This window comes from Henriciella sp., from assembly GCF_029936995.1.
Taxonomy (GTDB): Bacteria; Pseudomonadota; Alphaproteobacteria; order Caulobacterales; family Hyphomonadaceae; genus Henriciella.
The window spans coordinates 1-41,637 of sequence record NZ_JAPYRE010000011.1 but is presented as its reverse complement, the minus strand read 5'-3'; the positions used below and the strand labels follow the sequence as shown (position 1 = coordinate 41,637).

Genomic DNA, 41,637 nt, shown 5'->3' with positions numbered 1-41,637 from the left:
TTTGATCGAGGCCGCGTTGCGAGACCGAATCTTAAGCCAAGGAAGAAACAATGGACCAAACCCTAAGGACAGATGAGTGCTGTTCCCCCAGTGCAGCCAGCGGCAACAGCTATGACCTCATTGTCGTAGGAGCAGGCTCGGCCGGGTTTTCGGCTTCGATTACCGCCGCGGAGGCCGGCAGCCGTGTGGCCATGGTTGGCCATGGCACCATTGGCGGCACCTGTGTCAATACAGGCTGCGTGCCGTCCAAGGCGATGATACGGGCTGGCGAAGCGGTGCATGGCGGCAGATCAGCAGCACGGTTTCCGGGCATCGAGCCCTGCGAGCACAGCGTGGACTGGTCGGCATTTGTCAAAGGCACGGCGGGTCTGGTCGACGAGATGCGCCAGAAGAAATATGTCGACCTGCTGCCGGTCTACGAGAACATTACATATATTGAAGAGGGGCCGGCGCGACTGATCGAGGGCGGTGTCGAGGTTGGCGGCCGCGTGCTTGCGGCTCGCCATATCCTGATCGCCACAGGCTCGCGACCATTCCTGCCACTGATCGAAGGCATCGAGACTGTCGACACGCTCGATTCCACCGCCCTGATGACCCTGCCCAGACGTCCCGGGAGCATCATTGTTCTTGGCGGTGGCTATATTGGCTGTGAACTCGCACAGATGGCCGCGCGCCTGGGGGTGCAGGTTACGCTCGTGACCCGTTCACGTCTCTTGCCTGGTGCAGAGCCCGACGTGGCCGACGCGCTGGCCGAAGCGCTGAAGGCCGAAGGTGTCGTGGTCGAGACCGGGCTTGTCTATCGCTCGGTCGCGCAGGTGGATGGCGCCGTGACGCTGGCCATCGAACGCGGCGCTGGAACGGAAACGCTAAGCGCGGAGCGCCTGGTTGTCACCGCCGGACGAGTGGCCAATACGGGAGGTCTCGGATTGGCCGAGCTGGGGATTGAAACGAATGCGCGCGGGTCGATCAGAATTGGTTCCGACATGGCCACCACGCGACCCGGGGTCTGGGCGGCGGGTGATGTCACTGACCGTGACCCGTTCGTCTATATGGCGGCCTATGGTGCCAAGGTGGCGGTCAATAATGCGCTTGGACTTGAGGCTCTGCGCTATGACAGTGCTGTCATGCCCTGGGTCGTTTTCACCGATCCTCAGATCGCCGGGGTCGGTCTTTCTGAATCTCAGGCGAAGGCGGCTGGTCACGAGGTCAAGATCAGTGTTCTGAAGCTTGAGAATGTGGCACGGGCAGCCGCCGCTCGCGATACCCGCGGCGTCATCAAGCTTGTTGCCGATGCAGAAACCGACCGCTTGCTGGGTGGCCAGATCGCAGCACCCGAAGGCTCTGATACGATCCAGACACTCGCCATGGCTTTGAAGTTCGGTATGACAGCCAAGGCGCTTGCTGAGACAATCTTCCCATATCTGACCACTGTCGAAGGGTTGAAGCTTGCGGCGCAGACTTTCGACAAGGACGTGGCGCACCTTTCGTGCTGCGCGGGCTGAGACCGGCTCTGAACGACAGCCAGGTCTCGCCAGCCTCCCAGATCCGATAACGTCACTGACATGGATATTCGAATGACATTTATGATCTATATCGGCGCTGCGGTCGCCGAGATCGCGGGTTGTTTTGCATTCTGGGCCTGGCTGCGGCTCGGGAAGTCCGCACTATGGCTCGTGCCGGGGATTGCATCTCTCATGGTATTTGCATGGTTGTTGACGCTGGTCGAGACGTCCGCAGCCGGACGCGCCTATGCGGCCTATGGCGGTGTCTATATAACCACCTCCCTCATCTGGCTGTGGACCGTTGAAGGCGTACGACCCGATCGCTGGGATATGATAGGTGTGGTAACCTGTCTGACCGGGGCGGCGATTATTGTTCTTGGACCACGTATGCCCGTCTGAACGATCCAGGCTTCGCATGCGGGTTACAAACTGGCGGCGCAGGCCCTCTGGCAAGTGCTGACAGTTTGGGAAAAGGTGTTGAACGGGATGTTCGGGCAATACACTCAATCCATATCCAGCATAGAGCTGTGCCCGAGACTAGCGGAAGGAAGGATGTCGACACAGACAGGTCCTCCTTTCCTCATTACACGTCATCTCCGGGACCCGCGACGGATACATATTTGGCGGCGGCGTGCCAGCTCAGGAAGCGTAACTGGAGTTTTGCGAGCCATGGAAACGGTACCGCCTTCAACCGGTTGCAGTCGTCAAATAATGATCGGCACTGTGAATTGTAGTAGATGACTTCGACGCGATAGCCGCGATCAATGTGAGCTTCGATCCAGTTTACGACCCCTTCCATTACGGGGTGCGTGAAAGGGTTATACAGAAAGATGACCAGATCACTCCTGGGCGGGCTGTAGGTGGCCGCATCCTGGCTGACGACCGTCCACGATACCCCGGTCGACGATTTGAAGACCTGCTCGAGATTCTGTCTCGCCGTATCAGCGATTTCGCTGGCGAACTCCACACCGACCAGTTGATCGAACCCGAGCTCTGCCGCCTTGAGCAGAACGCGTCCCTTACCACATCCCAGATCCAGAAATGTTGTTGAACGGGCGCGAACATGGCTGGGTTTCAGCAGTGCCTCGACCAGTTTTATCGGGGTCGGCTCATAGTCGATTGCATGGGATTTGTGGCGGTGCTCAAAATCAAGCGTTTCAAGAGCGACAGAGGTTCTTGTGTCTATCGCATGTGCCTTGTCGAACCTTGAATTATAGATCTCATGGTATCTGAAGACGAGGCCAGCATGAACGCGGCGTATAAGGCCGGGCAGACCATCCTCTTTCAATGTTTGTGTTATTTTCGTTCTTGTCATTGTGTTCATTCCCGTAGCGCGATTGAGGATGGCACCGGAGCGTGCGCATTAGTGATCCGGCGTACGTGCTTGAGGGCCCAGGCAGCTGGGGCCGTTCGCGGCGATGCTGCAGATCTCCATCACACGGTAAGATCCATCTCGGCCGCGCTTGACCCTGAAGGTTACTTGCTCACCTTCAGTGAGGCCTGTCAGATCAGCACCGCCCATCATGTCAAAACTCATGGTCATGGCACCCATGCCGATTCCTTCGAAGGGGCCGTGATCGATCGTGACCCGGTCGCCGCCGTGATCAAGGGATGTGATCGTGCCAGTGGCACGCCCTGTTTCGCCATCGCTGGTATCCTCCGCGTTCTGCACCGGTTCTGGACGGGTCAGGTCCGCATTGCCGGATACGCGAGAGGTCGTACTTTCGGGGTCGCTGCAGGCTGTCAGGGCAATGGAGCCTAGCAGCAGGAAGGTACTCAGAATTCCTTGTGTCATGTGACTTTCCTGGTGAGTAGGTTGCAGGTACAGGCGTTCCGGCTGTGGGCCGCAGCCGGAACGTTCGTTTGCTATGGGTTCGTTTCCGGCACACCTAGTGGTCGGCGTCACTATGGTCCTTGCCGGACATGGACTCAGATTCGCCCATTCCGTCGCAGCCCATCATTCCACTGCCCATCATGCTGCTGCCTTGCATCATCGCCATCATGGATTGCTTGAAGGCGTCCGGATCGCCCCCGATCGGCATCATCATGGCGATGTTGTAGGTTTCGCTGCCGTCTTCCCTGAGCATGAAATGGACATTGTCGCCCTTCTCGAACTTATCGAGCGCGACCATGTCTCCGACATCGAAATCCATGGTCATCTCACCCCAGCCGATCTTCTTGATCGGATCGTGCGAAATATTGACGGTTCCGGCTTCGAGATCGACACTGTTGATGGTGCCGAAGCCGGGGGCCATCCCGTCGCAGCAACTCATGCCGGACATGCCTTTATCTTTCATATTGTCCATTTTCATGTCGGCTTCCTGGGCGAGGGCCGGGCCGATAAGCGCAAATGCCATAATTGCGCCTGTTGCTGTCGTTTTTCTGATCAGATTGTTCATCGTTTCGTTCCTTCGTTGAGTGGTCTGACGCGGCTTTCAACAGGTGCCCCCGATGCGCGCCGGGACGGGGGAATGGGGTGAATGGATGCGTGGGACTATTTCGATCTCAGATATTTGATGAGAGCAGCGATCCCGAGGACGAGGAGAAGCACGGCAAGCAGCATGAGGATCATGCCGAACAGGCCGCAGCCCATCATGCCGCCATCCATCATCATCCTGTCTGGTGCACGCTCCTGTGCGGCGGCTGGCAGGAGCGCCCCACCCGTTAGTAGTGGGATGACAAGCGATATTTTCAGTAAGTGTCTGGTCATGAGGTTTCTCCTTTGGGGGTGAATGAGCCGGACCGGTCATCCGGTTCGGCCGGGTGGCGATCTGATGGGAGCTGTAATCCGACCCGGATGTAATAGATGGCGGGGATCACGATCAGGGTCAGGACGAGTGTGGAGGCCATGCCACCAAGCATGGGCAGGGCGATCCGGCGCATGACATCCGACCCGAGACCATCGGTCAGAAAGATCGGCGCAAGGCCTGCGAAGATGGTCGTGACCGTCATGAGTTTCGGCCTGACCCGCATCGCCGCCCCCTTGCTGACAGCTGCGAAAAGCTGGGGCCTGTCGGAAGGCTTCGCCTTGCGGACTTCGCTATCGATATAGAGCAGCATGACAACGGCGGTCTCGACAGCGATGCCGCCGAGCGCGATGAAGCCAACGGCCACGGCCACGGACAGATTATAGCCGGCCAGCCAGACAGCCCACATCCCGCCGATCAGGCCGAATGGCAGGCTGGCCATGATGATCAGGGTCCGGTCTACCCTCCCGAAATGCAGCATCAGGAGCAGGAAGATGAGCGCGATGGCGGCCGGAATGGCAATCTTAAGCCGCGCATTGGCGGCCTGCATCTGTTCATACTGGCCGGAGAACTCCACCGCATAGCCGGCAGGCAGGTCGACTGCCTCGGCAATCACCTGCCTGGCCTCTGCCACATAGCTGCCCATGTCCCGGTCGGCGATATCGACGAAAACCCAGCCGGTCAGGCGGGCATTCTCCGAACGGATCATCGGTGGGCCTTCGGTATAGGAGATGTCGGCCAGTTCGCTGAGTGGAATGTGTGCTCCGCTCGGTGCGGGCACGAGTATCTCCTGCAGGTCGCCAACGGTCTCGCGATACGGCCTGTCATAGCGCAGGATGATATCATAGCGTTCGCGGCCCTCGACCGACTGGGACAGGGTCATTCCGCCAAGGGCCGTCTGGACCACGGACTGGAACACAGCCATGTCGATATTGCGCCGGGCGAGTTCGCCGCGGTCAGGCGTGACCTCCAGATACTTGCCGCCCATGACCCGGTCGGCGAAGGCCGAGCGTGTTCCGGGAACCTCCGAAACGGCCGATTCAATGTCCCGGGCAATGGTCTCGATTTCTGTCAGATCATCGCCCGTAACCTTGATTCCGATAGGCGTACGCACGCCTGTCGAAACCATGTCCATGCGGATCTTGATCGGGTAACCCCATGAATTGACGAGGCCGGGCATCTGCAGTTTCGCATCGAGTTCATCAGTGATGTCATCGACCGTTATGCCAGGCCGCCAGTCTTCTTTGGGTTTGAGCTTGATCCATGTCTCGATCATGGTCAGAGGCGCCGGATCGGTTGCTGTATCGGCGCGGCCCGCCTTGCCGAAGACACGCTCCACTTCCGGCACGGTTTCGATCACCCGGTTCGTCTGGCCGAGGATTTCGCGCATCTTGGTTGAGGATACGCCGGGCAGGGTGGTTGGCATGTAGAGAAGTTCGCCTTCATAGAGGGCTGGCATGAACTCCGAGCCGATCCGCTGGACCGGCACAATGACGCTTGCCGTGAGCGCTAGCGCAACGGCGACCGTGACCCACTTGAACCGCAAGGCCAGGTGGAGCACCGGCTTGTAGGCCCAGACGAAGAAGGCATTTAGAGGGTTGGCCTCTTCACGCCGGAACCGGCCCCGCATCAGATAGAGCATCAGGACCGGGACGAGGGTCACCGACAGGATGGCGGCAAACGCCATCGCATAGGTCTTGGTGTAGGCAAGCGGACTGAAAAGACGGAAGCTCTGGCCGGTCAGGGCGAAAACCGGAAGGAAGGATACGGTGATAATCAGGAGGGAGAAGAAAATGCCGGGACCGACTTCCTGCGCGGACTCGACAAGGGCCTGACGGCGCACTCTGGGATCGGGCTTCGGTCCGAGGTCCGCCAGCCTCCGGCTGGCATTCTCGACGAGCACGATCGCGGCGTCGACCATTGCGCCGATTGCGATGGCAATGCCGCCAAGCGACATGATGTTCGCGGTGACCCCCTGCCAGGACATGATAAGGAAAGCCCCGAGCACCCCCAGCGGCAGGGTGATGATGGCGACCAGAGACGAGCGCACATGCAGGAGAAAGATCAGGATAACCAGCGCGACCGCGATTCCTTCCTCGATCAGCTTGTCTTTCAGATAGTCGACAGAGCCTTCGATGAGCGGCGCACGGTCATAGACAGTGACGATCTCGACGCCTTCAGGCAGGCCGCGCTGGAGACTGTCGAGTTTCTCCTTCACACGGTCGATTACCGAGAGTGCATTCTCGCCATCGCGCATCACGACGATTCCGGAAACGGTTTCACCCTCACCATTGAGCTCGACGATGCCGCGCCGCAGCGCCGGGCCTTCTACGATCCGGGCCACATCACTCAACTGCACGGGCGTGCCGTCTTCGGCCTTGACAACGACCTGTTCGAGATCGGGTTTCTCGTCGACATAGCCCGATGAGCGGATCACATATTCGGTTTCACCCTGTTCGAGCACGCGGCCGCCGACCTCGCTCGAGGCTGCACGAACGGCGTCACGGATACGGGTGATCGACAGGTCGTAACTACGCAGACGATTGGGATCGAGAAGGACCTGATATTCGCGGACAAAGCCGCCGACGGAAGCGACTTCGGCGACCCCTTCCACACCGGCAAGTTCGAGCTTCAGAAACCAGTCCTGCAGCGAGCGCAATTCGGCGAGATCGGTGTTGCCCGTCTTGTCGACCAGGGCATACTGGTAGACCCAGCCGACGCCTGTTGCGTCAGGCCCGATCTGAGGCACAGCCCCGTCCGGCAAGTCCGACCCCAGCCGGGAAAGCGCTTCCAGAACACGTGAACGGGCCCAGTACATGTCGACATCGTCTTCAAAGATCACATAGACAAAGCTGGTCCCGAACATGGATGAGCCGCGGACATCCTTTGTCCTCGGCAGGCCGAGAAGGTTGGTGGAGAGGGGATAGGTGACGAGATCCTCGACGATCTGCGGGCTCTGTCCCGGAAAATCGGTCCGGATGATGACCTGTGTATCGGTGAGGTCCGGTACGGCATCCAAGGGTGTGCGCTGAATGGCCATCCAGCCCGTCACAGCCAGCGCGGCGGCCAGCATCAGGACGATGAGCTGATTATACACAGACCAGGAAATGAGTTTCGCAACCCAGGACTTTGAAGGGTCGTGCCCGGCCAGTTCTTCTGAATTATGCTCAGTCATGTCCGTCCTCCGAATTGTTGGAGGCTTGGTCAGAGCCGGTTTCGTTGCCATTGGTGTTCATCGGCATACCGGCCATCGGGTCAGGCCAGTCGATCTTTTCTTCCCCATCTGCGCTGTAGGGATTGGATACTGCGCCATTTTCCTGAAGCCAGTAATGTCCGGTTGCCTTGTCGCGATAAAGCGTGAGGCCGGCGTCGCGGTAATGTTGGGGGGCGCCTTCCAGCAGCCAGGGTTTGAGTGCACTCACGAGTTGGGCGAGGTGTGTGGCGAGGGCGTTTTCGCCGCTGGAGTTGCGGGCGGCAACCAGCGCGGCTTCCGATGCCTGTATGACAGGCGTGAGCTTCGTATTGGCGAACCGGTTTTGCAGGACAGGCGCGAGGGCGATTGCCGGGTCAACAAAAAGAGGGTCGATATCGTAATCGTCCGTCAGGGCCTCGTGGAAATAGAGGGCCATGTCCGTGAAATGATCGATTTCAGCGAGCGCCTGATCGTCCACGGGAATCTCGGAGAGCGGTGTTTCCGGATCGACTGATGTGGCTTCTGGTGCCTCCAGTTTGGCGAGGCCTTCTTTCAGGTTGGCTTCGCTGTCGAGCAGGAACTGCCCGCTGGCAACGACCATGTCACCGCTTTCCAGACCCGACAGGATTTCAGTCCGGCTATTGGCCGAAATACCGGTTTTGACCGCGCGTCCGGAGAAGCGGCCATTGCCCTCGGCGATGACGACGCGGGCGCCCTCGCTGCCGAGCAGGATAGCTTCACTGGGAACCGACAGCCGCGGGCGGCCCCCGATATTCAGGCTTATGTCCGCATATGCGCCCGGACGAAGATAGCCAGAGGCATTGTCCACCTCGATCCGGACCTCGGCTGTGCGGGTTTTCGGGTCTATGGTCGGGTAGATGTAGTCGATACGGCCATCGCCAGGCGCATCGGGCGCGCTCGGAAAGTCGAGCTGGACCGGCATGCCCGTATCGACCAGCGGAAGGTCGCTCTCCGGCACCGAAGCAATGACCCAGACACCGGCATAGGATTGCAAGCGCAGGATCGGTGTACCGGGTTTGACATAATCGCCATTGCGGACCTGGAGTTCAGCCACCGTGCCACCAGCTTCCGCATAGACCGGGACTCGCTCGATCACCTGACGGGTTTCTGTCAGCCGATCGATGGCGGCATTCTGCATGCCAAGCGAGCGCAGGCGCTGGCGAACCGAAGCAATGCGCGCCTCGTTGCCGATTTCGAAAGAGTTCAGATACTCCTTCTGGGCTGCGATAAGGTCCGGACTGTAGACCCGGTAGAGAAGGCTGCCGGGACGTACCGTGTCGCCCTCGGCATTGACGGCGAGATCCTCGATCCATCCTTCGAGCCGCGAGACCGTCACATTCTCCAGCCGTTCATTGGTCTCGACCGTGCCGAAGGCTCTCAGCACCCGGCTGAAATCGCTGATTTCTGCCGGGGCCATCCTGATCCCCATGGTCTGGATCATCTCAGGTGAAACCGATACGCCCGAACCTGCATCATCGGCATAGACCGGGATATAATCCATGCCCATGGAATCCTTCTTCGGGACAGGCGAGGTGTCCGGCTTGCCCATGGGGTGTTTGTAGTAAAGGATTTCGCCCTTCTGTCCTGCGGGTGCCTGCGTCTTGTCAGCGGGAACAAGGTCCATGCCGCAGATCGGGCAGGTGCCGTCCGGATCGGTCGATATATAATGCGGGTGCATGGGACAGGTGTATTGCTGCGTCTCGCCCGCAGTGGTCATTGTTTCGGCCGGGCCGCTGGTCGCCCCGGTGGATCCGCCGCATGCGGTGAGGAAGAGGGTAGCGGACGCCGCGCCCATGATCAGAAGTGTCTTTGTCATTGTGTCACCAGGAGCGCGTTGAGGCGTGCAATCGCTGAAGCCTTACGGGCCTTTTCGGTTTCGATTTCGGCACGGAGTTTCAGGATCGCGATTTCGCCATCGATGATCGGCGCATAGCCACCGACACCGGACTCATAGGTAATCAGCTGCGCCTCGACTTCGTCCTCGACAGCGGCGATCTTGCCATTCAGCACGTCGATACTGGCGGCGGCCGATCTGATGACCGCATCCTGCGATGCGTACTGGGCTGCTGCCGTCCGCGCTGCGGCCTGATAACGTTGTTCGGCGCTGGCCTGCCTGGCTTTTGCAGCCCTCAGATTTGGTGCCTGTTTCTTTTCCGCCCAGAGTGGCACGGTGAATGTCACCATGCCGGAGACCCAGTCATCGCCGGCGAACGTCGCGCCTTCATCACGTTGTTGATAGGTGAGTTGGGCGCCCCATTCGGGTTTCCATTCCGATCGTGCCTCATCGACACCGTAACCGGTGACCCGCAGAGCGGCATCTGCGACGCGCACGGCATGAAACTCCAGGGCTGCGCCAGACCAGTCTGTCTCATTAAGGGCTGGAACACCGGTTGAAGGCACAAGGCCAACAAGATCGCCGAGTTGTGCATCGGTTTCGGCTTCCTGCCGGTCGAGATCGACAAGCGTTCGGGCAACCTCTGCGCGCTCACTCTCGATTTCGGCGAGGCGGTAAACCGCCGGACGGCCCGCATCGATCTCTGCTTCGACAACACCAGTGAGCTCGTCATATTTGGCGTTTCGCGCGTCGGCGAAAGTTCTCTGTTCGGCTATTCTTCTCTTTTCAGCGAGAAGGGTGATGAGTTCTGCACGCAATGCGGCGTAGCGGGCATCGCGGACTGCTTCGGTCTGTGCCGACATTGCGCGGGCTTCACCTGCACGGGCTTCCCGGCCCGCAAGGCTTGGAAATTGCTGCCGGATGCCGACTGCCTTGTTGGTCGGCAGGTAGCTGTCGAATGACGGATCGAAGATCGGGAAATTGTTGATGCCGACCGAAATCACCGGATCGGGCAGGGCTGTGGCCGCAGTGGCGCGTTCGCGATCAGCTTCGGCTTCGTAGCCGAGAGCAGTCAGGCTCGGGTGGCTCCAGAGACGGGATTCCAGATCCTCGAAGCTCTGGGCGTGGGCGCCTTTCGCCAGCACAACCGACATAAACGCGGTCGCCAGCAGGCTCCTGAACATTTTTGACATGATGAAACGGGTCTTCCTGAATTGTCTGAAACGATGATCCAGGTGGTTTTCAGGCCACCGGAGGTCATCGCTCTCAATTCAGGAGACGCTGTTTCAGGGTAACGGGTGTAAAGAGGGGAAAATCGTGGCCCGGCGGAGGGCCGGTCTTGAGAACGCGGCGCTCGGGCGGGAAGTTGATGTATGGGGCGGCAACAAGGGCAATGAAAACGGGTTCTGGGGCGACTGAAATGGCGGGCGGATTGGCGTCGGATTGAGCCTGTATCAGCATCGGCGCGCAATCATAGCCCGCCGGACAATCTGACGACGGGTCTTCCTGCTGGCCGGTCGTGCCTGCCTCGCTCATGACCATTTCACTACAGGGATGGCCGGCATTAACTGTAGCTGACGCTGTGCCAGCAGCACTCAGCATTAATGGACAGGCCATGACCGGTTGCGCTGCCAGAAAGGCAGCTGCAAAGATCATCATCAGGCGCGTCCAGATTTTCATATGCCGGTCAACTTATCCTGCAAATCTTGATATAGTCTTGTATCATACTCTGGCCAGGCATCATTTCTTACGCCCGCCCAGGACTGCGACCAGTTCTTCGACTTTTTCCCGCCGGTCATCGACGTTGCTTCCCGTAAGGGCATGATCGACACAGGTTGATATGTGATCATCGAGAACGATGGTCTCGAGACCGGCCAGTGCCGCCTTGACGGCCTGAACCTGGCGAATAACGTCAATACAATACCGGTCCTCGGAAACCATCTTCGATATACCGCGAACCTGCCCCTCGATACGGGAGAGTCGTCTTATCGCTGCGTCTTTTGTGTCTGGCTGCATTGTTAAGACCCTATACCGGGTATAGATATAGGGTGTCTTCGTTAATCGAATCCAGAGGCCCTCATGAAAATTCTGCATATTCTTGCGGCTGCGCCTGTCTTTTTAATGTCGGCGCTGCCTGCCTCGGCTCACACGATGATTGCCTCTTCGAATATTGAGGAGGGCGCGGAACTTGCGGCTGCTCCAGAAGCTTTTGAGTTCTCATTCGGCAAGGAAGTCGGACTCGCCAGCCTTGAACTAGAAACGTCTGAGGGTGAAGCGATAGATCTATCGTTCAAACGTCCGCAGCAGATGAATGAGCAATTTTCAGTCCCACTGCCTGCACTGGACACAGGCTCCTATGTTCTGAAATGGCGGGCGGTGGCCAAGGATGGTCACGTCATGCAGGGAGAAATCGATTTCACCATAGCAGGCTGACGCCTTGCTGGAGAGTCTCTCGTTCGCAGTGAAGGCCGGGCTCTATGCAGGGCTGCTGGGCGCTGCAGGCCTCACTTCTCACGCGCTTCTTTTCCGCACGGACTATCGCAAGTGGATTATTGGCCTGGCGCTGCTACTCGCGGTCACGATCGCACTTCGGCTCGTCTTGCTGAACGCCGAACTCGCTGGAGGGCTTTCCAGAACCTTTGATTTTGACATGTTCGGCTGGATCTGGGCACCCAACAGAAATCAAATTCTTGCTCAGGGTGCCGGCGTGATCGCGCTTCTGGCGGGCGCTTCTACGCAATGGCGGCCGCTTCTGGCTGCCGGTGCAATGCTAATTGTTGCGGGCACTGGTCTTGGCGGTCATACGCAAGGCCTGGATTCGCCGGGGTTCAATCCGCTACTTGTATCGCTGCATGTCGCCATAGCTGCGTTCTGGGTAACCGCGCCCTTCACACTGTGGCCACAGACCGTCAGGCCGAACGATGCTCTGGTGCTGCGTATGCAGCGTTTCAGCCGTGTTGCTGTATGGTGTGTGCCGGTATTGTTTGCGAGTGGCTTGTGGCTAGCCTGGCGGCTCACCGGATCATTCGAAGCCCTCGTGACTGAGCCATACGGACAGCTCCTGATCGCGAAACTCCTGCTTGCGACCTGTGCGCTCGGACTTGGCGCCGTCAACAAGGCCTGGATGACCGGACAACTGCAAGAGCAGGCACCAAATGCCCGTGCGATCTTGCGCTGGATACTCGCCTTTGATGGGCTCCTGTTCACGGGCGTCATTCTGGCAATCGCGGCTGCAACAACCCTGACGGGGGCCGGTGCGAATTGACATCGAACGAAACGCCGCTGCCCCGGAGAGCCAGCAGCGCGTTACAGCCAACATAGCCGGGCCTACCCCAGCAGCAGCGCCTTTGCTGGCATCCACAGCCCCATGGCCATCATGACGAGGTTCTCCGAAAGCGAGATGAAACCGAGCGGGACATTTGAGTTACCGCCAACACAGGCGCATTTGAGGTCACGCTTGTCGATATAGACCGCCTTGAAAACCGATATGGCTCCAACTGTACCGATGAAGAGGGCGATGGGGGCGCCAATCAGGCCCAATACTCCACCAGCGATCATCAGCACACCAGCGGCCGCCTCGCCGACAGGATAAATGTACCCGTATGACACCTGTTTCTGAGCCAGGAGATCATAGTTCAGGAACATGGTCGAAAAGCTCTCTATATCCTGAAGCTTCTGGACCGCGAGCAAGGTCATTGCGAAGGCGGCGAATAACTCGACGGTCCGGATCGTGAGAAGATTGCCGATCGTTCCCCAGGCAACCATAAGCGCCATCAGGGCACTGATGCCGAAAATGACCAGGACAGGCGTGTAGGTCTTTTTAGCCGAGTCCTTGCAGTAGTTGGTGAAGCGCTCACGAAGCTCTTCATAACCGCCGACACGCTCGCCATCGATAAAAGTCTGGGGTGTGGTGTCGACATTGTGTTCGCGCTGGAAGGCATCCGTTTGTTCGCGCGTCTCAAGATGATGGTCTTCAACCTCAAAGCCTTTTCGCCTGAGGAGCCATCTGGACTTCAGGCCAAAAGGACAGAGGTGGTCATCCATCACCATGCGATAGAGAATGGCTTTCTTGCCGGCTATCTGGGACATCGATATTATTCCTCGATCACATCGCTTCCTGCCGGTTTCGCGGGATCAAGTTGGCCTTCAAACGCAGGCACCGGACGGGCGCCGGCTTCATTTTCAGTCTCGGCTGCACCATTCTCCGCGATATCGTTGATCAACCATTCCATCTCCTTGATCTCCCGGCGTTGCGCCGTAATGATCTCATTGGCAAGTTCCCTTACCCGCACATCATCGATATTCGCACGCTCACTGGTCATGATTGCGATGGAGTGGTGCGGGATCATGGCTTTCATATAGGACCGGTCCTCTACGGTTGCCTGGCTTCGCACGAGCCAGAGGGCCAGCACGAACATGATCACTGCCCCGGCATAGATGCCGATGTTGATCTTGCTGTCCTTGTACATGTGCAGCATGAAACTCAGCATCACGACGGCCATCGCTGCGCCCATGATGAAGGCCATGTAGAAGCGGGTTTCGCTCCAGCGAACATGTTCCCACGCATACGTATTGAGATACATCAGGCCGAGCATCACGATGGTCGAGGTTGCGATCATCGCGGCAAATCGCCAGTAGCTGGTTTTCATTTCCATTCTGCGTCCTCCTTATACGGCGGTGGGGTATTATATGGACAGCAACGGTGGATACCTGCAGAGGGTTCCGATAATTCCTGAACTGAAGAAAATCCGGACACACGAAGCTGGAGTGAAATTTCTAGCGCCCTGAAAGGCAGGCGAACCCGAAACCAATGATGCAGACGATCAGGCCGTGAGGCCTCTTGATCTGCGTACTGGCCGGCGGACACTCAGGATTGCGTCAAAGAACAGGCGTGACTGACCGTGAAGTGAGTTGACGAAGCACGCGGTCACGCTGGCGGCCGTCGCAATCATTGCCCAGACAGGATAAAGCAATCCTGTCGCGGCCACCGGCACCCCGATATCATAGAACAGGAATGCCAGAGAGACATTCTGCAACATCTTGCGATAGCCAGGCCGGTTGATTTCCCGAGCTTCGCACATTTTATTTTTCCGGAAAACCTGAGCTGCCAACGAAGAGAATTTGTCCGTTCATGCGGGCGCTAATGCCATTTACTGGAGTTGCCTAGAAATCGTCAGTGTCAAGCCAAGTCAGGCCGGCCTCAAAAGCTGCTTTGACAGATACTTTTCAAAGCGCGTTTTTCCGTACAATTCTTAACGTAAGCGCTTGGCATGGATCCTGCGTGTTGCGGTGGCGGAAATGATGCCATTTCGGCCTGGAATGTGGAGGCTTGAGTTTCATGCAGCATCACCAAATCTCGAGGGAGAACTGGCCCGAAGCGGTTTCACTTTTGTGTGAGGGATTCCCAGGCCGTGATGCAAGCTTCTGGAACGCCGGTCTAAACCGGTGGTCCGAACTTGTCGGAGACCCTTTCGCGGAACCCTTGGGAATTCTGACCGTCGATAAAAACGGCGATGCGCATAGCGTTCTTCTGACGTTCAGAACGCCCGAAACGTGGGCGGCAGACCAACAGGTCAACTTTTCGTCTTGGTATGTGAGAGAGAAGTACCGCGCCTTTGCGCCTTTTGTGCTAAAACGACTGAGTGACGACGAAACAAAGACGTTCACTGACTTCACGCCAAGCACACCGGTGCAACAAATGCTGCGAGGGCTTGGCTACACTGAATATCATGTTCAGCAGCTTGGCTTTTGGACGCCTCTTCAAGCGGTACGAAAAGGGCCGGTAGTGCTCGGTATGTCGGAAGCCATGCCATACTTCTTGGATGAGCCAGGCTTGACGCGTGCTTTAACTGATCACGTCAAGCTCGGCTGCATCGTCCTGGGCATTCAAACATCATCTGGTGTGTCGCCGATTGTGCTGCGAACGAAAATGCGCAAACGCGCTGTCAGATGTGCAGAGATAATTTACTGTCGCGATACCGCACTGATCGCAGCGAACTTGCCCGGTATTTCGCGGCAGCTTTTGAAGACCGGAGTTCTCGTTTTGGAAGGGGACTTTCCAGTCTCGACTGAGCTTCCATCTGCCTTTTTCGATTGGGGGGTAACCTCAAAATTCGTGAAGGGCCAATGGCAGCAACGCCAAATTAACTATCTTTATTCAGAAGTTCCGGTGCTGGGAGTCTAGGGAAGGTACGATGATCGGAAACCAGGAAAACACCGCAGAGCAAGACAGTTCCACTGTGACCAGCCTCGAGATTGGCGTGCAGATCAAGCAGTTTGTTCTCGAGCGCTTTCCAGCTTTCGTTGGCACCTCATTAGATGCAACAACACCACTGCTAGAGGATGGCGAAATCGATTCGCTAGGAGCGATTGAGCTCGTTAACTTTCTTGAGGAAAGCTTTGATATCGAGATGGAGGATAAAGACTTCGTACCCGAAAATTTGGAAACGATCAGCGCGCTGTCAGAGCTGGTCATTTCGAAGCTGGATAAATGACAAACTACCTGTTGCATCATCTCCTTTGGCAGGATCAGGATGATGAAAAACCTGCACTTTTGGCAGGCGAAGAAACCGTTTCATATAGCATGTTCCGATGCCGTTCAGCGGCACTCGCAGGCGAGCTTCACAAGCGCGGCCTGAAGCCGGGTGAGAGATGCGCGATCTATCTTCCAAAAGTGTTGGCTGAATGTTGGTCGGTCTTCGCTGTAAGCGCCGCCCAGGGTGTGATTGTTCCAGTAAACATGTTGCTGAAAGGCCCACAGGTTCATCATATCCTTGTAGATTGCGAAGCGCGTTTCTTACTGACCACAAGGAAAAAGTTCGAGGCCATTGCATCAGATATTGAAGATATCAAAGCGTGCGATGTCATATTCGTCGAAGAGCTTGATTTGGATGCTGGAGAGAGTGCCCCTGGCGATGTTCAGCTCGGGGAGGACCTCGCGGCAATTCTCTACACGTCTGGGTCAACGGGGCGTCCGAAAGGCGTAATGCTCTCACATCGCAACCTCTTGGCGGGGACCCGAATTGTTTCCCATTATCTGAATATCCGGTCCACGGATCGGCTCGCTTCGGTTTTGCCATTTAGTTTCGATTACGGCCTTAATCAGCTACTGACAAGCGTTTCTCAGAATGCCAGCATTGTGTTGGTTCCTTTTCGGTTCGGAGAGGACATCGCACAGGCGGTTCGCAAGTATGAAATCACTGGCCTGGCCGGTGTGCCAACCGTTTGGGCATTGCTCCTCGCGAGCGCACCCTCCTTGAAACGAGAAACATTGAAGAGCCTGCGGTATCTTACGAATAGTGGCGGGGCGGTACCGCAGCTCACAGTTGAAAAGCTGCAACAGCGGTTGCCGCATACAGACATTGTCTTGATGTACGGGCTGACAGAGGCCTTCAGGTCAACCTACTTGCCGCCGGGCGAAATCAGATCAAGACCAGGGTCGATTGGGAAGGCCATTCCAGAATGCGAGATCATGGTACTCCGCGACGATGGTGAATTGGCACAGCCAGGAGAATCCGGACTTCTGGTTCACAGAGGACCAACGGTATCCATGGGCTATTGGCGTCGCCCCGAAGCGACGGCCAAGGTCATTCGAGCCAATCCCCTGAAGAAAGCCAATACAGGTGTCGATATGGTTTGCTACTCCGGCGATCGGGTGCGTATCGACGAGGAAGGATACTTGTATTTTGTGGGGCGCGATGATGCAATGATCAAGACGTCGGGCTATCGCGTTAGTCAAAGCGAAGTCGAGGATGCCTTGATGATGACAGGTGCGTTTGCGAGCGTTTCTGTATTTGGATTGCCCGACGACATTCTTGGCCAAAGGTTGCATGCCGTGGCGACCGCTATTTCAGGCGATCCAGTCGACAAACGATCCATTCTTAAAGAGCTTTCCAATGTTCTTCCGTCTTACATGATCCCAAAAGAGATTGAACTGCTGGAAAAATTACCCCTGACCCCGAACGGGAAAGTGAACCTCCAGCAATTGGTTGATGAACGGAAATCTGCCGGGAATATTTAGATATGCAGGCTCAGACGAGGGAAGAGACACATCCAGTTCAATCGCTTATACTGAGCTTACTTGCAAACCACTGGGGCGTTGAAAATGGCGCATTGTCTGTGGACGGACATCCCCTGCCGGATTTGATCGCGCGATTTGGAAGCCCGCTTTACGTCTACAGTGCCAAGACGATGCGCGGGCAGCTCAAGCTACTGCGCAATCATGTCGGGCGCGATTTCGATGTCTTTTTTTCGGTGAAAGCCAATCCGAACCCTGCCGTGCTCAAAGTTTTCTGCAATGAGGGTGCGGGCCTCGAAATTGCATCTGCAGGCGAATATGTGCGCGCCGTGCGGGCCGGGGCTCTGGCGGATAGAATATTGTTCGCGGGTCCCGGAAAAACCGACGAGGAACTTTCCTATGTTGTCGATGGCGGAATTGGCGAAATCCACGTCGAGTCCCTCGATGAGATCGAACGATTGAGCAGAATATGTGATCAGGCGAAAAAGACTGTGTCCGTTGCGGTCCGCGTTAACCCGGACGCGAGCGTCCAGGGAGGGGCGATGCGCATGGGCGGTGGTGCGACAGCGTTCGGCTTAGACGAGTCGCTTTTAGGGGCAGCGATCGAACAAATTTCAATCGCAAGCCATCTCTCTTTGAGGGGGCTGCATATATTTTCAGGAACTCAGATATTGAAAGCTGAAACGCTACTCGCTCAATGGAATTATGGCGTTTCGTTGGCCCGACGGTTGATAAAGAGCGGGGTACGGATCGAAACTGTGGACCTAGGTGGCGGCCTCGGCATCCCGTACTTTCATAACGACAAGCCGCTGGACCTTGAGGTGGTCGCATCAGGCGCACGTTTGCTGCGCGAGGAAATGCGTGCGGATCGGCATTTGCGTTCGGTGAAACTCATGATCGAGCCAGGACGGTTTCTAGCGGGTCCGTCGGGGTTGTATGCCACTCGGGTCACCACCGTGAAAACGTCACGTGGGGAGTGTTTTACAGTCACCGATGGGGGGATGCATCACCACCTTGCAGCAACAGGCAATCTCGGTCAGGTCATTAAGAAAGATTATCCTGTCATTCTGGCAAATCGCCTCAACGACGCTTATGACACGGCGCAAAAAGTAGTCGGCCCATTGTGCACACCGCTGGACACTTATGGGCGTAAAACCATACTGCCATCGCCGCGACCTGGAGATACAGTCGCAATCTTGCAGTCCGGGGCATACGGATTGAGTTCAAGCCCGGTGGGATTTCTGAACCAACCAATGCCAGCAGAGGTTCTGGTGGATGGACAAGACGTTACGCTGATCAGGCCACGTGGAACGTTTGAACAACCGGTTACACCGATGCCGTAGCGGTCTCAATTCAGAAACTACGATTTTCGCGCTAACAAAATTTCTTAAGACAACGAATATCGGCTGAAGCTACGTGATTACGGATGGTTGGAGTGTGATCGACTCACTTCGTATCGCCCTGCTTAAAACTCTTGTGCATCAGAACAAACACCAAAGATGCCGAGCATGAGATGAGAAGAAATCCATTAAGAGACTCAAGTCCGGCCAGGAAGCGCGAGTGCCCAGTCGGGTAAATGTCTCCAAGACCGAGGGATGTGTAATTTACAAGCGAAAAATAGAAGATGTCCATGAAACCATCGCTGTCACCTCCTTTGAATCCGCCCAATCCAGTTGCGTCCATGACGGCAAAGCTGAGTGCGTAAATCATGGCTTCGAGCAGGTGCGCAGCGCCGGCACCGCAAATGCCGGCCAGCATTGACCGATATCCCGGGTTCAATCGCGCCGTGATTACCCCGTACAGCCGAGTCAGCGCAAAATAATGGACCGTGCTTGCGAGGCAGAAAGTGAGAATACCGACGAGAATGGACCCGGTCATGACGGATCCATGCGGTCGTCTGAAGCGCTGCCACTGGATGTTTGGGTCCGCATTTGACGGAGGAAGAATCGTTCGAAGGCGAACACCGTTGTCATGCCTGCAATTGCGATAAGAATAATCGTTGGATCGGCCTGCCATTTCAGGATCAGGAACGCCCCGAGGGCGACTGCGTCCAGCACGAGAGCTGTCACGAGGATGGCAGGTGCCGCACCCACGTCTTTTCGCAGGTGGCGCAAGACGCCCCAGTGGATGATCATGTCCATGACGAGATAGAAGATCGCGCCGAGTGAGGCGATGCGGCTGAGATCGAAAAACGCCGCGAGCAAGCCGGCAAGAACGACCGTATAGACGAGTGTGTGGCGCTGGATTGTTCCCGGCATACCGAAATGTCTGTGCGGGATGAGATTCATATCGGTCAGCATGGCCAGCATTCTCGACACGGCAAACAGGCTCGCAAGCAGACCGGATGCGGTGGCAATAATCGCTATCGCAACGGTGAACCAGAGTCCGTAATTGCCGAGTGCGGGGCGAGCCGCTTCGGCGAGGGCGTAGTCTTTCGCTGAGATAATTTCGGGCACTGAAAGGGTCGAGCCGACTGCAAAGCAGACCAAGAGGTAAACCACAGTGCAAATGGACAGCGAAATCATGATCGCGCGACCGACATTGCGGTTCGGATCCTTCACTTCATCGCCGCTATTCGTAATCGTCGTGAAGCCCTTATACGCGAGAATAGCGAGCGCAGTCCCGGCCAGAAATCCGCCCGCCGAGCTGCCCTCAGCGATACCATTTTCCGCTGGCTGAAAGCTGAAACCGGCCGCCCACAGAGCCACGATGGCAAAAACCAGAATGCCTCCAATCTTCAGTATGGCCGTGACCTTGGAAACCCCGCCAATCACATCATTGCCGGCAACATTGAGGGCGAATGCTACGAGGATCAGTCCGACCGCAAGGACAGGCACGAGAATCCCGCCCTCGATACTGAAAAGCTGGAGAGTGTAGGTGCCAAAGGTCCGGGCGACGAGGCTCTCATTGATGATCATGGAGAAAGCCATCAGCAGCGCCGCACCGCCCGTAACGGTGGAAGGACCGAAAGCGCGATGCAGGATCATTGCGATACCGCCAGCGCTTGGATATTTGTTCGACACCTTGATATAGGAATAGGCGCTGAACCCGCTGACCATGGCGGCAAGCAGGAATGCCAGCGGAAACAGGCCGCCTGCAAATTCGGCGACCTGGCCGGTGAGCGCAAAAATCCCGGCGCCAATCATAACCCCGGTCCCCATGGCGACCGTGCCTGCAAGTGATAACGAGCCTTGTTTGTATTCCTTCGAGCTCATCAGTCTGCCGGACCGGCAAGCTTTTGTGTGCCTCTATACGAAGCATAGATGCCGGTCTGCTCGGGAGAAAAGATCACAACATCGTAGGTGTCCGGCGGATTGGACGATTCCATGCCGGGAGAACCTTGCGGCATGCCGGGCACGGATAGTCCAGTCGCCTGAGGTCTCTCCTTCAACAAGCGGGCGATTTCCGCGGCCGGGACGTGACCCTCGATGGCGTAGCCCTCGATTTCACCTGTATGGCAGCTCATCAGGCGGTCAGGAACGTCGAGCTCGGCCCTGACCGGAGAGAGGTCTTCTGCTTCCTTGACGACGACGTCGAACCCGTTGTCACGCAGGTGATCGACCCACTCGGTGCAACAGCCGCACCAGGGTGTCTTATGCACGGTCATTGTCTGCGCTTTGGCAGGTGGCGGCGTTGAAAAGAGCATCCAACCTGCAACAATTGCTGCGACGGCGAGGAGGCCGCCTACTCCAAACGCAAAGTTTTTCGACATGATCATATTCCCTAGCTCAGAGTTTTAGCGTTTTAAGCCGAAGCGCGTTCCCGATCACGGAGACAGAGCTGAGGCTCATGGCTCCTGCCGCGATCATCGGGCTGAGCAGAAGGCCGAAGAACGGATAGAGGATCCCGGCCGCGACAGGTACGCCAAGCGAATTGTAAACGAAGGCGAAGAACAGGTTCTGGCGGATATTGCGCATTGTCGCATGACTGAGTTCACGCGCCTTTGCGACACCGATAAGGTCGCCTTTCACAAGCGTAACGCCGGCGCTTTCCATCGCGACATCTGTACCGGTCCCCATTGCAATACCGACATCGGCCTGCGCAAGTGCGGGAGCGTCATTGATGCCATCGCCGCACATGGCGACACGGGCGCCTGATCGCTGTAGCTCGTAGATAATACGGTGCTTGTCTTCGGGCGACACATCGGCATGGACCTCGTCGATACCGACCTTTGCGGCGACGGCCCTGGCCGTGCCTTCGCTGTCGCCGGTCAGCATGACGATCTTGAGGCCCTCGGTATGGAGACGCCTGATGGCTTCAGGTGTGGTTTCCTTTACCGGGTCGGCCACGGCGACCAGTCCTGCGGGTTTGCCATCTATCGCGACGAACATGACCGTCTGGCCTTCAGCGCGGTATTCATCAGCACTTGATCCAAGCGTATCCGACCAGCCGCCGATACGCTCCATCATCTTTCGGTTACCAATGGCGACAGTCTGGCCGTTTACTCGCGCCTGAGCACCTTCGCCGGTAATGGACTCGAAGTCGTTCGCCTCCTTTCGAGGCGCGCCCTTCGCCTCCGCGCCGCGAAGGAGGGCGTCTGCAAGCGGGTGTTCACTCGACCGTTCGACCGCCGCGATGAGGCTGAGAAGAGAGGTATCGTCGAAGCCCTCTACAGGTTCAACGCGGACGAGTTCCGGCCGGCCAACCGTCAGTGTCCCTGTCTTGTCGATCACGATGGTGTCGACCTTCTCGAAAGTCTCCAGCGCTTCGGCATTCTTGATCAGGATGCCGTTAGACGCGCCCTTGCCTGTGCCGACCATGATCGACATGGGCGTTGCAAGGCCGAGCGCACACGGACAGGCGATGATCAGGACAGCGACGGCATTCACAATCGCAAACGCCATGGCCGGGTCCGGCCCGAACAGAGCCCAGATAATAAAGGTGACGAGTGCAACACCGATCACTGTGGGCACGAAGATCGACGAGACAACATCGACGAGGCGCTGGATGGGCGCGCGCGATCGCTGGGCTGCCGCCACCATCTGAACAATCTGCGACAGGAGCGTATCCTCGCCGACATGGGTGGCCTGCATGACCAGAGAGCCAGTGCCGTTGACCGTTCCGCCGGTGACGCGGTCGCCTTCGGCTTTCTCTACGGCGAGAGGTTCGCCGGTAACCATGGATTCGTCGACCGAAGAGCGGCCTTCCATGACCTCGCCATCGACCGGGATTTTCTCGCCCGGGCGCACGCGCAGGCGGTCGCCAACCTTTACATCGGCAAGGTCGACCTCTTCGTCGCTGCCATCTTCGGCGACCCGGCGAGCGGTCGGCGGTGCAAGCTCAAGCAGCGCGCGTATCGCCCCGGAGGTCGCATTGCGCGCGCGAAGTTCCAGCATCTGTCCGAGCAGGACGAGTGTGACGATGACGGCGGCCGCCTCGTAATAGACCGCGACAGTCCCTCCATGCCCTCTGAAGGAATCTGGAAAAATGCCGGGAGCAAAAGTCGCAACCAGCGAGTAGAGGTAGGCGACGCCGACACCCATGGCGATCAGTGTGAACATGTTTAGGCTGCGCCGTTTGACCGACTGCCAGCCACGTACAAAGAAGGGGGCGCCAGCCCAGAGGACGACCGGTGTCGCCAGACCGGCCTGCAGCCAGACACCCCAGGAAGGATCAATCCAGTTCTTGAACGGATTACCGGGGATCATCTCGCCCATGGTATAGGCGAGGAGGGGGGCTGACAGGGCAAGCGCCACCCAGAAGCGGCGCGTCATGTCGTCGAGTTCGCTTGTATCCTGTTCGGCGGTTACTGTCTCCGGCTCCAGCGCCATGCCGCAGATTGGACAGCCGGTGTTCGACGTCTCACGTACCTGCGGGTGCATCGGGCAGGTCCAGACCGTGCCGGAATAGTCCCGCGGTACATGGTCATAGGCGTCATCGGGTTTGGTCCCGGATGCCGGAGCCTGGTGATGACAGGCATGACCGGAATGGTGGTTATGATCGTGATGGCTCATGGTGCTCGGCTCTCCGCGATAGGTGGACAATAAGCGAGCCTGACCGCTTCTCGATGAGTCAGGCCGCCAGGATCGATTCTGAGCCGGCAATATAATACCCCATAGGGGTATATTCAATAGCGCTCGAATCTGCTTGCCTCGCGCTGCCTGACGTGGTCCCTGTCGCGACAGGGCAGCCTTTTTGAGCCATACGCCGGGACCCTATTCGGCCAGCCGTCCGGACAGCCGCCGCCAGTGTTTGAGCCTGAGCGCGGGCCTTTCGACAAGATGCCAGGACAAGCCTGCAAAAAGCAGGATAATCGGCGATGAGATGGCCAGAAGCATACTCGGATGTATTTCCGGGTTCAGGACCAGGACACTCTGAAGGACAGGGTAATGCCAGATATATATCCCATAGGAATAATCCGGCATCGTCGCCAGGCGGGGGAAGGGACTTGAAACCAGCCCGGCTTTCATCAGGCACGCGGCCAGTAGCAGATTGGCGAATAATTCACCGAGAGAGGTCGAGCCGAGAAGAAGGAAACCAAGAAGGGCAACAAGGAGTACGACAGGGGTAGGGCATCGCGCCTTCGGAAAATGCCAGAGCGCCATGCCGATCAGGAAGGCGGTCGTAAACCTGAACAGGGAGATGATGCCTTCAGGTGCGGAAGTGGCGAGCGCCGTATTCTGAAGAATGAAATAGATAAGCTGGGAGCCAGCAAGCACGATAATTGTAAGCCATCTGTTCCTCAGTATGCCAACAGCAAAGCCGATCGCGGCAAACAGATAGGCCAGTACTTCGTAACGTATGGTCCAGAGGGCCCCGTTGAAGATCGGTTCTGGTGACGCATGAAAGACACCACCGGGGCCGGTAAGCGGATCTCCCATAAGAAGGACTCGGGCGGCATAAGCCCAGGGCTCTGCCTCACCAAGATAGGCGAATCCACGGCTGGTTCCGAATAGCGGCCCGAACAGGACCAGAAGCGCGACCATGAGCAGAATAAGAGCGGGATATATTCGCAGTAGCCTTGAACGGGCATAGCCCACGATATTGCGCCGTGTCGAAAGGCTCTTGGCGATGAGCAGGCCCGACAGGATGAAGAACCCGTTCACAGCCAGATAACTGAAGGTCCAGTCATGTATCCGTGTGGGCTCGTATCCTGTCGGTATCATCCAGGCATGACCCACGACCACGGCGCAGGCGAGGAACCATCTCAGCAATGTGAAATGGTTTGCACCGAAGAGCGGGTCTCCCCCGGGGCCCGCTCCGGAACTGGTTTTCGTTTCCACGTTCTATTGCCTGGAAGCTCTTGAGGACGAATGTGTATGCACGACCTTCCAGTCCTTATCGATCTTGCGAAAGAGCAAGGTCTGCTTGCCCCTGCGGTCGAGCTGGTCACCGCTGGCGGCGAGTGTGCCCTGGATCGTGGTGTCTGCAACGGCCCATGCGAAACCGTCGTCTTCAAAGTGGACGTCTATATTCGAGAAGCCCAGTTCGAGGTCGGGTATTGCATCTTTCTCCGGTTCGACATGGTTTTCGACCAGGTCATCAAGGCCAGTGTTTCCGCCCCCGGATTCGAAGTATCTCGCCCCGTCCCAGTCCAGAAAATAAGTGCGGAACGGCTCGCCGTTTCCGGTCTCCCAGCCTGTCTCGACGGCTTCAATGATATCCAGAATGGCCTGTTCTTCGGGCGAGGCCGGCGCAGCATCATGATGACCGTCGGAATTGTCATGACCAGCCGGCACATCCGTTTCTTCATCGGTTTCATCAGATTGGTCAGCGGAGCCATGATCGTGATCATGTCCATCGCCACCATGACCTTCAGGGTCAGCCGTGCCTGCGGCAGTTGTGCCATCTGTGTCCTGATGGTCGTCGGTTTCTGAAGCCTCTTGGGAATCGCCATGACCTGCGCCATCCCCATGATCATGATCGTGTCCCGGGCCGCTCGCTTCCGGCAGGCTCTGCACACCAAGACCATATTTGTAGACAATGGTTCCGCCCCACCAGGCGGTCACGGTCAGCAGTCCTGCAACGACGATAGAGGCCAGTGCGAAGAGCGCACCCGGTGCCGAGGTCCTGCGGATCCAGCGCCAGGCTGCGAGCGCGAGCAGGGCAAGGCCGCTCGGGACAGCCCAGTTGCGATGCGTCGTCATCGCTTCATGCGATGGCCCGTCATGCGCGACGCTATAGTAGGCCTGGAAACCTGCTGCGATGGTCGCGATGACGGCGATGGAGGCGAATGCCAGCATCCAGTCTGCCGCCGGGCGCAGGCTGTCGCGCATGCGGCCGCCAGGCAGGAGAAGTGTGCCGACATAGGCAAGGGCTGCCGAGATGCCGAGCGCATATGTGAAATGTACGAGAACGGGGTGGATATTCGGTTCGATGAAATTTTCCATGGGAAACTCCTAGTACCAGGCCCTGAGACCGATGAGGAAAACCGCCTGGTCTGCCTCGCCGCCAGCTGCTTCTATGATGTCGCGGGTCCCGCCGAATGCGCTTTGCCACTCGACGCCCACATAGGGGCCGAACTCGCGGCGGATGTCGTAACGTAGGCGAACACCTGTATTGACGCCGGTAACGCCAGAGCCCGTTTCAAGCTCCGGTATGTTCTGCGCGGACAGTTCGATTTCCGCGCGTGGCTGAAGGACGAGGCGCTGGGTCAGATGAAGATCGTATTCGGCCTCGATACGTGAGGTTAGGTCGCCATCCGTGCTGAGGAAGGCGGCCGCATCGACCTCGAACCAGTAGGGGGCCAGCCCCTGAACCCCAAGCACGGCATGCGTTCGTCCGCCAGGTTCGAGATCGTAGCGAAGACCGGCCTGCAGGTCGAAGTAGCGCGAATACGCACGCGACCACAGCGCCTGGACTTCGGCTTCCTCGACTTCGTCCGCGTCCAGGGACACATCGCCTTCAGTCTTGATCCAGAGCTTGTTGATGTCGCCACCATACCAGCCCTGACCGTCCCACAGGAGCGTGTCCTCATCATCGGTGAACTGGACCTCAAGCCGGTCGGCCATGATCATGTAAGCCGGTTGAGCGCCGCCTTCTGCCTGTATTCCCTTGCGGGCTTCGGCCATGGCATCTTCTCCGTAGATATCATCAGCCTGGTGCCAGGGCGGTGATTGCGGAGCTTCCTGCGCAAGCGCTGCAGTTATGGATGCCGGGGAGAAAAGTGTAACGAGGGCTATAGCTGTTGAGCGAAACATCATGAGTGGTCCTCCCCGTGTTTCATGGCGCCATGGTCCATCGGCATGGAACTGTTGCTGGTGCTGGCTTCTCCTTCCGGAATCACGCTCACGACCTGCATCATGCCGGCATGCATGTGGTAGAGCAGGTGACAGTGAAACGCCCAGTCGCCGACATGCTCGGCACTGATATCGACGCTGACCTTGTCCGCAGGCTTGACGATGACCGTATGCTTGCGTGGCATGTGATGTCCGCCACCATTGACGAGATCGAAAAACATCCCGTGAAGGTGGATCGGGTGCGGCATCATCGTGTCATTGATCAGGGTAAGGCGGACCCGCTCACCCTCATAGAACTTGATGGACTCGGTCACTTCGGAAAACTTCACGCCATCGAACGACCACATATAGCGTTCCATGTTCGAGGTCAGGTGAACAACGACCTCACGGCCGGGCGCCCTGTGGTCCTCGTTCATCTCCAGCGCGCGTAGCTGGCTGTAAGTGAGGGTCCGGTGGGGCACGTCATCGAGACCGATCCCCGGCTCATCCAGCCGGCTCATCGGCATGGCCGCGACATTCGCGACGCCCGGTCCGCGCTCGATATCCGCTTCGATGACCTTTGCGGGCTGAACGGATGGCCCGTTCGGATCGGGCTTCATGCTCATGCCGCCCGTATCGTGCCCCTTCATGTCATGAGCGGCCGCACCGTCCATGTTCATGCTGTCCGCTTTGTCTTCCGATCCGCGGTCCATGCCGGACATCCCATCCATCATGCTATGATCCATGCCCATGTCCCGCATGGTGAGCATGGGAACCGGCCGCATAGTGGGTTCGGTGGCACGCATACCCGGACGCGGGCCGAGGGTGGCGACAGCCTGCCCCGACCGGTCGATGGACTCGGCCACGAAGGCATAGGCGCGTTCTTCGGTGGGTTCGACAATGATATCGTAGGTCTCAGCCACGCCCATCTGGAACTCATCCGTCTCGACCGGCTGGACGTTCAGGCCATCGGAGGCGACGACCGTCATGGGCAAGCCCGGCAGGCGGACATTGAACAGCGTCATCGCCGCGGCGTTGATGATCCTGAGGCGCACTTTTTCACCGGGTCTGAAAACCATGTTGAAATTGTCTTCGGTCGACTGGCCATTGATCAGATAGGTATAGGTTGCCCCCGTCACGTCAGCGAGGTCGCGTGGGCTCATGCGCATCCGGCCCCACATGCCGCCAAGCCCTTTCGGTTCTGAGAGCGTTGGCTGGTTGAAGTTCAGGCTTTCGGCATTCTTCTTCAGCTTGCCAAAAAGCCGGTGCGGGTCTGTAAAGCTCCAGTCGCTGAGCACGAGCACATATTCGCGGTCATATGAAACCGGGTCGGTACCGGCCGGATCAATGACGATTGGACCGTAATGCCCGAGCTGTTCCTGGAGACCGGAATGGGAGTGATACCAGTAGGTGCCGTTTTGGGGGATCCTGAATTTGTAACTGAAGGTTTCGCCGGGTTTGATGCCTGGAAAACTGACCCCCGGCACACCATCCATGTGGAAGGGTACAAGCAGTCCGTGCCAGTGAATCGAGGTATCTTCCTCAAGTCTGTTGGTGACGTTCAGTGTGACATCATCACCTTCCCGGAACCGGAGCAGGGGGGCTGGCAGCGTGCCATTGATACCTGTTGCCATTCCGGCTTTGCCGCCAATGCGCACCGGAAATCTGGATATGTCGAGATCGAATTCGGTCCCCTGAAGGGACGGAATGCCGAGATTGCCAGCACTCGCGGATCTGGCCCATGCGGGAAGCAGGCTCGTGGCCCCGTATGCTGCGCCAGCGCCAAGCGCTGTCTGAAGTAAATGTCGTCTGTTTAACACGTCAGTCTCCATTAATTGGGGATGTGGCTGAAACAGTCTGCTTTCGCAGACGCGCACAAACTCAATTCTGGAGCCGAACCTTAAGTGTCAGGGGCGTATGTGTGAGGGATGGACTTCGCCAGTTCTGGCCAATAGGTCCATCATCCCGGTCCGGCTTAACGGGTCCGGCCGTCGCCCCAGTTTCTGCTAGCCCGCTGTTCTCCGGCGCTTGGGCATTGCCTTTCTTCACAGATTCGTCGGCCTGTTTGACCGTCACTGAGTTCACGTCGCAGGACGAATTCTTGTGATCGCAGGAATCGCTGTGCTCGCTCACACTGGACGTGTGTGAATGGGCGATAATGGAGGTGGCTTCGGCTGAAACTGGCGTTGCAGTGAAAGGACAAGCGCAAAGCAGTTGAGACAGGCTGAAGGCCAGCATCACCAATGTAGAAGCGATTGCGTTCATAAACTGATTGTATACCCCGTGGGGGTTTTTTTCAAGTGGCCTTTTTTTGCGATTGCTTCATGAGATCCAGGGGCTCTGCTCGTGCCAGGCGGTGGTGGCAGATGTCTCCGAGCGTGGATTGCTAACTGACGCCGACAGACAGCGCGCTTGATCCTGGCTTGGCATCACTTTTCGGTTTCAGATGATCGATTAGTCCCAGCCTTGCGGTTTTTTGCGTTGTTCAGCGAAGGTTCCGACATTGATGAGGGCGCAGGCGTGGCGTGAGATGATCCTACCGAGCTGGAAGCATGTGAGCCAGGTATTCCTAAAGCGCTAGATTTCTTCCTGCGGTAAGAATGACCATGATCAGCAATGCCAGGGAGTTTGGAGAAATGGTTGCGCGTGCGCGCAAAGGACTGGGTATAACCCAGCGCGAACTCGCACTTGCCATAAATTCGGGGGAACGTTTCATTGTCGATCTCGAAGCTGGCAAACCCACAGTGCAGCTCGGCAAGGCACTCGCTGCCGCCAGAGCGGCCGGCATACGCCTTGAAGACGCTTCAAGCCGATGAGTGCCACGATGCTGCGGTACTGGGGGTCTCAACCGAAGATGTTATCGGATTGATCTCTGAGTCGGGGCGCGATGCTGCTTGCGATACTTCTATCCTTCCTTTGTCTTCGGCCGGGTCCACACCATGACGCCTGTTCTGTCTTCCTCATTCTCGAAGAAGGCTGCGCGCATTGGTGCGGGGAGGACCGGGTCATCGAGCTTGACCGACAGGTACGGCGTTTCACCTTTCTTGGATTCCTCGCGCCAGGCGGCGCCGAGTTCAGCGCCGCCCGCATAGAGCCGGAAGTCCGGGGCACCATCACTCGCCTTGTCGGTATTTGGCACGAGCTGGGCTTTGACATTGATGGTCAGGGTCCGGATGGTGCCGGTATATCTTCCATCCTTGAGTGCAAACGATCCTATCTGTGCCATGGAGTTATCCTTCGCTGCTGGCATTGGCGTGAAGCGCCTTGCGGGCGCGTTTGAACCCGGCATCCTGCCGGAGAAAATGTTCGAGCATGGCGGGGATCAGCACTTCAGCCTTTTCTTCCACGCCATAGGCCTGGCGGTAGATCTCGGCATAGTCGGTGAGCGCGACCGCAAGATCCGGATCGACCGCGATGCTCATGCGGACCGGTGTGCGGTCAGGGAGTTTGTCGAGGCGCAAGGTCATTGGCGGGGTCCTTGTCTATAGGGTCTGAGGATGAGGTCGCGTGTCACGACCACGCGCACCGGCCAGCCGGGCCGCACGCGAATGGTTGGCTGGATGCCGAGATTGCGGTCGACGGCGCGTTGTCCCGCCTCATTCAGGGTCTCGCTGGTGCCGCGCCGGATCGCGCGTTCGATGCTTCCTTGTTCATCGCTGCCGAGCTCGGTTCCTATGCCGAGGATCGTGGCAAGGCCTGCAGCCACGAACACACGGTCCCAGTGATGGTCGGTGCGATCCGAGAGGCCGACAAAGCCCTGACGGTCCGCACCGGGGGCCGAGATCGCGATGGAGGCCCCATTGGGAAAGATGATCCGCTCCCAGACGAGAAGCGCACGGTCCTGGCCGAAGGAAACGTCCGACTGGTAACGCCCAATCAGGCGGGCCCCTTGCGGGATAAGGAGAAACTGTCCTGTGACCGTGTCATAGACCGGTTGGGTCACCTGGGCGATGAGGGTGCCAGGAAGGTCGCTATTGAGACCGGTGACAAGACTTGCCGGGATCAGTGTGCCGGCCATCACCTGGTAGGGCGAAGCGGGGTCTTTGATCTCGTGCGGATTGTTGGTGTCGATATCGCGGTCGTCGTTTGCGAAAGCCTGCTTGCGGTCCTGTGGGCTGCTGTTGGCAGATCGGCCCGGCATGGAGGGTGTTCCTTGCGGGTTCGCGGCGAGCGCCAGGAGTTGCGCGCCGATATCGAAGGCGGGATCGGCAGGTGATGCAGGGCCTTTTGCGGCAGGTGTCTGGCCTGTCTGAGCGCCGAGCTGGAAGAAAACCGGAGCGCGGGCCGCTTCTTCCGCCATCGCCGCCTCGCGCATCCGGCGGGCGCGTTGGGCTTCCTCGGCCGGGTTTGGACGGAAGTCATCCTCGAACCGTGCCACATGTTCCGGTTCCAGTCCCAGCTCGCGCTCGGCCGCGAGCATGGTGGCACCGAGATCGCCAGACAGGGGCGGGCCGAGTGGTTTGACCGGCGCCGGACGGATATCGTCATAGCCTGCAGGCAGCTCAGAGAGGGTGTCGGGTTTGCGCGTGTTTACTGTGTTGTAGAGGTCCGGGCGGCTGGCCGCTTCTCTGGCTGCGGGTGGCTTGAGGGCGAGGCTTGCGGCGGCAAACAGGCCGAGGGTGCCGAGCCCTGCAATTACCAGAAGGAGTTTGCGGTTTATACGGGTGACGGGTCTGGGGCCCGAACGGATTTTCAGCCGTTCGGCATGTTCGTCGAAGGGCACGGGGTCTGACATGCTCAGCCCCCGAACAGGGCAGCGAGCCCGGTGCGCCGTTCGGTGCGGGCAATCCGCACGACGGTCTGGTCCTTTTCGCCGAGACGCAGCTCGGCGGCCCGGAACAGCCGGTCGACAATGTAGTAGCTGCCACGCACACGGTAGTTGACCAGCTCGGCCTCGCCTTTCGCGCCCAGGACGAAGAGCGGCGGCATGTCGGTTGTCGTGATCCTGTCCGGCATCTGGATGAAGACCTGGCGGCCATCGTCGAACACGCGGACGGGTTTCCAGTCCGGACTGTCACCGGAGAGCGAATAGTCAAAATTGAGGTTTTCCAGGGCGAGCCCGCTTTCTATGGAGGCGGCTTCGCGTTCAATCGCCAGCTCATTGCGCACGGTGAGGCGCGCGATTTCATCGGCCGGATAGCGCCAGGAGAGGGCGGCCATATAGCCGGCGTCCACGCTTTCCAGTTCGAGATGGTAGGTCCGCCGGTCGGTGGCGATCATCAGATTGGTGCCGATGCCGGCACTGATGGGTTTGACGAGGACGTGTGCACGCGACTTTGCACCAGAGCCCGATTGGGTATCGCCGACCACCCAGCGCACCGTGTCGCCGGCCGAAACCGAGACAAGCGCCTCGCCGGGCTGCAAGGCAATGTCGCTCACCTGGCCGGGGCTGGCATAGAGCCTGTAGAGCGCACCTTCGGTATAGGGATAGACCTGCACAGCGTTCACATAACCATCGACGGACGGCTCGATGAGCGCGCTTTCCCGGCCTTCAGCGATCGTGCCTGCGGGATCGGCCTCCTGGCTTTCCGGCGATTGGCCGATAGCGCCGTCATCGCCGGTCCTGGCATGGAGGCCAATCGGTTTGAGTTGACCGGGCAAGGGCAGGGCGACCGGCGTTTCGACAATCTCGACCGAGCGCTCATACACCTCTTCCGCCGGTGTCGCCGCGACAAAGGCTTCAGCACTGACCGGTTCAGGCGCGGGGGTGGTGCTGCACGCAGCGGCGAGTCCAAGGGCCGGGCTGGCAAGTAGAATGCGGAACATGGGGTCAGTCTCCTGTAACAAGGTCCTGGCCCCAGTTGAGGCTGTGGACATAAAGGCCGAGGGGATTGGCGCGCAGGGTCTCTGCATCAGACGGGGGCTGGATGATGACGGAGAACAGACCTGTGAACCTTGTGGCGTCGACCAGGGCGCCGTTCTCATAGCTCTTCTCGATCCAGCGGGCCTGGAAGCTGTCGCCCGAGATGCGCACCACGCTCACCACCTCGACGGTGCGGGACTTGCGCCCGATCCCGGCGAATGGGTCATTGGCCTTTGCGTAAGCATTCAGCGTCGTGGACGCTTCAGACGTCACATAGTCATACGCGCTGAGCCAGTTCTCCCGTACGACAACAGGATCTATCGAGAGGCCGCGCACGCGCTGGATGAAGTTGGCGAGATGGTGCGCGATCTGGGCGTCGGTCGGACTGTAATGCGCGGTCGCGGGCGCAACGGCGCGGGCTGCGCCAGTCTCGTCGACCTCGACGACATAGGGGGTCACCGTCGAAACCGTGGACCGCCAGATCAAGGCCGCCGAGGTGAAGACGCAGAGCCCCAGACATCCAAGCGCCATCAGCCGCCAGTTCTTCGCCTGGACGCGGGCGGATCCGATGCGTTCATCCCAGACCTGACCTGCTTTCTGATAGGGGGTCTCGGGAAAGGGACCTGGTCCATAGCTGGTGGAAGATCGCTTGAAGATCATGGCCTAGTCGTCCTTGTCCTGGAGGCTGGGAGCTGCACCGGGTGCGCCCCGGTCGCCGTCGCGCAGGCTATGGGCTGCGATCTGGCCGGCCTGGCTCGTGGTCTGGCGGGTCTGCATGCGCCGAGCCCAGCCGGGGCGTGAGCCTGGAGTGCCGGATGGAGACTTGGTGTCGGCGCCTCCGGTGCCGCCGGTTGTGCGCCAGGCTTTCTGGCTGCCCTGCTGGTAGGCGTCTTTCAGCGATTGCACAGGCCGGCCTGCTGTCCGGCGAAGGCCGTCACCCCCCGCCCGGGCCACCCCGGCAAGACCGCCAGCCATCGCGCCCGGACCTGCCGTGCCTGCCGTCGCCGCCCCCATGGCATAGGATGTGCGGGTGCCACCCGCCATGGAGGCCCCGGCCTTGATGGCAGACGATGTGCCACCTGCCACTGCGCCAAGCACGGCGCGTCCGCCCATGCTGGCGACATAGGTGCCGGCCGCGGCCCCGGCGACCGCGCCTGCAGCCGAACCGGCCCCGAGCTGCGGGGCACCGGTGATCAGGCCGCTGGCAATGCCCGGGGCGAATATCCCCATCCAGAAGAAGACGAGAGAGGCGAGCACCGTGCCCATGACCTGGGCCAGTGTGACATCCTCGCCTGTCCTGAACGCATCGGTCACGGAGCTGAACAGGGTCGACCCGATGCCGATGATGACGGCAAGCACCATCAGCTTGATGCCCGAAGTAATGACATTTCCAAGGACACGCTCGGCCAGGAAAGCCGTCTTGTTCCAGAGTGCGAAGGGGACGAGGACAAAGCCGGCCAGCGTCGTCAGCTTGAACTCCAGGATGGTGATGAAGAGCTGCACCGCCAGTACGAAGAAGGCAGCCATGATGATCGCCCAGGCGATGAACATCACCGCGATCATGACGAAGTTATGGAAGAAGGCGATCGGCCCGGCCATATCGGCGATCTCCTCAAGCAGGGGCTGGGCGGCATCCAGGCCGACGCCGGCGATGAAGCCGGGGCGCAAGAGGTCGGCCGCCGTGATTGTCCCGCCCCCGGCGGTCAGGCCAAGACGGGCGAAGCTGTCGAACACGATACCGGCCAGGAGCGAGAAATTGCCGATGATGAAGGCGAAGAATCCGACATAGAGGACTTTCTTCAAAAGCCCGGCAATAACGTCAGCATTCTGCGAGAGGGCCCAGAACAGGCCGGCCAGCGTGATGTCGATGGCGATCAGCGTGGTCGTGAGATAGGCGACGTCGCCGGCCAGAAGCCCAAATCCGCTATCGATATAGCTGATGAAAGTGGCGAGGAATGTGTCAATCACATCCATCAGTCGCGGGCTCCGAGGAAAGTGCGGGTACGCGTCCGCCCGCGCTCTGCCTCCGCGAGCTGGCGCGCGCGCTCCAGCGCCTCGGCGCGATAGTGCGAGGCCATCATGGCTTCCATCTGCATCAGCTGCTGGATCTGCAGGGCGCCGATCTGGTTTCCCGCCTGGGCAGCCTGGAGATTGCCGGCCGCCGACTGGCTGTCTGCGATCAGCCGGTCCAGGTTTTCGCTGTCGGTGCGTGCCGAGGAGACGACTTCAGCCGTGACAGCAAGGCTTTCACGATAGGCCGCGCGCGACTGGTGCCAGCGGGCGCGGGCCTGTTCGACGAGGATGCGCTGCTCCGGCGGTGTTTCGCCATAACTCTCCGGGTAGAGGACCTCATAGTCGTGTTCGATCTCAGCGACGCCATAGCCGATGCCTTCGGCCTCGCGCATCAGCCTGTCGACCGCCTGCATCCGGGCGAGAATGTCCCCTGCGATACTGTCGGGCAGGTTTTCAAGATCCCGCGCCATGTTTTCCAGCATCTCGATCTCATTGGTGAGCTGCTGGAGCTGGTTGTTGATCTGCTGCGGGGCACGCACGGCCTGATAGATGTTCTGGATGTGATTGGCTGGATCGTAGACGGTCCATTGTGCGGCCGCCGGGGGCATGGGAAGGACCGAAGAAGACGTAACCCAAAGAAACGCGGAGAGACAGAGACGTTTCATTCTGAGGCCTCCCGCTCTCCCGCGATCGTGCCGGAAATCTCGGCCGGATCGAGGGGCTCCTGTACCGGGCCGGGCCAGCGGGCCAGAAGCTCAGCCGCCCAGGAGAGACCCTTTGCATTGAGGAAGGTCGCAGCGAAGTCTCCGGGAGGTGCCTCTGCAAGCGCCCGGTCAATCCGCGCCTGGTCGACCGGACCCGACGCACCGCAAAGACCAAGCGCAAGAGGGCCGAGACCGAGTTCGAAGACCCGGCAGCCCAATGGCGACTGATAGTAATAGTCACGCTTCGCGGTTGCCTGGCTGATCAGCTCGACCTGCCGGGCGTTCAGCCCGAACCGCTCATAGGTCTCGCGGCTTTGCGGTTCCTGTGCCCGTTCATTGGGCAGAAAGATCCGTGTCGGGCAGGACTCGATCAGAGCGGGGGCGATGGAGCTGTCGGCGATATCGGCCAGCGACTGGGTCGCGAACACGACGGCGACATTCTTCTTGCGCAATGTCTTCAGCCATTCGCGGAGGCGTGCGGCGAACATGACATCGTCGAGGAATACCCAGGCCTCGTCGAGAATGAGCAGGGTGGGGCGTCCGTCAAAACGCGCCTCGAGCCTGTGAAACAGATAGGTGATAACCGGCGCGGCGGCACCTTTTGCATGCATCAGCTCTTCCATCTCGAAACAGACCGTGTCTGCGAGGCTCAGGCTTTCTTCATCGGCATCGAGAAGGCGGCCATGCGGACCGTCCAGTGTGAAGGGGTGAAGGGCCGATCTGAGCATCTCCTCCTGCAGCATGAGCGTGAGGCCTGTCAGGGTGCGCTCGGCCACCGGTGCCGAAGCGAGCGACTGGATCGCGTCCCAGAGGTTGGCTTTGAGTGCGGGCGTCATGGTGACACCTTCCTGGGTGCAAAGCCCGGCCAGCCAGCCGGCGGCAAAGCGCGCCCCGGCTCGCTCATGGATGTCCTTCAATGGCTGAAGGCCCGGAGAGGCAGCTCCCCCAAGATCGGCATGTGTCCCGCCCATGGCCAGCGTGGCCGCGCGCGCCGAACCGCCCTTGTCGAAGATGAAAACCTGGGCCTGCCGGTAGCGTCTCCATTGCAGTGCGAGAAGCGATAGCAGGACAGACTTGCCCGCACCGGTTGGCCCGACAACCAGCGTATGGCCGACATCACCGATGTGGAGGTTCAGACGGAAGGGCGTCGTACCATCGGTCTGCGCCTGGATAAGGGCAGGGGCGGCAAGGTGCCGGTTGATGTCCTCACCGGCCCAGACGGCCGAGAGCGGCACCATATGGGCTAGGTTCAGCGTGTGCAGGATGGGCTGGCGGACATTGGCGTAAGGATGGCCGGGCAGTGAGCCGAGCCAGGCATCGACAGCGTTCAGCGTCTCGCGGATCGAGGTGAAACCCCTGCCATTGATGATCCGCTCGGCGATGCGGATATGTTCCTCGACCGTACGGCGGTCGGTGTGTGCGACCGTGAGGGTTGTGGTGACATAGCCATAGGAGACGAGGTCCGAGCCCAGTTCCTGGAGCGCTGCATCGGCATCGCCAGCCTTGTTGTCGGCATCACTGTCCAGCAAAGCGGCCTGCTCATTGAACAGGGTCTCGCGCAGGACAGCGCCGATGGATTTGCGCTTGGCAAACCAGTGGCGGCGCTTCTTCCCGAGCACTTTTTCCGCGTCCGTCTTGTCCATTGCAATGAAGCGGGTTGCCCAGCGATAGGCAAAGCCCTGACGGTTCAGCTCATCGAGGAGTCCGGGCAGGGTCGAGGCCGGAAAACCGGCAATTGTGAGCGTACGCAGGTGCGCCTCGCCCATCATCGGTTCCAGTCCGCCTGCGAACGGCTCGTCGGCCAGGACCGCATCGAGAAAGACCGGCAGTTCCGGCGGGGCGACGGGGTGGCGTTTTGTCGAGATGGTGGTGTGGAGATAGGTCAGGGTCTCGCCGGTATCGAGCCGGACGATCTCGGCAAGGCAGGTGGCCAGCAGGTCGAAGACGCGCTCCGCCTGCTTGTTGAATGTCTCCATCCGGTGGCGCCACGTCGCGGCTTCTTCAGGGGCGGCACGCGTGATCAGTGCCTTCTCGGCCCGCCCCGCCGCATCGGCCGGCGGCAGCCAGAGAAGGGTCAAGTAATAATGGCTTTCGAACCTTGAGGCGGTCTCTTCTGCCTGCAGCGCCCGTTCCTGATCGACCAGCCAGGAGACCGCGTCGGGGAAGTCTGCGTCCGGATAGTCATGCACCTCGCTGCGCTGGGCCTCGAAGAATAGCGCCCATCCCGATCCGAGTCGGCGCAGCACATTATTGACCCGCGCCATGACGGAGACGAGTTCTTCTTCGGTTGAGCTTTCGAGATCGGGGCCGCGATAGCGGAATGTGGTCTGGAAACTGCCATCCTTGTTGAGGATAATGCCCGGCGCGGGCGAACAGGCCCAGGGCAGGTAATCTGCCAGCAGGGCCGGGGTCGCGGCATATTCCCTGAGGTTCAGCATTCCAGATACGCCTTGTGCCGGGTCGAACGACTGGTGACAGCCATGAAATCCGGATCGCTTCGGGCCATGAAGACGGCTGCCGAGTGGCCGAGCAGCCAGAGAAGAAGGCCCGGTATCCAGAGCCGGAGGCCCAGGGCCAGCGCGGCGGCGAGCGTGCCGATCGCAATGGCAGCAGCGCGTGGCGCGCCTGCCATCAGGATCGGTTCGCTCAGTGAGCGATGCAGTGGGATTTCATAGCCTTCGGCCATCAGATGAGCGCTCCGCCGCCGAAGCTGAAAAAGGTGAGGAAGAAGGAAGTGGCGGCAAATGCGATGGAGAGGCCGAACACGATCTGGATCAGCTTGCGTATCCCGCCGGAGGTCTCGCCAAAAGCAAGCGTCAGGCCCGTCAGCGTGATGATGATCACGGCCACGATCCGTGCGACCGGACCTTCGATCGATTGCAGGATCTGGTCGAGCGGGCCCTCCCACGGCATGCCTGTACCCGCCGCATGGGCTGGCGCGGCAAGCGCGAAAGCGAGGGCCAGGCAGGTGGCGGTCTGTGCCACCGGGCGCAGGTCTCTTATCTGGGAAACTTGGATCACGATGTTGGTCCTTGGTTAAGGCGGCAAAGGGAGGCAGAGACGAGCGGCGCAGTGGTGTAGCCATTGCGGTCCAAACCGGTCACGCGCAGGGCCTCCCCGATCCGGCGCTGGCCGCCGGTCCGGCTCAAGAAGACCACCACATCGACCGCCTCGGCGATGAGGTCTTGCGGCGGACGGCTGGTCGCTTCGAGTGTCAGCTGTTCGAGCCGGCGCAGCGCGCCACGGGCTGAATTTGCATGCAGGGTGGTGATCCCGCCGGGATGGCCGGTATTCCACGCCTTAAGGAGATCGAGCGCTTCGCCGCCACGCACCTCACCGACAATGATCCGGTCGGGCCGCAATCTCAGGGTCGATCGGACAAGATGGCTGAGGGAGACGCAATCACGGTGTGTGCGGAGCTGGACGCTATTGGCGGCCGCGCAGCGAAGTTCGCGGGTGTCCTCGAGGATAATGATCCGGTCCTCGCCAAACCCCGGTTCGGCAAGCAGTGCATTTGCAAATGTCGTTTTGCCCGAGGACGTCCCGCCGGCGATGAGAATGTTTGCGCGTGTGTGAATGGCGTCTCGAAGCGCAGCGGCAAGCGCGGGAGACAGCGTACCCTGGTCGATATGATCCTGCAGCGAAAAAAGCGTTGGCGCCGGTTTGCGGATGGAGAAACAGGGGGCTGTCGAGACAGGCGGGAGAAGCCCTTCGAACCGATCGCCGCTGCCGGGGAGTTCTGCAGAGACGATGGAGGATGCGGGCCGAAGGGCCTCTCCCGCCCCGGAGGCCACGAGACGGATGATGCGCTCGCGGTCCGAAGCCTGAAGCTTCTGGTCTGACAGGATGAGGCCGCGCCCGGCTGTCTCGATCCAGACCGAACCGTCGGGATTGGCCATGATTTCGATCGTGTCGGACGCTTCAAGGGCTTCACGCACGACCAGGCAGAAGGCGGTCCTCAGCATGACTGACTGGCGGGTCCTGGTTTCTGTCGCATGTGCCGCATTTGCCATGGTCCGACATCCTTCTGACTGGTCGGACCAATCCTGTCAGGCAAAGGGGATAGGTAGGAGTTGGAGGTGAGGCCAATTCAGGCAGCGGGACGCAGCAATCTGCAAGTCCCGGCGATCGCGCCATTTCGGGACGATATGAGGCGAGGTCCGGGGATCCGAGGTCATCAATGCCGAGCATGAGAGGTCTTGAATGAGTGAGGGACGGGGCCGGCCGCCATGCGCCTGGAGACAGGTTTTGCGCGATGCTGGCAGGTGAGGAGCCGACCGACCGTGGAGATTCGTGTGATACGAGAATCTTCCGATGGTTATTCGGGATTATCCCGATGAGTAAGTTTGGATTCAGAACCAAAGGGTGATGCCGACCTTGTCCGATGTGTAGATAAAACAGCAATTCAGAAAATATGCGTGGTCTGTACTTCTACCCAAAGTGGCATGCCTCTTGCGCGAATTCCGACGAATCCGGGAGTTGGTGATGAAGACCTATACCCTGAAGAATGATGGCGCGCTGAAGCGATATGACTATCTCTGGCGGCTGACACCAGACCGCTGGGCCTGGGAGTACCTCCGGCGCAATCCGCTGTTCCTGGCCGATGCGAAGACGTGGTCGGCTGACAATATCACCGAGGGCTGCGCCTGCCATGACAGGATCAGGCTTGTCCGGCCGCGTGTCAGCCAGTGTCTGGCTGAGCGCTGGGGCCTGGTGCTCATGCCGGATGTTGTCCTGAACGCGATTGAGGCGGATGTAATCTGGCAGCCAGACGTGTTTCCCGACCAGTTTGAAGTCCATGTAAGTCCACGTTCGGCCGATGAGACGTGTGACATTTTCGAGCGTACCGTTCCGATCTGTGAGGTCACTCACATTTCGGACGCGGTCGGGCGGGAATTCCTCCTACTTCGTGGTAAGGGCTGCGTAGTTCAGGTGCGCTGTACGGGCCTGTCACTCCTGAGCCTCGAGCCTGTGCGCATGAAACTCCAGATCTCCGATGTTGAAGCCTATGAACGACAGCTCAAAACCTACAAGCAGGCACTTGCCATCTATGGTCCGGAACCGGATGCCCAGACACCTCTCTGGACCAAGCGGTCACAGATGTTGCGTGATGGGTTGGTCGCGCTTGATTGCCAGGCACTCGGCCTTGGCCGGAAGGAGACCGCATGTGTTCTCTATGGAGCAGAAGCGGTCGAGGCCGAATGGAGCGCTGGAGGTTCGAACATGAAAGACTCCCTGCGCTACCTGTTGAAGAAAGCGGAAGGGCTCCGGGACGGGGGGTATCTGTCGGACCTGCTCGGTTGCCCGTTCGAATTTGAGAACACGCTTTATGAAACCTGACACGCAGGATGCTGACCGGCCAGCCGTCCGTAACTGATTTTATTGTCCGGGGTATTGCTCAATGATAGGTTAGACTCCTGATGTGGAGGGTGAAATGAAACTTCTATCGGTACTGATGCTCTCCTTCATGCTTGGTCTTCCTGCCTTCGCGCATGGCGGCGGGCTCAATGCTCAGGGCTGTCACAATAACCGGAAAACCGGGGACTATCACTGTCACCGTCCGCAATCCTCCTTAGGGACGAAACCCGTTTCCCGCAGGCCGGTGAACGAACAGCCTCAGGCGTTCACACGGCCTGCAACTCCTGCCGGCGGAGCTTTCAGGAATTGTGCGCATGCGCGGTCTGCGGGGGCAGCGCCTGTCAGACGCGGTGATCCGGGATATGGACGGCATCTCGACAGGGACAATGACGGTGTTGGTTGCGAGTAGTCCGTCATCAATGGCACCGGATACAGACTGAATGCAGGAAATCTGTTACCTGGGCAGCCCGGTATGTCGCCGCCTAGATCTCTGCGGCTAGCTCCGCTCCCTGATTGCGGACATTGCCAACCTCGGGCCTGACCGGCCAGGCATGCATTTCCTCCGCCGGGAAGGGGGCAAAAAGATCTTCGACCTTGCCTTCCGAGCTGTCGAGCCAACGGCGATAATTATAGGGATGGAGGATGACAGGCATACGTGTATGCAGGCCCGCCATCACGTCATTCGGGGTGGTGGTGAGGATTGTAAAACTATCAATCTCCGACCCATCGATCATGGCTCTGTCCCATAGTCCGGCAAAGCAGAACCAGCGACGGTTGCGTAGGCCAATACCGAACGGCTGCTTTCTGCCTTTGGGGCCTGTCCATTCATAAAAGCCGCTGGCAGGCACAAGACATCGCCTGTGCCGGAAGGCGCCCCTGAACGTGTTGCTCGTAGCAACGGTTTCCGAGCGGGCATTGAAGGTGGAGAATTTCTTCTCGTTAAGGGGTTTGGTCCACCAGGAAGGCACAAGGCTCCACATGGCTGGCGCTAGTTCTGCGACCGTGTTCCTGCCTGGCTGGTCAGGTTTTAGCCGCAGTATGGGGAGGGTCTGGGTCGGCGCCATGTTGTAGGCAGATTCAGGCGGTTCAATTGCTTGCGGCGGGGAGAGGATCGAAAGCGCTGCGTGATAATCTGCCCAGGTGACGTCGTGTCTGAAATAGCGTCCGCACATGGATAAGAGTCATAAGGCCAGAACGCGGCAAGTCGAGACGTCTCTTGACTCTCGGGCATTAGAACAAAATAAGAACATTATGGATATTGCATCGCTCAAGGCGAAAGGACTGGTC

Annotated in this window: 42 protein-coding genes and 1 pseudogene; 11 read left to right on the top strand and 32 right to left on the bottom strand. The window is 58.9% G+C overall.

Translation table 11 applies throughout. From position 1 onward, the window contains the following. The first annotated feature begins 50 nt into the window (after positions 1–50). Entirely contained in the window at positions 51–1,502 is a 1,452-nt protein-coding gene (gene merA, locus Q1K31_RS16225; RefSeq protein WP_300381934.1) for a mercury(II) reductase, read from the top strand. Positions 1,503–1,574: 72 nt separating this feature from the next. Next, entirely contained in the window at positions 1,575–1,901 is a 327-nt protein-coding gene (locus Q1K31_RS16220; RefSeq protein WP_300381932.1) for a YnfA family protein, read from the top strand. Positions 1,902–2,085: 184 nt separating this feature from the next. Here the strand turns inward: Q1K31_RS16220 and Q1K31_RS16215 are convergent, their stop codons facing one another. The 9 genes from Q1K31_RS16215 to Q1K31_RS16175 form a co-directional block, all read right to left on the bottom strand. After that, a complete protein-coding gene (locus Q1K31_RS16215) occupies positions 2,086–2,817 on the bottom strand; it encodes a methyltransferase domain-containing protein (protein ID WP_300381930.1) in 732 nt (243 codons plus the stop codon). A gap of 48 nt (positions 2,818–2,865) precedes the next feature. Then, entirely contained in the window at positions 2,866–3,297 is a 432-nt protein-coding gene (locus Q1K31_RS16210; protein ID WP_300381928.1) for a copper-binding protein, read from the bottom strand. 94 nt (positions 3,298–3,391) lie between these two features. Further along, positions 3,392–3,901, bottom strand: a complete 510-nt coding sequence (locus Q1K31_RS16205; protein ID WP_300381926.1) for a copper-binding protein — start codon at positions 3,899–3,901, stop codon at positions 3,392–3,394. Positions 3,902–3,996: 95 nt separating this feature from the next. Next, a complete protein-coding gene (locus Q1K31_RS16200; protein WP_300381924.1) occupies positions 3,997–4,212 on the bottom strand; it encodes a hypothetical protein in 216 nt (71 codons plus the stop codon). Further along, positions 4,209–7,424 (bottom strand): CusA/CzcA family heavy metal efflux RND transporter, encoded by a 3,216-nt coding sequence (locus Q1K31_RS16195; protein ID WP_300381922.1) that lies wholly within the window; start codon positions 7,422–7,424, stop codon positions 4,209–4,211. The genes Q1K31_RS16200 and Q1K31_RS16195 overlap by 4 nt, the downstream gene beginning before the upstream one ends. Further along, a complete protein-coding gene (locus Q1K31_RS16190; RefSeq protein WP_300381919.1) occupies positions 7,417–9,279 on the bottom strand; it encodes an efflux RND transporter periplasmic adaptor subunit in 1,863 nt (620 codons plus the stop codon). The genes Q1K31_RS16195 and Q1K31_RS16190 overlap by 8 nt, the downstream gene beginning before the upstream one ends. Beyond that, the gene (locus tag Q1K31_RS16185; protein ID WP_300381916.1) at positions 9,276–10,490 is read right to left on the bottom strand and encodes a TolC family protein; all 1,215 of its coding nucleotides are present in this window, start codon (positions 10,488–10,490) and stop codon (positions 9,276–9,278) included. Before Q1K31_RS16185 ends, Q1K31_RS16190 begins: the two co-directional genes overlap by 4 nt. Before the next feature lie 73 nt (positions 10,491–10,563). Further along, positions 10,564–10,977 carry a hypothetical protein gene (locus Q1K31_RS16180; protein ID WP_300381913.1) on the bottom strand — a complete coding sequence of 138 codons (414 nt, stop codon included), beginning with the start codon at positions 10,975–10,977 and terminating at the stop codon, positions 10,564–10,566. A gap of 60 nt (positions 10,978–11,037) precedes the next feature. After that, positions 11,038–11,313 (bottom strand): metal-sensitive transcriptional regulator, encoded by a 276-nt coding sequence (locus tag Q1K31_RS16175; protein WP_300381910.1) that lies wholly within the window; start codon positions 11,311–11,313, stop codon positions 11,038–11,040. A 63-nt stretch (positions 11,314–11,376) separates the two neighbouring features. Here Q1K31_RS16175 and Q1K31_RS16170 point away from each other — a divergent pair, with 63 nt between their 5' ends. Both Q1K31_RS16170 and Q1K31_RS16165 read left to right on the top strand, forming a co-directional pair. Continuing rightward, positions 11,377–11,730, top strand: coding sequence for a copper resistance CopC family protein (locus Q1K31_RS16170; RefSeq protein WP_300381907.1), 354 nt, complete (start codon positions 11,377–11,379; stop codon positions 11,728–11,730). Between the two features lie 4 nt (positions 11,731–11,734). Then, positions 11,735–12,562, top strand: a complete 828-nt coding sequence (locus Q1K31_RS16165) for a CopD family protein (RefSeq protein WP_300381904.1) — start codon at positions 11,735–11,737, stop codon at positions 12,560–12,562. A gap of 62 nt (positions 12,563–12,624) precedes the next feature. Here the strand turns inward: Q1K31_RS16165 and Q1K31_RS16160 are convergent, their stop codons facing one another. The 3 genes and pseudogenes from Q1K31_RS16160 to Q1K31_RS16150 form a co-directional block, all read right to left on the bottom strand. Further along, positions 12,625–13,386: a glutaredoxin gene (locus Q1K31_RS16160; RefSeq protein WP_300381901.1), complete on the bottom strand. Its 762-nt coding sequence runs from the start codon at positions 13,384–13,386 to the stop codon at positions 12,625–12,627. 5 nt (positions 13,387–13,391) lie between these two features. Next, positions 13,392–13,952, bottom strand: a complete 561-nt coding sequence (locus Q1K31_RS16155) for a DUF305 domain-containing protein (protein WP_300381898.1) — start codon at positions 13,950–13,952, stop codon at positions 13,392–13,394. A gap of 168 nt (positions 13,953–14,120) precedes the next feature. Beyond that, positions 14,121–14,369: pseudogene (locus Q1K31_RS16150) on the bottom strand (cation-transporting P-type ATPase); the annotation flags it as partial. Positions 14,370–14,635: 266 nt separating this feature from the next. Here Q1K31_RS16150 and Q1K31_RS16145 point away from each other — a divergent pair. Genes Q1K31_RS16145 through Q1K31_RS16130 form a run of 4 tightly spaced genes read left to right on the top strand, consistent with a single transcriptional unit; the run spans position 14,636 to position 18,657 of the window. Continuing rightward, positions 14,636–15,481, top strand: coding sequence for a hypothetical protein (locus Q1K31_RS16145; RefSeq protein WP_300381892.1), 846 nt, complete (start codon positions 14,636–14,638; stop codon positions 15,479–15,481). A gap of 10 nt (positions 15,482–15,491) precedes the next feature. Next, positions 15,492–15,791: an acyl carrier protein gene (locus Q1K31_RS16140; RefSeq protein WP_300381889.1), complete on the top strand. Its 300-nt coding sequence runs from the start codon at positions 15,492–15,494 to the stop codon at positions 15,789–15,791. Further along, the gene (locus Q1K31_RS16135; RefSeq protein ID WP_300381886.1) at positions 15,788–17,317 is read left to right on the top strand and encodes an AMP-binding protein; all 1,530 of its coding nucleotides are present in this window, start codon (positions 15,788–15,790) and stop codon (positions 17,315–17,317) included. The genes Q1K31_RS16140 and Q1K31_RS16135 overlap by 4 nt, the downstream gene beginning before the upstream one ends. A gap of 2 nt (positions 17,318–17,319) precedes the next feature. Further along, positions 17,320–18,657 (top strand): hypothetical protein, encoded by a 1,338-nt coding sequence (locus tag Q1K31_RS16130; protein ID WP_300381883.1) that lies wholly within the window; start codon positions 17,320–17,322, stop codon positions 18,655–18,657. A gap of 103 nt (positions 18,658–18,760) precedes the next feature. Here Q1K31_RS16130 and Q1K31_RS16125 read toward each other — a convergent pair whose 3' ends face one another. The 8 genes from Q1K31_RS16125 to Q1K31_RS16090 form a co-directional block, all read right to left on the bottom strand. Continuing rightward, the gene (locus Q1K31_RS16125) at positions 18,761–19,192 is read right to left on the bottom strand and encodes an ion channel (protein WP_300381880.1); all 432 of its coding nucleotides are present in this window, start codon (positions 19,190–19,192) and stop codon (positions 18,761–18,763) included. Further along, positions 19,189–20,529, bottom strand: coding sequence for an APC family permease (locus Q1K31_RS16120; RefSeq protein WP_300381877.1), 1,341 nt, complete (start codon positions 20,527–20,529; stop codon positions 19,189–19,191). Before Q1K31_RS16120 ends, Q1K31_RS16125 begins: the two co-directional genes overlap by 4 nt. Beyond that, on the bottom strand, positions 20,529–20,921 hold the full coding sequence (locus Q1K31_RS16115; RefSeq protein WP_300381874.1) for a DUF411 domain-containing protein: 393 nt from the start codon (positions 20,919–20,921) through the stop codon (positions 20,529–20,531). Before Q1K31_RS16115 ends, Q1K31_RS16120 begins: the two co-directional genes overlap by 1 nt. A gap of 121 nt (positions 20,922–21,042) precedes the next feature. Then, complete coding sequence (locus Q1K31_RS16110; RefSeq protein WP_300381871.1) at positions 21,043–23,268, bottom strand: copper-translocating P-type ATPase; 2,226 nt, start codon at positions 23,266–23,268, stop codon at positions 21,043–21,045. 201 nt (positions 23,269–23,469) lie between these two features. After that, a complete protein-coding gene (locus Q1K31_RS16105) occupies positions 23,470–24,537 on the bottom strand; it encodes an acyltransferase (protein ID WP_300381868.1) in 1,068 nt (355 codons plus the stop codon). A gap of 3 nt (positions 24,538–24,540) precedes the next feature. Next, the gene (locus Q1K31_RS16100; protein WP_300381865.1) at positions 24,541–25,644 is read right to left on the bottom strand and encodes a DUF2231 domain-containing protein; all 1,104 of its coding nucleotides are present in this window, start codon (positions 25,642–25,644) and stop codon (positions 24,541–24,543) included. 9 nt (positions 25,645–25,653) lie between these two features. Beyond that, positions 25,654–26,457 (bottom strand): copper resistance protein B, encoded by an 804-nt coding sequence (locus tag Q1K31_RS16095; RefSeq protein WP_300381862.1) that lies wholly within the window; start codon positions 26,455–26,457, stop codon positions 25,654–25,656. Continuing rightward, positions 26,454–28,292 carry a copper resistance system multicopper oxidase gene (locus Q1K31_RS16090; RefSeq protein WP_300381859.1) on the bottom strand — a complete coding sequence of 613 codons (1,839 nt, stop codon included), beginning with the start codon at positions 28,290–28,292 and terminating at the stop codon, positions 26,454–26,456. Before Q1K31_RS16090 ends, Q1K31_RS16095 begins: the two co-directional genes overlap by 4 nt. 780 nt (positions 28,293–29,072) lie before the next feature. On the opposite strand from Q1K31_RS16090, the gene Q1K31_RS16085 reads away from it, so the two are divergent. Further along, a complete protein-coding gene (locus tag Q1K31_RS16085) occupies positions 29,073–29,288 on the top strand; it encodes a helix-turn-helix domain-containing protein (RefSeq protein WP_300381856.1) in 216 nt (71 codons plus the stop codon). Between the two features lie 89 nt (positions 29,289–29,377). Here the strand turns inward: Q1K31_RS16085 and Q1K31_RS16080 are convergent, their stop codons facing one another. Genes Q1K31_RS16080 through trbB form a run of 11 tightly spaced genes read right to left on the bottom strand, consistent with a single transcriptional unit; the run spans position 29,378 to position 39,005 of the window. Next, entirely contained in the window at positions 29,378–29,698 is a 321-nt protein-coding gene (locus tag Q1K31_RS16080; RefSeq protein ID WP_300381855.1) for a DUF736 domain-containing protein, read from the bottom strand. Positions 29,699–29,702: 4 nt separating this feature from the next. After that, positions 29,703–29,939: a DUF2274 domain-containing protein gene (locus tag Q1K31_RS16075; RefSeq protein WP_300381853.1), complete on the bottom strand. Its 237-nt coding sequence runs from the start codon at positions 29,937–29,939 to the stop codon at positions 29,703–29,705. After that, positions 29,936–31,207, bottom strand: coding sequence for a TrbI/VirB10 family protein (locus Q1K31_RS16070; RefSeq protein WP_300381851.1), 1,272 nt, complete (start codon positions 31,205–31,207; stop codon positions 29,936–29,938). Before Q1K31_RS16070 ends, Q1K31_RS16075 begins: the two co-directional genes overlap by 4 nt. Positions 31,208–31,209: 2 nt before the next feature. Further along, positions 31,210–32,238: a P-type conjugative transfer protein TrbG gene (gene trbG / locus Q1K31_RS16065; protein WP_300381848.1), complete on the bottom strand. Its 1,029-nt coding sequence runs from the start codon at positions 32,236–32,238 to the stop codon at positions 31,210–31,212. Between the two features lie 4 nt (positions 32,239–32,242). Continuing rightward, a complete protein-coding gene (trbF, locus tag Q1K31_RS16060) occupies positions 32,243–32,935 on the bottom strand; it encodes a conjugal transfer protein TrbF (RefSeq protein ID WP_300381845.1) in 693 nt (230 codons plus the stop codon). Between the two features lie 3 nt (positions 32,936–32,938). Beyond that, the gene (trbL, locus tag Q1K31_RS16055) at positions 32,939–34,249 is read right to left on the bottom strand and encodes a P-type conjugative transfer protein TrbL (RefSeq protein ID WP_300381842.1); all 1,311 of its coding nucleotides are present in this window, start codon (positions 34,247–34,249) and stop codon (positions 32,939–32,941) included. Continuing rightward, positions 34,249–34,953: a P-type conjugative transfer protein TrbJ gene (trbJ, locus tag Q1K31_RS16050; protein WP_300381839.1), complete on the bottom strand. Its 705-nt coding sequence runs from the start codon at positions 34,951–34,953 to the stop codon at positions 34,249–34,251. Before trbJ ends, trbL begins: the two co-directional genes overlap by 1 nt. Continuing rightward, positions 34,950–37,430, bottom strand: coding sequence for a conjugal transfer protein TrbE (gene trbE, locus Q1K31_RS16045; protein ID WP_300381836.1), 2,481 nt, complete (start codon positions 37,428–37,430; stop codon positions 34,950–34,952). The genes trbJ and trbE overlap by 4 nt, the downstream gene beginning before the upstream one ends. Further along, positions 37,424–37,678, bottom strand: a complete 255-nt coding sequence (locus Q1K31_RS16040; protein ID WP_300381833.1) for a VirB3 family type IV secretion system protein — start codon at positions 37,676–37,678, stop codon at positions 37,424–37,426. Before Q1K31_RS16040 ends, trbE begins: the two co-directional genes overlap by 7 nt. Continuing rightward, complete coding sequence (locus tag Q1K31_RS16035; RefSeq protein ID WP_300381936.1) at positions 37,678–37,986, bottom strand: TrbC/VirB2 family protein; 309 nt, start codon at positions 37,984–37,986, stop codon at positions 37,678–37,680. The genes Q1K31_RS16040 and Q1K31_RS16035 overlap by 1 nt, the downstream gene beginning before the upstream one ends. 23 nt (positions 37,987–38,009) lie before the next feature. Beyond that, positions 38,010–39,005 (bottom strand): P-type conjugative transfer ATPase TrbB, encoded by a 996-nt coding sequence (gene trbB / locus Q1K31_RS16030; protein ID WP_300381830.1) that lies wholly within the window; start codon positions 39,003–39,005, stop codon positions 38,010–38,012. 472 nt (positions 39,006–39,477) lie between these two features. On the opposite strand from trbB, the gene Q1K31_RS16025 reads away from it, so the two are divergent. After that, entirely contained in the window at positions 39,478–40,332 is an 855-nt protein-coding gene (locus Q1K31_RS16025; protein ID WP_300381827.1) for a DUF2285 domain-containing protein, read from the top strand. Positions 40,333–40,426: 94 nt separating this feature from the next. Continuing rightward, positions 40,427–40,759, top strand: coding sequence for an excalibur calcium-binding domain-containing protein (locus Q1K31_RS16020; protein ID WP_300381824.1), 333 nt, complete (start codon positions 40,427–40,429; stop codon positions 40,757–40,759). Positions 40,760–40,832: 73 nt separating this feature from the next. Here Q1K31_RS16020 and Q1K31_RS16015 read toward each other — a convergent pair whose 3' ends face one another. Beyond that, on the bottom strand, positions 40,833–41,522 hold the full coding sequence (locus Q1K31_RS16015; protein WP_300381822.1) for an SOS response-associated peptidase: 690 nt from the start codon (positions 41,520–41,522) through the stop codon (positions 40,833–40,835). Between the last annotated feature and the right edge of the window lie 115 nt (positions 41,523–41,637).

Bases quoted from the DNA above. Each gene is read 5' to 3' on its own strand.
- merA (WP_300381934.1), top strand. From the start codon at position 51: ATGGACCAAACCCTAAGGACAGATGAGTGCTGTTCCCCCAGTGCAGCC.
- Q1K31_RS16220 (WP_300381932.1), top strand. From the start codon at position 1,575: ATGACATTTATGATCTATATCGGCGCTGCGGTCGCCGAGATCGCGGGT.
- Q1K31_RS16215 (WP_300381930.1), bottom strand. From the start codon at position 2,817: ATGACAAGAACGAAAATAACACAAACATTGAAAGAGGATGGTCTGCCC.
- Q1K31_RS16210 (WP_300381928.1), bottom strand. From the start codon at position 3,297: ATGACACAAGGAATTCTGAGTACCTTCCTGCTGCTAGGCTCCATTGCC.
- Q1K31_RS16205 (WP_300381926.1), bottom strand. From the start codon at position 3,901: ATGAACAATCTGATCAGAAAAACGACAGCAACAGGCGCAATTATGGCA.
- Q1K31_RS16200 (WP_300381924.1), bottom strand. From the start codon at position 4,212: ATGACCAGACACTTACTGAAAATATCGCTTGTCATCCCACTACTAACG.
- Q1K31_RS16195 (WP_300381922.1), bottom strand. From the start codon at position 7,424: ATGACTGAGCATAATTCAGAAGAACTGGCCGGGCACGACCCTTCAAAG.
- Q1K31_RS16190 (WP_300381919.1), bottom strand. From the start codon at position 9,279: ATGACAAAGACACTTCTGATCATGGGCGCGGCGTCCGCTACCCTCTTC.
- Q1K31_RS16185 (WP_300381916.1), bottom strand. From the start codon at position 10,490: ATGTCAAAAATGTTCAGGAGCCTGCTGGCGACCGCGTTTATGTCGGTT.
- Q1K31_RS16180 (WP_300381913.1), bottom strand. From the start codon at position 10,977: ATGAAAATCTGGACGCGCCTGATGATGATCTTTGCAGCTGCCTTTCTG.
- Q1K31_RS16175 (WP_300381910.1), bottom strand. From the start codon at position 11,313: ATGCAGCCAGACACAAAAGACGCAGCGATAAGACGACTCTCCCGTATC.
- Q1K31_RS16170 (WP_300381907.1), top strand. From the start codon at position 11,377: ATGAAAATTCTGCATATTCTTGCGGCTGCGCCTGTCTTTTTAATGTCG.
- Q1K31_RS16160 (WP_300381901.1), bottom strand. From the start codon at position 13,386: ATGTCCCAGATAGCCGGCAAGAAAGCCATTCTCTATCGCATGGTGATG.
- Q1K31_RS16155 (WP_300381898.1), bottom strand. From the start codon at position 13,952: ATGGAAATGAAAACCAGCTACTGGCGATTTGCCGCGATGATCGCAACC.
- Q1K31_RS16145 (WP_300381892.1), top strand. From the start codon at position 14,636: ATGCAGCATCACCAAATCTCGAGGGAGAACTGGCCCGAAGCGGTTTCA.
- Q1K31_RS16140 (WP_300381889.1), top strand. From the start codon at position 15,492: ATGATCGGAAACCAGGAAAACACCGCAGAGCAAGACAGTTCCACTGTG.
- Q1K31_RS16135 (WP_300381886.1), top strand. From the start codon at position 15,788: ATGACAAACTACCTGTTGCATCATCTCCTTTGGCAGGATCAGGATGAT.
- Q1K31_RS16130 (WP_300381883.1), top strand. From the start codon at position 17,320: ATGCAGGCTCAGACGAGGGAAGAGACACATCCAGTTCAATCGCTTATA.
- Q1K31_RS16125 (WP_300381880.1), bottom strand. From the start codon at position 19,192: ATGACCGGGTCCATTCTCGTCGGTATTCTCACTTTCTGCCTCGCAAGC.
- Q1K31_RS16120 (WP_300381877.1), bottom strand. From the start codon at position 20,529: ATGAGCTCGAAGGAATACAAACAAGGCTCGTTATCACTTGCAGGCACG.
- Q1K31_RS16115 (WP_300381874.1), bottom strand. From the start codon at position 20,921: ATGACCGTGCATAAGACACCCTGGTGCGGCTGTTGCACCGAGTGGGTC.
- Q1K31_RS16110 (WP_300381871.1), bottom strand. From the start codon at position 23,268: ATGAGCCATCACGATCATAACCACCATTCCGGTCATGCCTGTCATCAC.
- Q1K31_RS16100 (WP_300381865.1), bottom strand. From the start codon at position 25,644: ATGGAAAATTTCATCGAACCGAATATCCACCCCGTTCTCGTACATTTC.
- Q1K31_RS16095 (WP_300381862.1), bottom strand. From the start codon at position 26,457: ATGATGTTTCGCTCAACAGCTATAGCCCTCGTTACACTTTTCTCCCCG.
- Q1K31_RS16085 (WP_300381856.1), top strand. From the start codon at position 29,073: ATGACCATGATCAGCAATGCCAGGGAGTTTGGAGAAATGGTTGCGCGT.
- Q1K31_RS16080 (WP_300381855.1), bottom strand. From the start codon at position 29,698: ATGGCACAGATAGGATCGTTTGCACTCAAGGATGGAAGATATACCGGC.
- Q1K31_RS16075 (WP_300381853.1), bottom strand. From the start codon at position 29,939: ATGACCTTGCGCCTCGACAAACTCCCTGACCGCACACCGGTCCGCATG.
- Q1K31_RS16070 (WP_300381851.1), bottom strand. From the start codon at position 31,207: ATGTCAGACCCCGTGCCCTTCGACGAACATGCCGAACGGCTGAAAATC.
- trbG (WP_300381848.1), bottom strand. From the start codon at position 32,238: ATGTTCCGCATTCTACTTGCCAGCCCGGCCCTTGGACTCGCCGCTGCG.
- trbF (WP_300381845.1), bottom strand. From the start codon at position 32,935: ATGATCTTCAAGCGATCTTCCACCAGCTATGGACCAGGTCCCTTTCCC.
- trbL (WP_300381842.1), bottom strand. From the start codon at position 34,249: ATGGATGTGATTGACACATTCCTCGCCACTTTCATCAGCTATATCGAT.
- trbJ (WP_300381839.1), bottom strand. From the start codon at position 34,953: ATGAAACGTCTCTGTCTCTCCGCGTTTCTTTGGGTTACGTCTTCTTCG.
- trbE (WP_300381836.1), bottom strand. From the start codon at position 37,430: ATGCTGAACCTCAGGGAATATGCCGCGACCCCGGCCCTGCTGGCAGAT.
- Q1K31_RS16040 (WP_300381833.1), bottom strand. From the start codon at position 37,678: ATGGCCGAAGGCTATGAAATCCCACTGCATCGCTCACTGAGCGAACCG.
- trbB (WP_300381830.1), bottom strand. From the start codon at position 39,005: ATGGCAAATGCGGCACATGCGACAGAAACCAGGACCCGCCAGTCAGTC.
- Q1K31_RS16025 (WP_300381827.1), top strand. From the start codon at position 39,478: ATGAAGACCTATACCCTGAAGAATGATGGCGCGCTGAAGCGATATGAC.
- Q1K31_RS16020 (WP_300381824.1), top strand. From the start codon at position 40,427: ATGAAACTTCTATCGGTACTGATGCTCTCCTTCATGCTTGGTCTTCCT.
- Q1K31_RS16015 (WP_300381822.1), bottom strand. From the start codon at position 41,522: ATGTGCGGACGCTATTTCAGACACGACGTCACCTGGGCAGATTATCAC.